Annotated in this window: 40 protein-coding genes; 30 read left to right on the forward strand and 10 right to left on the reverse strand. The window is 33.6% G+C overall.

The features are described from left to right. Positions 1 to 389: 389 nt before the first annotated feature. The 6 genes from CHRY9293_RS13425 to CHRY9293_RS13450 all read left to right on the forward strand — a co-directional run bounded on the left by CHRY9293_RS13425 (position 390) and on the right by CHRY9293_RS13450 (position 6,854). Positions 390 to 2,279, forward strand: a complete 1,890-nt coding sequence (locus tag CHRY9293_RS13425) for a fibrobacter succinogenes major paralogous domain-containing protein (protein WP_162033449.1) — start codon at positions 390 to 392, stop codon at positions 2,277 to 2,279. Between the two features lie 398 nt (positions 2,280 to 2,677). Continuing rightward, on the forward strand, positions 2,678 to 3,811 hold the full coding sequence (locus CHRY9293_RS13430) for a glycosyltransferase (protein WP_162033450.1): 1,134 nt from the start codon (positions 2,678 to 2,680) through the stop codon (positions 3,809 to 3,811). Between the two features lie 51 nt (positions 3,812 to 3,862). Next, a complete protein-coding gene (locus tag CHRY9293_RS13435) occupies positions 3,863 to 4,318 on the forward strand; it encodes a transposase (protein ID WP_162033451.1) in 456 nt (151 codons plus the stop codon). A 99-nt stretch (positions 4,319 to 4,417) separates the two neighbouring features. Beyond that, a complete protein-coding gene (locus tag CHRY9293_RS13440) occupies positions 4,418 to 4,744 on the forward strand; it encodes a helix-turn-helix domain-containing protein (protein ID WP_162033452.1) in 327 nt (108 codons plus the stop codon). A gap of 330 nt (positions 4,745 to 5,074) precedes the next feature. Beyond that, on the forward strand, positions 5,075 to 5,713 hold the full coding sequence (locus CHRY9293_RS13445; RefSeq protein WP_162033453.1) for a response regulator transcription factor: 639 nt from the start codon (positions 5,075 to 5,077) through the stop codon (positions 5,711 to 5,713). Between the two features lie 190 nt (positions 5,714 to 5,903). Then, positions 5,904 to 6,854 carry a glycosyltransferase family 2 protein gene (locus CHRY9293_RS13450; protein WP_162033454.1) on the forward strand — a complete coding sequence of 317 codons (951 nt, stop codon included), beginning with the start codon at positions 5,904 to 5,906 and terminating at the stop codon, positions 6,852 to 6,854. Between the two features lie 193 nt (positions 6,855 to 7,047). On the opposite strand, the gene CHRY9293_RS13455 is transcribed toward CHRY9293_RS13450, so the two are convergent. The 3 genes from CHRY9293_RS13455 to CHRY9293_RS13465 form a co-directional block, all read right to left on the reverse strand. Further along, positions 7,048 to 8,643, reverse strand: coding sequence for a thiol-activated cytolysin family protein (locus tag CHRY9293_RS13455; protein ID WP_162033455.1), 1,596 nt, complete (start codon positions 8,641 to 8,643; stop codon positions 7,048 to 7,050). Between the two features lie 272 nt (positions 8,644 to 8,915). Continuing rightward, positions 8,916 to 9,887, reverse strand: a complete 972-nt coding sequence (locus tag CHRY9293_RS13460; RefSeq protein WP_162033456.1) for a protein-glutamine glutaminase family protein — start codon at positions 9,885 to 9,887, stop codon at positions 8,916 to 8,918. A gap of 1,416 nt (positions 9,888 to 11,303) precedes the next feature. Further along, positions 11,304 to 12,572 carry a phage integrase SAM-like domain-containing protein gene (locus CHRY9293_RS13465; RefSeq protein WP_162033457.1) on the reverse strand — a complete coding sequence of 423 codons (1,269 nt, stop codon included), beginning with the start codon at positions 12,570 to 12,572 and terminating at the stop codon, positions 11,304 to 11,306. A 562-nt stretch (positions 12,573 to 13,134) separates the two neighbouring features. On the opposite strand from CHRY9293_RS13465, the gene CHRY9293_RS13470 reads away from it, so the two are divergent. The 17 genes from CHRY9293_RS13470 (at position 13,135) to CHRY9293_RS13545 (ending at position 33,494) form a co-directional block, all read left to right on the forward strand. Next, positions 13,135 to 13,752 (forward strand): hypothetical protein, encoded by a 618-nt coding sequence (locus tag CHRY9293_RS13470; RefSeq protein WP_162033458.1) that lies wholly within the window; start codon positions 13,135 to 13,137, stop codon positions 13,750 to 13,752. A 31-nt stretch (positions 13,753 to 13,783) separates the two neighbouring features. Beyond that, complete coding sequence (locus CHRY9293_RS13475) at positions 13,784 to 15,724, forward strand: FISUMP domain-containing protein (protein ID WP_162033459.1); 1,941 nt, start codon at positions 13,784 to 13,786, stop codon at positions 15,722 to 15,724. Between the two features lie 177 nt (positions 15,725 to 15,901). Continuing rightward, positions 15,902 to 16,720 carry a T9SS type A sorting domain-containing protein gene (locus CHRY9293_RS13480; RefSeq protein WP_162033460.1) on the forward strand — a complete coding sequence of 273 codons (819 nt, stop codon included), beginning with the start codon at positions 15,902 to 15,904 and terminating at the stop codon, positions 16,718 to 16,720. Between the two features lie 30 nt (positions 16,721 to 16,750). Then, positions 16,751 to 17,536 (forward strand): hypothetical protein, encoded by a 786-nt coding sequence (locus CHRY9293_RS13485; RefSeq protein WP_162033461.1) that lies wholly within the window; start codon positions 16,751 to 16,753, stop codon positions 17,534 to 17,536. Positions 17,537 to 17,654: 118 nt separating this feature from the next. After that, entirely contained in the window at positions 17,655 to 18,095 is a 441-nt protein-coding gene (locus tag CHRY9293_RS13490; protein ID WP_162033462.1) for a transposase, read from the forward strand. A 178-nt stretch (positions 18,096 to 18,273) separates the two neighbouring features. After that, entirely contained in the window at positions 18,274 to 19,068 is a 795-nt protein-coding gene (locus CHRY9293_RS13495) for a hypothetical protein (protein WP_162033463.1), read from the forward strand. 229 nt (positions 19,069 to 19,297) lie between these two features. Beyond that, entirely contained in the window at positions 19,298 to 19,621 is a 324-nt protein-coding gene (locus CHRY9293_RS13500; RefSeq protein WP_162033464.1) for a helix-turn-helix domain-containing protein, read from the forward strand. A 174-nt stretch (positions 19,622 to 19,795) separates the two neighbouring features. Further along, complete coding sequence (locus CHRY9293_RS13505) at positions 19,796 to 20,413, forward strand: hypothetical protein (RefSeq protein WP_162033465.1); 618 nt, start codon at positions 19,796 to 19,798, stop codon at positions 20,411 to 20,413. 31 nt (positions 20,414 to 20,444) lie between these two features. Then, positions 20,445 to 22,106 (forward strand): FISUMP domain-containing protein, encoded by a 1,662-nt coding sequence (locus CHRY9293_RS13510; RefSeq protein WP_162033466.1) that lies wholly within the window; start codon positions 20,445 to 20,447, stop codon positions 22,104 to 22,106. A gap of 244 nt (positions 22,107 to 22,350) precedes the next feature. Further along, on the forward strand, positions 22,351 to 24,246 hold the full coding sequence (locus CHRY9293_RS13515; RefSeq protein ID WP_162033467.1) for an FISUMP domain-containing protein: 1,896 nt from the start codon (positions 22,351 to 22,353) through the stop codon (positions 24,244 to 24,246). 275 nt (positions 24,247 to 24,521) lie between these two features. Continuing rightward, complete coding sequence (locus tag CHRY9293_RS18735) at positions 24,522 to 24,677, forward strand: hypothetical protein (RefSeq protein WP_228455539.1); 156 nt, start codon at positions 24,522 to 24,524, stop codon at positions 24,675 to 24,677. Positions 24,678 to 25,200: 523 nt separating this feature from the next. Then, complete coding sequence (locus CHRY9293_RS13520) at positions 25,201 to 25,839, forward strand: response regulator transcription factor (protein ID WP_162033468.1); 639 nt, start codon at positions 25,201 to 25,203, stop codon at positions 25,837 to 25,839. A gap of 210 nt (positions 25,840 to 26,049) precedes the next feature. Beyond that, the gene (locus tag CHRY9293_RS13525) at positions 26,050 to 26,997 is read left to right on the forward strand and encodes a glycosyltransferase family 2 protein (RefSeq protein WP_162033469.1); all 948 of its coding nucleotides are present in this window, start codon (positions 26,050 to 26,052) and stop codon (positions 26,995 to 26,997) included. 425 nt (positions 26,998 to 27,422) lie between these two features. Then, the gene (locus CHRY9293_RS13530; RefSeq protein ID WP_162033470.1) at positions 27,423 to 30,353 is read left to right on the forward strand and encodes a reprolysin-like metallopeptidase; all 2,931 of its coding nucleotides are present in this window, start codon (positions 27,423 to 27,425) and stop codon (positions 30,351 to 30,353) included. A gap of 296 nt (positions 30,354 to 30,649) precedes the next feature. After that, positions 30,650 to 31,720 carry a helix-turn-helix domain-containing protein gene (locus CHRY9293_RS13535; RefSeq protein WP_162033471.1) on the forward strand — a complete coding sequence of 357 codons (1,071 nt, stop codon included), beginning with the start codon at positions 30,650 to 30,652 and terminating at the stop codon, positions 31,718 to 31,720. Positions 31,721 to 32,615: 895 nt separating this feature from the next. Next, positions 32,616 to 32,924: a hypothetical protein gene (locus CHRY9293_RS13540; RefSeq protein WP_162033472.1), complete on the forward strand. Its 309-nt coding sequence runs from the start codon at positions 32,616 to 32,618 to the stop codon at positions 32,922 to 32,924. A gap of 69 nt (positions 32,925 to 32,993) precedes the next feature. Beyond that, entirely contained in the window at positions 32,994 to 33,494 is a 501-nt protein-coding gene (locus CHRY9293_RS13545) for a CinA family protein (RefSeq protein WP_162033473.1), read from the forward strand. A 2-nt stretch (positions 33,495 to 33,496) separates the two neighbouring features. Here the strand turns inward: CHRY9293_RS13545 and CHRY9293_RS13550 are convergent, their stop codons facing one another. Then, a complete protein-coding gene (locus tag CHRY9293_RS13550; protein ID WP_162033474.1) occupies positions 33,497 to 33,841 on the reverse strand; it encodes a DUF4158 domain-containing protein in 345 nt (114 codons plus the stop codon). 154 nt (positions 33,842 to 33,995) lie between these two features. Here CHRY9293_RS13550 and CHRY9293_RS13555 point away from each other — a divergent pair, with 154 nt between their 5' ends. Continuing rightward, a complete protein-coding gene (locus CHRY9293_RS13555) occupies positions 33,996 to 34,586 on the forward strand; it encodes a recombinase family protein (protein WP_162033475.1) in 591 nt (196 codons plus the stop codon). 249 nt (positions 34,587 to 34,835) lie between these two features. Here CHRY9293_RS13555 and CHRY9293_RS13560 read toward each other — a convergent pair whose 3' ends face one another. Continuing rightward, a complete protein-coding gene (locus tag CHRY9293_RS13560; protein WP_162033476.1) occupies positions 34,836 to 35,369 on the reverse strand; it encodes a YciE/YciF ferroxidase family protein in 534 nt (177 codons plus the stop codon). 210 nt (positions 35,370 to 35,579) lie between these two features. On the opposite strand from CHRY9293_RS13560, the gene CHRY9293_RS13565 reads away from it, so the two are divergent. Further along, complete coding sequence (locus CHRY9293_RS13565) at positions 35,580 to 35,981, forward strand: low affinity iron permease family protein (protein ID WP_162033477.1); 402 nt, start codon at positions 35,580 to 35,582, stop codon at positions 35,979 to 35,981. A 110-nt stretch (positions 35,982 to 36,091) separates the two neighbouring features. Beyond that, the gene (locus tag CHRY9293_RS13570; RefSeq protein WP_162033478.1) at positions 36,092 to 36,748 is read left to right on the forward strand and encodes a DUF6766 family protein; all 657 of its coding nucleotides are present in this window, start codon (positions 36,092 to 36,094) and stop codon (positions 36,746 to 36,748) included. Between the two features lie 242 nt (positions 36,749 to 36,990). Here the strand turns inward: CHRY9293_RS13570 and CHRY9293_RS13575 are convergent, their stop codons facing one another. Then, entirely contained in the window at positions 36,991 to 37,212 is a 222-nt protein-coding gene (locus CHRY9293_RS13575) for a ferritin-like domain-containing protein (protein WP_228455540.1), read from the reverse strand. A 329-nt stretch (positions 37,213 to 37,541) separates the two neighbouring features. On the opposite strand from CHRY9293_RS13575, the gene CHRY9293_RS13580 reads away from it, so the two are divergent. Further along, positions 37,542 to 38,561 carry an IS110 family RNA-guided transposase gene (locus CHRY9293_RS13580; protein WP_228455541.1) on the forward strand — a complete coding sequence of 340 codons (1,020 nt, stop codon included), beginning with the start codon at positions 37,542 to 37,544 and terminating at the stop codon, positions 38,559 to 38,561. A 352-nt stretch (positions 38,562 to 38,913) separates the two neighbouring features. On the opposite strand, the gene CHRY9293_RS13585 is transcribed toward CHRY9293_RS13580, so the two are convergent. Continuing rightward, on the reverse strand, positions 38,914 to 39,822 hold the full coding sequence (locus tag CHRY9293_RS13585; protein ID WP_162033479.1) for a Dabb family protein: 909 nt from the start codon (positions 39,820 to 39,822) through the stop codon (positions 38,914 to 38,916). Between the two features lie 723 nt (positions 39,823 to 40,545). Here CHRY9293_RS13585 and CHRY9293_RS13590 point away from each other — a divergent pair. The 3 genes from CHRY9293_RS13590 to CHRY9293_RS13600 all read left to right on the forward strand — a co-directional run bounded on the left by CHRY9293_RS13590 (position 40,546) and on the right by CHRY9293_RS13600 (position 43,121). Beyond that, a complete protein-coding gene (locus CHRY9293_RS13590) occupies positions 40,546 to 40,857 on the forward strand; it encodes a type II toxin-antitoxin system HigB family toxin (protein WP_162033480.1) in 312 nt (103 codons plus the stop codon). Beyond that, positions 40,841 to 41,197, forward strand: coding sequence for a helix-turn-helix domain-containing protein (locus tag CHRY9293_RS13595; protein WP_162033481.1), 357 nt, complete (start codon positions 40,841 to 40,843; stop codon positions 41,195 to 41,197). The genes CHRY9293_RS13590 and CHRY9293_RS13595 overlap by 17 nt, the downstream gene beginning before the upstream one ends. A gap of 673 nt (positions 41,198 to 41,870) precedes the next feature. Beyond that, the gene (locus tag CHRY9293_RS13600; RefSeq protein ID WP_162033482.1) at positions 41,871 to 43,121 is read left to right on the forward strand and encodes a reverse transcriptase domain-containing protein; all 1,251 of its coding nucleotides are present in this window, start codon (positions 41,871 to 41,873) and stop codon (positions 43,119 to 43,121) included. Between the two features lie 203 nt (positions 43,122 to 43,324). On the opposite strand, the gene CHRY9293_RS13605 is transcribed toward CHRY9293_RS13600, so the two are convergent. The 3 genes from CHRY9293_RS13605 to CHRY9293_RS13615 form a co-directional block, all read right to left on the reverse strand. Then, positions 43,325 to 43,639 (reverse strand): hypothetical protein, encoded by a 315-nt coding sequence (locus tag CHRY9293_RS13605; RefSeq protein WP_122545246.1) that lies wholly within the window; start codon positions 43,637 to 43,639, stop codon positions 43,325 to 43,327. A gap of 266 nt (positions 43,640 to 43,905) precedes the next feature. After that, complete coding sequence (locus CHRY9293_RS13610; protein ID WP_162033483.1) at positions 43,906 to 44,250, reverse strand: hypothetical protein; 345 nt, start codon at positions 44,248 to 44,250, stop codon at positions 43,906 to 43,908. 27 nt (positions 44,251 to 44,277) lie between these two features. Beyond that, positions 44,278 to 45,465 carry an NUMOD4 domain-containing protein gene (locus tag CHRY9293_RS13615; protein WP_162033484.1) on the reverse strand — a complete coding sequence of 396 codons (1,188 nt, stop codon included), beginning with the start codon at positions 45,463 to 45,465 and terminating at the stop codon, positions 44,278 to 44,280. Positions 45,466 to 45,673 lie beyond the last annotated feature (208 nt).

The raw sequence follows: 45,673 nt of genomic DNA on the forward strand, positions 1-45,673 counted from the left end.
AACAATGCATACTATATAAGAATAATAAGAAGTCTAAACTCTTTTAAACAAAGCACTCCTCAATACAAATTAGAATTAAAAAAATATTTAAAAATTATTGATTTGATAATCATTATGTTAAATAGGAGGTCTAATAAGGACTATTCTTACTCTAGAAAATGCAAATATAATTAAGAGATACACTATAGGCTTGGGAGGATGTTTATAGATATAATAAGAGAGAGGGGCTAATAATAGAATAAATAGGGATATGATAATCGGCTTATAAGATCTTTCTCTCACAATCAAGTTTTATAGGAGATAAGTGTCTGTTATTAAATAATGAAATAAAAGAATATTATGGAAATAACTTTATCAAAATAAACACGTGCAATAAATATTTTAAGACAATGAAAAAAACAAATTTATTACCTATGCTGCTCTTTGGAGCACTTGCTTACGGCCAGGTAGGAGTTAATACAGACACTCCTAAAGCTACCCTTGATGTGAAGGCAAAAAATATGGATGGAAGTACGGCGGAAGGGATTTTGGTTCCCCGTCTTACCGGAAACACTCTATTTTCAGCTATTGCTTCGAATACGTATGGAATGGACCAAAATGGAGCTATGGTGTATGTTACAGAAACTCCTGATCCCTCTAATCAGGTTAATCAAACTCTTCATGTAGATGCTGTTGGCTATTATTATTTTAATGCTGATCAAAATGAATGGGTAAAAATGGGTGGTGGAAATAATTTTTATAATGCTGATGGCAGCTTGCAGGGGCCACGCCAGGTTACTATGGATGGTAACAATTTAGGATTTACAGGGGGAAGAATGGGAGTAGGCACTTCTACACCTGATCCTTCTGCGATTCTTGATCTTACCAGCACTACAGATGGATTCTTACCTCCAAGGATGACTAAGGTCCAGATGGATGCTATATTTCATCCCGCTCATGGTCTTGTTATCTATTGTACCGATTGTTTTGGAAACAAGGGATGTATTATGGTGAATGATTCTACCAATCCCTTAGTTCCAGAATGGGGGTCCTTATGTTCTTCTAATACCCCTAATGGAGATGTTTTAGCGCTGGATTGTTCCTCAGCAACTACGTCAGGGACTTTATTTGCAGGCTCTATGGTCAGTGGAGTGAATACCACGATACCTTATTCCGGAGGAAATGGGGGAGCATATAATGCGGGTTCGTTTATTTCTACAGGAGTTACAGGCTTAAGTGCTACTATTGCTGGAGGGAGCTTAAACTCAGGGAATGGAAATCTTATATTTAATATAACCGGTACTCCTTCTGCAGCGGGAACTGCGAATTTTGCTATAACGATAGGAGGGAAATCCTGTACCTTTAGTGTTCCAGTTAATCCTTTTTTAGGAAGTATTACCGCCTTAAATTGTGGTTCTACTTCTTTTATTCCTCCTACAATAACCCAAGGGGAAACTTACAGTGGAACGATGAGTATTCCTTATACTGGCGGAAACGGTGAAGCCTATGGTCAGCAGCAATTTAGTTTTAACGGATTAACCTTTACCTTACCTGCAGGAGCTTTGGTAAATGGTAATGGTAACTTGGTATACACTGTGACAGGAACTGCTACAACTGCTGGAACCATGAGTCTTCCGATCAGTTTTGCAGGACAAAGCTGTAATGTTAGTAAGACAATTTCTCCTTCCGGAAGTGGAGGTTCAACGACAATGTGTATGGGAAATGGCACTAAATTATGGGCCTCTCATAATTTGGGAGCTGATACGAGTTTGGATCCTAATCCTTCGGTGGTTACCCAAGGGCTTCACGGAAATTATTATCAATGGGGAAGAGCTGATGTTGTCGCGGATGCTTATACTCCTGCTGGCAATATCCCAGGTTGGAATACCGTTAATGCTTCTAATGGGGCTTGGAATTCCGGTACTGAGTCTGTTCCTGTAAAGACAGGTATTGATCCATGTCCTTCTGGTTTCCGTGTTCCTACCAGGGCAGAATGGGTAGCCTTAATCAATAATAGCACAAGTAATACGATAGGAACGTTTAGTACTAGCCCTACTAACTTTGGAGCTGCTCGTCAGTTTAACTGTCCTTCTAACGGTAATAAATTGACTCTTCCGGCTTCGGGGACCCGCTTCGACCTTACGGGAGTTTTGAGCTCCCGCGGTTACAGCGGCTTCTATTGGAGCAATACAGAGGATGGCGACAACGCTTATGCCCTTTCCTTCACTAGCGGCGGCGTGGGCCCAGCGAACGGCTACCGCCGTACCCTCGGCGTCTCGGTTCGTTGTATAGCAGAATAATTCATTCTATTGATTGTATTTATTTGACCTATTTCTGCCTCAAAAAAAGGAAATTATACTTACTTCAACCGGCGGCAAGCCGCCGGTTTTATTTCAATAAAACATGACTATAAAAACAATTGTATCACAGGAAATATTTAATGCTCTTAAGTGTTATAAACACGGGATCTTTTGGAGAGGTTATAAGCAGCATTTCTAGCGGATGTGGTCCCTAAAAACGAGGGTGGAGACTTTACATCTTTTAAAAAAATCATCTTTATGCCGTTCTAGTTTACATACCGTTAAATTTTATAGAGTTGTTTACTCTCAGTCTTAAGATTTAGTCTTACTTCTTAGTTAGGTTTATGGATACTATCAATCTATTAATTCTATAAGAAGGGATATAAAGATATATAAGAATGAAAAAGAAGATATTATTTCGTATAGAAAATATGGAAATGGGAGAGACTTCTATAAGGCTTTGGCATCTTATCCATATATTATCTCAACGAGGAAATAAAGTGATCCTCTTAGTTGACATGAGGCAAGGAGAACTCTTAGAATCTCTTCCTAAAGAGGTGAAGATTGTATCTCTAGGGCAGGGAAAGGAGTATCTTAGTGAGTATGCATTTTTACGATATGTAGAGCTTATTGATAGGGCATTTATTCTCATGATGTATCGTTTGTTTCCCATTCTCTTATTTCAAAAAATAGGAGTAGTCCCCGATATTGAGATTTCAATGCAGAGCTCTTTATTGAGAAGGTTACTGAGAAGCCCCTTTACCACCTCCAAAAAAATTCATTGGTTTGATGTTGATTCTTTGCTTTATAAGAAAAGGGGTAGAGAAAAACTTTTATCTAGGTTACATCAGTGTGATATTACGGTCTTTCCTTCTGATGGTATGAAAAATAGCTTTGAAAGGGCTGTAAGGATAGAGGTATACAATAGTACATGTATCAATCCTATTTTAAATCTAGAAGCCATTAAAAAAAAATCACTTGAAGCCGTTGATTTTGAAGATGAAAAATTATGGTTTGATCCTACTTTTCTCTCTATAGGAGAATTGGCTCCCTACAGGGGATATGATCTTCTTTTGGAGACTCATGGGGAATTAATAAAGGAAGGAGTGAATCATCGAATTCTCATTCTGGGAGATGGCCCCCAATATGATTCTTTACAAAGAAGGATCAAGGAATTACAGGTAGAGAATACTTTTTTATTGTTGGGTATAAAAACAAACCCTTATGCGTATATGGCAAAATGCACCTATTATATTGAGCCATGGATGACTTATTTTTCTATTCATTCCCTAGAGGCGATGTATTTAGGAAAAGTAGTGATGAGTCCAGCTTATTTTGAGGGAGAAGATAGGGATTTTTATACGAAATCAGATCTGCTTTCCGGTTTTTCCAAGCGAGGCTTTAAAAAGGGAATAAAAAAGTTTTTGTATGATTCTGATTTTGTGAGCTCTATAGCACTCACTCAAAAAGGTAATAATTTCCATAGGGATAATCAACGTATCGTTGAGCAAATGGAAGAGCTTTTACATTAGATTTTGTGGATATTAAAAATTAAAATAACCTAATGTAACCAGGATAATATAATGATAGATAATAACTTTAATTTCAAAGAAATTCATTGTGGGAGTTTAATTAAGCAAGGAGTACTTGAAAAAAATATTGAATTGGGGAGTATTTGTGCCTTTTTTAAGTGTGAAAAAGAAGAAGTATACAGTATGTACGAGAAAGAGACATTGAATACGGAGATCATTTTACAATGGAGTAAACTTTTAGAATATAACTTTTTCAGGATTTATTCAGAACACCTTATTCTCTATTCTCCTCAGACGAGAGTAAATACAAAAAGCCAGGGAAAGGGAACTGCTAAAAAAAAGAATTGGGCCTATCGTAAGAATATTTACACCAAAGGAATGATTGATTTTATATTAGAAATATTAGATAAAGGGGAAAAAAATAATTTACAGATTACACAAGAGTATGGGATTCCTAAAAGTACCTTGAATAAATGGAGGGATAAATATCCCAATGGAAAGAAATGAACTTTAATTGGAGGACTTCCTCTTTGAATGAAATTATTTTCGTCATAGAGGAAGCTTTTAAGATGTTTCTTACCTAATCCCTTAAAAAAAGATAAAACAATGAAAAAGACATGCGTTAATTACAAACTGCTTTTTTTGGATATTTTAGATAAGAAATATCCTGAAAAAAAGGAGAGTTGTAGAAATATTCTAAAAAAGCAGGAGTTATCCATATTAGATATTATTGATCTTAATAGAATTATTTTTGGATGTATAGATCAGGAAAGATCCCGGTTTGACCAAAATCATCGTTCTTATAATGAATCCAGTGTGTTTCAAATCTTGGACTATCAAAAGAAGCATAAACTCAATAATAGTGAATTGGCACGCCATTTTAAACTTAGCAGACATACCGTAAGAAAATGGAAAAATAGATACCAAATATAAATATCCAAACACGTTTACTATTGAATGGGTCTCAACTTATTTAGAAAAAGAGTGTAGAGAGGTTCTATAATAATTAAGGTTAGGTAATCACTTTATCGATGTGATTATTTATAATAAAAAAGCAAGGGTTGATATTAGAGAAGAGGCCTTAATAAAAATATTTTTCCTCTTAGAGTATTTTTATATCGGAATTATTCTGTAAATCTAATGTATCTCTAATGTTCCTATTAGTTTTGTTTCATCATACATAGGCTTTAATTCCGGGAAAGCGTATTATCCTTTCCCGGTTTTACTGAGAAAATAATTCTACATATTTAATTAAAATTAGCTATGAATACAAGAATTCTTATTGCTGATGCGCAGCATGTGTCTATAGAAGGAATGTCTTTTATTTTAAAAACGATGAATCAAGATATTGTAATAGATAGAGTCTATAATAAGACACAGCTTATGGAAAAGACCATGGAAAAAAAGTATGATTTTCTTATTTTAGATATTGCTCTATTGGGGAATGTTTTTGATTCTACAGTAAAGAATATAAAGGAGATAACCCCCAAGCTTAAAGTAATCATCTTTACTGCCTTTCCAAAAGAAGATATACTTCTTTTGTACCTTTATCAGGGTGTCCAAGGGTTGGTTTACAAATCCTACGATGAGTCGGAACTTCGTACTGCCCTTTATTCTATTTTTAAACATGGATATTACTATCCCCAGGAATTACTTTATAATTTTATTCATACTGGTAAAATTCCATCCTATTCTAGCCGAGGATTAGATATTTTATCTGATAGAGAAAGGGAAGTCTATTTTTATTTAGTCAAGGGAACAGGGTTATTGGAGATTTCCAATGCTCTAGGGCTTCATCAATCCACAGTAAGTATATATAAAAAGAATATTTTCCAAAAGCTAAATTTTAACTCTTTAGTGGACCTTATCAATTACGACAAATATAGGGAAAATCTCTCTTAGTAGGTTAGGATTATAGCCTATAGGAGAGTTAGCTTTTTATTACTCCTCATACTTCTTTTTTTTAACCTCGTGTTTTACATATCTCAACTAAAGTAGAAGGAGTAATAAAAAGCTATTTTACTTTCCAAACTGCATTATAACTAAAACGAGAAACCATTAAATAATTCATAAGTCGTAAACCATTTTAAAAATGAAAGTATCTGTTATTATTCCTGTATATAATGCGGAAAAATATATATCCCGTGCCGTGGAATCTACTTTACAGTGTAATGAAGTATATGAAATTATTTTAATTGAAGATCAATCTCCGGATAATGCCTTAGAGATATGTGAGAGCTTGGCCGGGCAATATGAAAAGGTAAAGCTCTTTCGCCATGGGGATGGAAAAAACCATGGAGCAGGAGAGAGCCGGAATCTGGGAATAGAAAAGGCGACAGGTGATTTTCTGGCTTTTTTGGATGCCGATGATTATTATCTTCCCAATCGTTTTAAAGCTGAGAGGATTCTATTTCAAAACCCTGAAGTAGAGGGGGTGTATGGAGGGTTAGGAGTACACTATTATTCCGATACCGCCAAAGAACAATATTATAAAGTTTTTGGAGATCGTTTAACGACTGTTTACCAAAGACATCCTCCCACATCTGTTTTTCCCGGACAATTAGGAATGAAAGGAAGTTTTGGGTTATTTAGTATTGATACTTTAACACTTCGCCGAGAATCTCTACTCAATAAGATGGATGCTTTTTTTAAGAATTTAAGAATCCATGAAGATTCGGAGTTTTTTTTCCGCCTTTCCTATTATTTGAATCTTTATCCCGGATTTTTGGATTGCCCTGTAGCCATGAGAGGTGTCCATGACCATAATAGAATTACTGAAATAGAGACCAAAAAAATTAAACCCTGTACTACAAAAATTCTTTTATGGAAGGAAATTAGGACATGGTCAGAAGAAGAAGAGGGAATGTCGGAAGATATTAAATTACATATTAAAAGGATGCATCAAAGTTTTGAGATTGCTAATGCTCCCTTATTAAAAAAAAGCATTTTAATTATTAAATATTTAGTATGTGATTATTCTCTCATTCGCAATGGACTCTACAACATTAACTTTAGAAAAATAAGTACACAGAAGTTCCTGTAAAATATTAATTAATCCCACTCAGATTAATTAGTTTAGCAATCTCCCTATATGAGTTATAAGAACGCTAGATTTTTTGATTTGTTTTTATACCTATTGTTGAAGAAAGGCTCAGATTCTAAAAATCCAAGCCTAACTTTTAACTTATACACTTGGTGGAAGAATATCTTTATTTAAAGAATTGTAATAGTATATATTAGTACTGGTTTTGTCTAATTTCTATTATAAGTTCATTTTTTGTAAGATCCTTTTTCCCCACAAGTTGAGCCTTTACACCTCCATTAATACCATCTTTGTCTTCCGCAGATTTTGCAATAGTGGACTGGATATCTTTATAATTATCAAACAGTTTAGTTCGAACCCCATACCCAATCCTCTGACTTCTATACGCTATATACGGATATTTATTATGATAGGTATGATCTTTTTCCTCAAATATAATATCATCAGCAGCATCCCCACCATTAAGGTCCATTTCCTTTATGGGACTTCCTTTATAGGTAAACTGCATTAAATTACTATTGTAAGAAAGTTTAATTAACTCTCCACTGGCCAGATAGTAGGTACTGTGGTTGGGATTATCTTCTGTTCTGAAAATAATGGGAAGGACGGAATAGTCTACATTTTTTAAAACTAATGAATATTCATTATCATTACATTCTTTATATTTAACATCTGTGTCAATGGTATAGGTAATGGATTCGTGTGTTTGGGTATCATTTGCTTTATATTCAATTATGGCCGGCATATTATTTCTTGACACATCCGCTCCTTTTTCTAAAAAAGCGTGAATTTTTTCAGGATCACTAGCTACGTCTATTCCTAGTTTTGCATCTCCTCCAGATTGTTTTATCTTGATATTTGAATTTTTTAATGTGGAGGCATATGCCATTTTTTGTGATGCAGTAATATTTGATAAGGGAGTCTGATATGCAAATTTTAGAGCTTCTTCTACTTTTTTTCCCTCTTCATTTGATTCATAAAGCAAAGTATATACTCTTCCATAGCTTACTGCAGTAATATAGGCGGAATTTTGAATAGTTGAAGCTGAAACATCCTGAGTATACCATCCTTCCTCTCCTTGTAAATTTAAGGGAGACACCTGGGCGGTGAAAAACTCTTGTTTAAGTGTTACCGCATAATAAGTCTTATTAATATCAAAAGAGAGATTAAAAGCTGCTCCTGCTCCAATTCCGGTAGCTCCTGTATACCCTATATCTAGCCCCGCCTCTAAGGATCTCGTACTGGAAACCCTCTGTATTTCTACCGTATAATTAGCAGGAAATGAAGTTCCGGAAGCAAAATAATCTGCCAAAATATCTCCAATGGCTTCTTGAACAGTCGTAGATCTGGGATTATTGACAATTCTATAAGATTTTTGAGTGGTACTAGTGGGTACTAAAAGACCATTTAGTTTTACTTCAATCTTATTTCTCTTTTGTGAGGAAACAATGATGGGTTTTAAATCTCCCTCCATAATACTTTTTTTGTACACAATACTTCCAGGCCAAACCTCATTGGAGGGTTGAAGAGTCGAAAATGACTTAAAGAATTTTTTAAGAGACTCTCTTACTTCCTGGCAGCTATTGCTCCCCCTTTTGCTTCTTCTCCCAAAAGTATTTAAATAAATATTCTCTTTTGGTCCTCTTATCAATTCATTTTTTTCAAATTTAACAATATTGTTATGCTTTTGCCTGGAATTGCTGTTTTTTGTATTTTCTACAATATAATCATCATTGCAGCTGCATAACAAACTAGTAAAAGCTGCTACTAATAAACACTTTAGTTTCATTTAATGGTTTGATTTTTTAATATTTAATTGTATTAGTTTTTTGAATTTTTTTAATTTTTTAAAAATTCTAGAGTATAGACCTTAAGCCCGAATTTAATAGACCTGCATTCTTTAATTATTGCAAAGTTGAGTATAAGGGATATACTGATAAAATTTCATAAATTTATCTTTTCGGTAAAATGCTCGATAAGCTATTTTATATTCAACTGTGCCCTCATGAGTGAGAAATTCTTACTCCTTCGGATAATAGTCCCGAATACAATTTTTGAAACTTAGTCCTTTAGATTATAATACCTGTTTAACGTACTGGTTGTTTTTGTATAGCAGTTATCATATTCGGGACTAAAACTAACACTAGATATTCTGTTTCTAAAATTTAAAAGTTTGTAATTACGACTCTCTGTAGTAAAAGCATTGGATAATTTATAAGGTTTTGAAGTCCCTTTCAACCCCCTATTATCTAAACATTTACCTTCCCATTCTCCTATTGTCATAGGTTTATTTTGAAAAGCAGGATCAATTACGAGTTTCTTTCCATTTCTAAGCTTTACCGCTATAGTTACGTGCCACCCCCAATTAATTACTTTATTTTCTTCGGTTATAGCTCTTAAATTACCAAATAACCAAATTTTTTCACATTTATACCCCTTGTAAATTAGTATCTGCCGCATTCTATGCGCTCTTGCATAACATCCATCAACTCTATATTTAAAGTTGGGGAGCCCTGATGATAATAATTTTTGATTTTGAATAGACCAAAGTGGAATAGAGGGGTAGTTTGTTACAGAAGAAATAGAAAGAGCAGTCACTAGCTGATATAGTACACTTTCATTTTCCACATCTCTAAGATGGCTATATTCCACCTCTCTACAGATGGGTTCAAAGTAACGTTCTGCAGATAGTACTTCCTGTACATTAATAATAGAATTATTATTACTTGTAATCAGGAGCCTTTTTTCTCCTATCGCTTCACTTATTTTTTTTATGTACTCTTCATTTTGTTTATTATCTGGTATTATATAAAGAGAAGTATTAAGATCAAACAGGACATGATAGTTATTTCCTACTTTATTAATACTGATAGGAATCATATTATTCTTTTCTTTATTATGAGTTTCATAGCTTAAGGTCGGCTCTCTCTCCGTGTTGATATTATTCGTTTCATTCATATCCCTATCTTGGTTACAAGATATCAATGTCATCGTTATACCCCATATTAGGGTGGTAAAAAGTGTTTTTTTCATAGGTTGTATTTAAATTATTTACATTATTTTATTTTTTAATTAGACTAAATAAATTCAAAAAATTGAAAACAATTTCCCTCTCCACTATTCATTTTTTATTAATCGAAATATCAGAATTAACAATACTTAAATAACGCCTTTGACAAGGTATTGAAAGATTAGAGGAGATGGGTCTTTTATCTTTAGAAAACTTAATTTATCCTTAAAGTAGCTAGGTTTTGTTGTTTTAAATCAGTTAGGAGTGAGAGTAATTCTTATCTCTTTAATACAAAAAGAAACTAAAGTGAAATTTTTAATAATTTCCGTGGGACTTCTTTGAAAGAAAAAAACCATCTAGCCTTTAATATTATAATTACCAAGTCTATTTAGAACATGTCCTGTTCTCACGGAGTTTTGTATTTCCAAAAGAGTCATCAATATATCTTCAATGTTGATTTTTATAAAAAGGCAATAGATGCTAGATTATTTTCCAAAACCAAAATGAAACGTACGTAGCTCGACTGAACCTCGGGTTTATAACAAATAATTTACTCTCCCTCATTGTAATTTTTTTGCAAAAAAACGACAACTATTTGGACTGTCAAAAATTATCAATCAAAAAATACGAAAAAGTGATGAATGTCATAAAAAATAATAATATCCACTTACAATTCACTTAATAGTGTTAAATTCGCAATAAAATTTACAAAATTATTGTTTTTTCATTTTTTAGTCTTTGTAAAAGGGCTTTATTTCGACCCAACACCCATAATGGAGATTTCAATAATGGGGGATATTTTTATTTACATAAGATAGAGGGGAAGTATAATTTTAATCCATTAAATGATTAATAGGGATCGGCTCATTTCCTAAAATTAATAGGGTAGAGTCCCTTACCAATAAGAAGATAGTCTGATCTCCCATATTGAATAATCAACATCCCTTTTTTTAATAAGGGAGTATGGGTAATGTGGAAATTTGGATACATTCTTTAATAGGCCATTTAATATCTTCCGACATTCCCTCTTCTTCTTCTGGCCCATTTCTTATTTCTTTCCATAAGGAATGCTTTTTTGATAATAGCTTATGAACTTTTTAATGAATTACTATTTCCTCCACACTTTTTGATACACTCCAAAAACTCTGTTTTTGAATATATAGAAGCATTTTTACAACACTCAGAGAAGGCATTTGGCTTTAGGAAATTTAACCATAAAAGAGTGTCAAAATTTAATGTCTAATCAATCTAAACATGTAGCATAAAGAGTATATAAATGTTGTCTCCAAAGTAGTTGCCACTCCATCATTTCATCCTGCTTGTAAGAGGAAATAAAATACCGCACAATATAATATATACCGTGTATTTTTGCTTACAATTATTATTTGTGTTTCAGTAAAATAAAATGTTTCTTCCGTTGAGAAAATGTAATGATTCTCTTAGAATAAATTTAAATTGGAATGTTTATTTCTTATATTTCTTTCTGTATATACTTTATCAAAATAGATACTTAAGCTTAAAATTCTTTCTTTGTCTATAGTATTGATATACCGTAAGAACATTTGTTCGGAACTATGCCCCGTAGCTTGCATTAATAGAGGAGTAGGAATTTTACCATAAAAATTGGATGCAAAACTCCTTCTTCCAATATGGCTTGAAATCACCTTCCACTTCTCAGTGTTTATTTCCCGGCTTCTGTATCCCATACGCTTTCTAACCTTAAGAGGCTCATCGAGGCCAGCCATTCTGGCAATTTCTTTAATAGCATCATTATACTGCTGAATATCCATTACTTTGGGAAAACTATTACCATTTCGTTGGAGGGTATTAACTACCATAGGATGTAAAGGAAGAAGGATTTTTTTCTGTGTTTTTTGTTGGGTAAAGGAGATGCAGGGTTTTCCGCCAATCCTCGTTATTTTCTCTACGTTAAACTTCATAAAATCAGAAAATCGTTGTCCTGTATAGCAACTGATTAATAACCAGTCTCGAGCAGGTTGCAATGCTTCAGGAACCTGGGTGCTTTTAATTTGGATAATTTCTTCTTCTGAAAGAGTGATTACAGTTTTTTGTTGTTTTTCTCTTCTAATTTCCAATTCTCTAACCCGAGTTCTAATTCCTTTTTTTTCCGCAAAATTAAGAATGGTTTTTACAAAGTGAATACTTCTGTAAATCGTATTTTCACTATACTCTTCAGTTTGTCCGAATACAATAAAATCATTGATAAAATCACTATTAATATTCTCCACATTCAGTCTTTCCATAAGAAATCCTTCAAAACGCTTGATTAATCTATAGAATACTAAATAACGCTTGTAAGTAGATTGACATATCATTTCTTTTCTCGACTTGATATAATGCTTCATATAATAAAGCAGAGAGTTTTCATGATAGCTTTGTATCTTTTCAATACATATTTTATGGATTTCTGTAGAAAGTCCTCTTTGAGAAATTGTTTTTCTTTGCTGGAGTCTTTCTTTTATATATTCAGAAACCCTTACTTTAATATGATCGAGTATAGTATTGAGCTTTTTATACTTTTTAAGGTATATATTGACCGGACGCTGTTTGTTTTTATCCCATTGGTGGGGCTCTATCCGCAGAGAGGTTCTAAAAGAAAAAAAGTGGTCTTGTAGAGAAGCATCGGTAATGTTAAGATGAATATTTTTCAGGGTGCCTTTTTGGGGCAAAAAGAACTCAAAAGTCATTGTTGAATTTTTAAACGGATTAATTTTCAACAAATTTAACATAATAAATAGTTCTAACTAGACTACTTATTACAAGGCAAATATAGAATAAAATATTTAATCTGCAAATAATAACCTATTGATTTTTAAAATGCTATCAATAAAAGTAAGGAATGATGGATCGTATTTCTTTTAAATAAAGGAAAATATAAAGTTCTCCTATTTTTAAAAAATAGAAAAAAAAAGTTGATTTTCATTACGATATGCTACAAATTAGTCTAGTTAGGACTACAAGAGTAAATAACAAAAATATATAAATAATGATTAAAAATATACTATTTCTTATAGATGATAATTATAATGAGAACCACATCTTTTTTTAAAAACATCTAATGATAAGTAGGGATTGAATACAAAAACGCTTTGAAGATTCTTTTAACTTCTCGAGCTCTATGAACAATTATATTTTGATATTTTATTATTTCCCAATTAAATATCAGGTAGTAAATAAAGCTTATTATAAGAACAGAAAGCTAAAATTATTTTTCCATTTATTTAACAATTATAAATAACACTTAAAACAATGAAAAAAACATTTATTATTCTTACAACAATTGTAAGTATGTACACCTTTGGTCAAGTGGGGATTAATACCAATACTCCTCAGTCTACCTTGGATATTGTGGGTAATACTTCTTCTGTAACTTCCCCCGCTGGGCTTCTTATTCCCCGTTTTACCGTAGCAGAATTATCTGCTAGAGATAATGCTTATGGAGCTCCTCAAAATGGGGTACTCGTATTTGTTACTTCAGGTACAGGATCGTCAGGCAAAACTTCCGATATTACTGGAGCAGGGTTTTATTATTATGATAATATTTCTTCGAAATGGAAGGGAGTAGAAGGAAATTCGGGATCTTCTTCTTTTAATGTCACTACGGAACAAACTTCAGATTATACCCTATTAGCTACTGATAATTTTGTGAAACTTAAGCCTATAACTGCGGGACATACTTTAACCCTTCCTACTTCAGGAATTCCCGTGGGAAAAACAATTTATGTTTCCAATGTCGGAAGTGAGACAATGGGGCTTGCTCCTATTCCACGCCATCCCTCCTTTAAGTTAGATGCAGGCATCTCTGGGATTTTGGTATATCTAGGAGGAACGGGAAATGGTTCATGGGATTGGGTATCGGGATACTAAAATTTTAAATTAACAACACAATTATACTATAATGAGAAATAAATTTATTCATCTGGAAAAGCTATTTGCTCTATCCTTATTAATGGTAGGTACGTGTTTTTATGCTCAGATAAGAATCGCTAATAGTGCTACTAATCAGGCGGCATTAAGTAGCTCTGCTTTTATTGATGCTTCTTCTAATACTACCTTTAACTTATCTACTAACGTGGGAAAGGGATTATTATATCCTCGTATGGATTTAAGTACCTTTACTGCTTTTTCTGGAGCTCCTATAGGTATTCCTAATTCTTATCCCTATTATTATGATGGATTTATGGTATATAATACCGCAAGTAGTGGGGTAGCCGGTGTGGGTTCTACAGAAGGAACCTTATGTCAGGGGTTTTGGTATTACCAAAATTCCACGACTTCTATTAACGGTGGAACCTGGAGGCCTTTACGCCCTGATATATGTGCCATAGTAAATCCTGTAGTCACCACTCTTAACTGTAGTGGAGCCACCCACTTAGGGACTCTTACCCCAGGAACGGCTGCCTCGGGGGTTAGTACGCAGATTCCATATACCGGAGGAAATGGTTCGAGTTATCCTTCTGGAGCACCCATAGCTTCTACAGGAGTAACGGGTCTTACGGCTACCCTCCAAGCAGGTACACTTGCTAATGGAAATGGGGCTTTAACATATACTATTACCGGCACCCCTTCTGGGGCGGGAACCGCAAGTTTTTCTATATCATTTGGAGGGCATACCTGTAGCTTTGCTAGAGAAGTAAATACTTCATCTAGCCTTACTTTTGATTGTAATAATGCTGTATTTACTCCCAGTACAATCACTGCAGGAACTTCTTATTCCGGAACATTAAAAATTCCTTACACAGGAGGAGATGGAGTTACTTCTTATGATAATTATGAGATACCGGGAAGTACCCATGGTTTAACGATTAAACGTGTTGCCGGTACTCTGGCTTCTGGGAATGGGACTATGGAATATACGGTTACAGGTAACAGTCCTACATCAGGCAATTTATCTATAACCGTGGGATTTTCAGGATTTAATGCTACCTGTACAGTAACTAAAGAAATATTAGTTTCGCCGAATCCTGTTGTTACCAATCTCAATTGTGGTAGTAGTAGCTTTTCTCCAGCCACAATCACTCAGGGAGAAGCTTATACAGGTATTTTAACAATTCCTTATACAGGAGGAAATGGAGCTTCTTATCCCGTAGATGATAAGGCCGTGGATGGGCTAAATTTTCACCGAGCAGCCGGAATCTTATCTAATGGAAGTGGGAATTTAACCTATCTGGTTAGTGGAACTCCTGCTAACTCGGGAGCAATTACTATACCCATTAGTATAGGAAGCACCTCTTGTTCTGTTAATAAAACTGTTGCTTTTGGGAATTCTGTGGTAATGTGCGATGGAAAAAGATGGATGACTCATAATCTAGGAGGTAATACTAATTTAGATCCAGATGTACCTGTTGCTGGAATCCATGGGTCAAAATATCAATGGGGAAGATATACTCCTATTATGGACCAAAATACAGACCAAAACCCGGCTAATTCCTCCGGAGCGATTAGTGGATGGAATACCACTAGTGCCCCTAATGGAGCGTGGGGGGATAGTAAAACATCGAATGATCCATGTCCTTCTGGTTTTAAGGTTCCTACGGCTGGCCAATGGAATGTACTCGGCACTTGTGCTCATCACAGTGTAATGGGAAGTTTTTTTAATAGTCCTAATAATTATGGATCTGCTCTAGTTCTTACTAGTGGAAGTAATAAACTCACCCTTCCTGCTACCGGGTGGCGCATATCAAGTGGAGCATTGAATGACCGTGGAGGAAGTGGACACTATTGGACTTCTACCTTTTTAGCGACAGCCGCCTCGGAATTTGGTTTCTCAGGGGCTACTATAACTTCGAACGCGGGCCTTCCTATTGATGGTATGGCGGTTCGTTGTATAGCAGAATAGCCCACTAGGACACCATCTCTTATAAATAGTAATCCTCCCCCTGCTTAAATATGGGGAGGATATTATGAAAGTCAATTGATTGAATATAGGGAGGTGTGAGTAGAGATATAAAGGGGTAAGAAAACTTTTAATCTCCTCTTATTCCAAGATAAATATAAACTCTAAACACTAGATAAAATGACAAAAAAAATATTCTTTAAACAATTATTTCAAAGTACAAATAAATTGCTTCTTTGCATCATGATAGTCGGGGCAACTTTATTCTCTACGTATAGAGTAAAAGCACAGAGTTGTTCCCCTGTTCAAAATTTATTTTATAACGGAACAACCACCATAAATGGAATACACATAACTCGATCATCTGCAGGAGATGTTACTGATAGTCGGCTGGGCCCTAATAGAGGCGCATGGTCTTTAAAATTCACATTTGATAAGCCGGTGAATAATTTAATATTTATGTTTCCTATTAATCCAGGACTTGATTATTCTATCAACGCTCACTTCAACACCAATGGGGGGCCAGTGGCTATTAGTACCACTTATGATTCGAATAATAATTGGATAGTTAATGGTAATACAGTTACTAACCCTTATAATGTACAAGGGGGTACCGGTTATTTTAAAATTACGAGTCCTAATGATTTTACTACCATCACCATTAATGGTGATGCTTTTCCCTCTAATCCTCTGACCCATTATTCTAGTTTAACATTATGCTCTTCCAGTGAGGTTTTAGCCGTCCATGAGAGGAGTAATGAAATGGACGATAATGCAGTAACGATCTACCCCAATCCGGTAAAAAATATGATAAGTATTTCCTCTAAAGAAAATTTAAAATCCTATAAAATTATAGATGGGTCAGGAAAGCTCGTTTTATCCTCTTCTTTAAAAGGAAATAAACAGGAGGTTAATCTTTCTTCGGTTCAAACCGGAACCTACGTAATTTCAGTAGAAACGGATAAACAAAGGGTAGCGCTAAAGCTAATAAAGGAATAGACTTTATAATAATTCTAAAAACTAATATCTATGAAAAATATGATTTTATTACCCTTGTGTATATTATTAGCCGGAAGGGTATACGGTCAAGTAGGAGTAAATACGCAAAACCCGCAAGGTGTCTTCCATGTTGATGGAGCTAAAGATAATGCTTTGACTGGCACACCCACCGTAGCTCAACAAGCCAATGATGTTATTATAACGTCCTCAGGGTCTATAGGGGTGGGTACTACTTCTCCTTCTACTAAGCTTCATATTAATACAGTATCCAATGAGAAGGCTTTAAGAATAACAGATGGAACTCAGGGAGCCGGAAAAGTCCTTACCTCTGACTCTAATGGAATAGGCTCCTGGCAGGATGCAGGAGTGGCAGGGGGAATTACCACGATAACAGGAGTGACACCTCAGACATTGACTCCCTATGGTACAACTGATGATAAATATATGAACTCTTATATTGATTTACCTACCGGAAAATGGTTTATATTTTTAGGGTATCTTCTTCATGGAGCCACAGGAGCCAACCAAAGATATGCCTCAAGATTTACTTTTTCAAGTTCCTCAAGTTCTATTGAAACAGTGGGATATAATTATATTGGAGGAAACAAATATGTCTTTAACCAAACTTCCAATGGAGGAGCAGGAGCTCATGATTATGGAATGTTTACTTCAGGGATAATAAGAGTAGAAGTGACCTCTACTAGTGCGGTGCGCCTGCATGTATGGGATAATGGTTCCCGAGGTTCGGGCGAAACAACAGGCGTGTCTATTGGACCTAATGGAGAAGACTATCTCTTTGCCATAAAGGCAAATTAACTTTATCCTTGGTTTTTATTAGGGGTGATATCTTTAGAAGAAATAAAGAAATAGATGTTCTCAAATAGCGGATAAAATTCTTTTTGTAGTTAATAAAGACCCATCAATTTTCAAGCGTATGATAAAAAACAGCTTTAATTTTAAAAATTTTCATTTAGGAAGCTTAATCCAACAAAAAGTTCAAGAAAACAATATTGAGCATCCCCGAATCTGCAAATTTTTGAAGTGTACCGAAGATCAGCTCAAGGAGATGTATATATCTGATCATTTGGATACTGATATTCTTCTTCGATGGAGTAAACTACTGGAGTATGATTTTTTCCGTATCTACAGCCAACATTTAATTTTGTATGCTCCTCCAGGAGGGGCAGGCCTTTCTCAAATCAAAAAGCCATCCACCTTACCTGAATTCCGTAAAAATATTTATACGCGTGAAATAATTGATTTTATACTGGAAATGATTGATAAGGGAGAAAAGACTATGCCGGATGTGATGAAAGAATATGGTATTTCTAAAAGTACCCTTCATAGCTGGACTAAAAAATATAAAAGAAAATAAGCAGTAAATCTATCTTTAAATTGAATTAAATCTTAAGGGCAGGTTGGAACTATTTTAAAATCTATTCCTGTTTGTTTCCCGGTTTTCGCTTTGTTTTTAGAACAGAAGGGAAAGAATAAAAATATTTTTGAACACTTTCATTCTAGAATTATTTATTAAAAACATTTAAACTATGATTATGAAAAAAATTATTTTTATAATACTGTTAAGTATTGGAGGATTTATTTTTTCCCAGGTGGGGATCAATAATATCTCTCCTGAATCTACCTTAGATATAGCAGCAAAAAATACTACCGGCTCTGCTAATCAGGTAGAAGGACTTTTGGTTCCCCGTATAGATAGAGAAAGAGCTCAAACTATGAATAATGTACCTATCTCTACCATAATTTATGTCAATAATATAACTACAGGATCGCAGAGTGGAACAGCCCAATATATAGATGATGAGAATTTTTATTATTTCGATGGGATTGCATGGCAGAAATTAGTCACCCCTCCTGCTAGTGAAAAGATCTTTGCTGTTGTGACTAAAAATGCCACCCAAACCATCCCCCACGGATCAAATCATGATATAACATGGCAGACCATCACCGGAACAAATGTCAATTCTGTCAGCCTCTCAGGGGGGAATATTACTTTACCACCTAATAAAGTCTTTTTATTACAAGGATATGTTGCATGGCTTAGTAGTTCTTCTGTATCGAATGGAAAAGCATGGATCAAATACCAATTTGTAAGTACTTCTAACCAACCTATAGGAAGTGTTCATATAGCAGGATTTCAGGAAGCCAGTACAGAAGAAATAAAGGATGGAGGAGTAAATCCTGCCACCGTTATAATTCATACGGGAGCTTCTCCCCTTATCGTTAAACTAGCCACTATGAGTTCCGGAGGCGATGGTTCAGAAAGCTATAATCTCAGTTATGGAACTGGTAACACCGGAACCTGTTATGTTCTTATTCAAGAATTATAAGAGAGTATTGCTTCGTGAGGAGTTGAATAGTACAGAATTATATCCCTTTTCATTCTACTACGGCATTAGATAAAGATAAAAATAGAATATTAATTTATAAACGGAGGGAGGAACCACTTATGATTTAAAATATGAATAGGTGGCCCTGGAGCTAAGTTTTAAGCCTCTATAACTCTTTATTAATTTTTAAAGATAAGATTAAAAGGGTATAAAAAATAAATAATAAGATATGATAAAGATAGTTGATTATAAGCGTATTTTTTTTGATATTCTAGATAAAAAACATCCTGAAAAGAAAGAAATTTGTCAAGAATTATTGTCTAAAAAAAATTTATCCGTGCTGGATATTATCGAACTTAATAAAAAGATATTCGGAGTTCCTGATGCTGATACAGCGGCCTTTAATCAGGGGCATCGTGCCTATACGCGATCCAGTATATTACAAATATTGGATTATCAGAAGAAATATCGTCTTAACAACTCTCAAGTAGCCCGACATTTTAAGACTAGTAGACATACTATAAGGAAATGGAAAAATCGATATCTGATATAATTATCAACCTGCACAGTAATTGAGAAAATAAACTTTAGAGCAAGCATGTACTGCAAAGAATTTCCTCCTTACTAGGGAGGAGAAGAGGATACTCCTTCAATTTTCTTCAGATATTAATAAAGAAGTTTCCTCTTCCATAAATTTTACAATATTATTTTAAATTAAATATACACAATGAAAAAAACATTTATTATTCTTACCACAATTGTAAGTATGTACACCTTGGGTCAAGTGGGGATTAATACCAATACTCCCCAGTCTACCTTGGATATTGTAGGCAATACTACTGTAACTTCCCCCGATGGGCTTCTTATTCCCCGTTTTACGGTAGCAGAATTATCTGCGAGAGACGGAGCTTATGGAGCTGCCCAAAATGGGGTACTGGTATTTGTTACTTCAGGCACAGGATCGTCAGGAAAAACTTCTGATATTATAGGTACGGGAGTTTATTATTATGATAATTCCACCTCGAAATGGAAAGGGGTAGAAGGAAACTCTTCTTCCTCATCTTTTAATGTAACAGCTGACCAAACTTCAGATTATACCGTATTACCAACTGATAATTTTGTAAAACTTAATCTTACAACTCCCGGACATATGTTAACCCTCCCTACTTCAGGAATTCCCGTGGGGAAAATAATTTATGTATCCAATATCGGTAGTGACGGAATAGATTTGTCTCCTCTTCCATTCAATCCCTCCTTTGTTAATATAGGGGCACGCATCTCTGGGATTTTGGTATATCTAGGAGGAACGGGAAATGGTTCATGGGATTGGGTATCAGGATACTAAAATTTTAAATTAACAACACAATTATACTATAATGAGAAATAAATTTATTCATCTGGAAAAGCTGTTTGCTCTATCCTTATTAATGGTAGGCACTTGCTTTTACACTCAGATAAGAATCGCTAATAGTGCTACTAATCAGGCGGCATTAAATAGCTCTGCTTTTATTGATGCTTCTTCTAATACTTCCTTTAACCTATCTACTAACGTGGGAAAGGGATTATTATATCCTCGTATGGATTTAAGTACCTTTACTGCTTTTTCGGGAGCTCCTATAGGTATTCCTAATTCTTATCCCTATTATTATGATGGATTTATGGTATATAATACGGCAAGTAGTGGGGTAGCCGGTGTGGGTTCTACAGAAGGAACCCTGTGTCGAGGATTTTGGTATTATGATAATTCTACCACCTCTATTAACCAGGGAACGTGGAGGCCCTTTCGTCCAGAGATGTGCTCCATAGTAAATCCTATAGTCACCACTCTTAACTGTAGTGGAGCCACCCACCTAGGAACTCTTACCCCCGGCGCAGCTGCCTCGGGGGTTAGTACGCAGATTCCATATACCGGAGGAAATGGTTCGGGTTATCCTTCTGGAACACCCATAGCTTCTACAGGAGTAACGGGTCTTACGGCTACCCTCCAAGCAGGTACACTTGCTAATGGAAATGGAACATTAACATATACTATTACCGGCACCCCTTCTGGGGCGGGAACCGCAAGTTTTTCTATATCATTTGGAGGACATACCTGTAGCTTTACTAGAGAGGTAACTGCTGTAAATCCTATTGTTACCAATCTCAATTGTGGTAGTAGTAGCTTTTCTCCAGTCACAATCACTCAGGGAGAAGTTTATACAGGTACTTTAACAATTCCTTATACAGGAGGAAATGGTGATTCTTACTCTCAAATGTCTTTTACCCAAAACGGATTAACTTTTACTCTTCCTGCAGGAACCCTAGCCACAGGAGCAGATAATCTGGTATATAATATCACCGGCACTCCTATGAGTTCAGGTATGATGAGTATCCCGATCAGTTTTGGTTCTCAATCATGTAGTGTGAGTAAGACAGTATCTCCTTCTGGTAATGGAGGTGGAACCTCGATGTGTATGGGAGACGGAACCAAAGTATGGGCGTCCTATAATTTAGGTGCTGATCCAAGTTTGACAGATCCTAATCCACCGGTTATAACCCAAGAATATCACGGGAATTATTACCAATGGGGACGAGCGGATGTTGTTGCGAATGCTGATACACCTCCTGAAGCGATTGCTGGGTGGAATACAATCGCAGCCTCCAATGGGGCTTGGAATTCAGGGAGTGAGGATATTCCCGTTAAGACAGCAATAGATCCATGTCCTTCTGGGTTTAGAGTTCCTACACAAACAGAATGGGCAGCTTTAGTCAATAATAGCACAAGTAATACGATAGGAACGTTTAATGATAGCCCTACTAACTTTGGTGCGGCTCGCCAATTTACCTGTCCTAGTAATGGTAATAAACTCACTCTTCCCGCTGCGGGATACCGCGGTAATGTAGGGGCTTTGAGCAGCCGTAGTAATTATGGATACTATTGGAGTTCCACTAATGTCCTTTCTGTTGCGTATAACTTACAATTTAGCAATGGTATGGTGAGCGCGATCGATAGGGAAAACCGGATCGATGGCTTCTCGGTTCGTTGTATAGCAGAATAATTCATTCTATTGATTACAATTAGGTGGGATTTATCGTCCTATTTCTGGGTCAAAAAAAAGAAACTAGTATAATTACCTTGTACCGGCGGCTTGCCGCCGGTTTTATTTCAATAAAATTAGACTCAATCGAGTGAAGGTTGATATACCTTAATATATATAAAGATATAAGAGGCTTTCTTTCAAGAGATATTATAAACTTTAAACATATCATAAAAATAATTAATAGTTATAAAAACTAATACCTATGAAAAACACGATTTTATTACCATTGTCAGTGTTAATCTCCTTTGGTGCATATAGCCAAGTGGGGGTCAATACATCTACTCCTAAAGCTACACTGGATGTCAAGGCAAAGAACATAGATGGGAGCAGTTCTGAAGGAATTATTGTCCCCCAACTTACTGGTGACGCTTTGTTTTCTGCTATAGCGGGCAATAAGTACGGGATGGACCAGGATGGGGCCGTTGTGTATGTCACAGAGGCGGCTTCTGCTGATAATCAAACTGGGCAAACCGCTAAAGTAGATGATTATGGGTTCTATTATTTTCATGGACAACATGATGAATGGACAAAATTAGGAAGTGCGGCTACTATTTATAGGACTGATGGGATTCTAACAGGTCCTCGTCATATGAACATGGACGGTAACAATTTAGGATTTACAGGGGGAAGAATGGGAGTAGGCACTTCTACACCTGATCCTTCTGCGATTCTTGATCTTACCAGCACTACGGATGGATTCTTACCTCCAAGGATGACTAAGGTCCAAATGAATGCTATATTTCATCCCGCTCATGGCCTTGTTATCTATTGTACAGATTGTTTTGGAAATAAGGGATGTATTATGGTGAATGATTCTACCAATCCCTTAGTTCCAGAATGGGGATCCTTATGTTCTTCTAACACCCCTAATGGAGATGTTTTAGCGCTGGACTGTTCCTCAGCAACTACGTCAGGGACTTTATTTGCAGGCTCTATGGTCAGTGGAGTCAATACCACGATACCTTATTCCGGAGGAAATGGGGGAGCATATAATGCGGGTTCGTTTATTTCTACAGGAGTTACAGGCTTAAGTGCTACTATTGCTGGAGGGATCTTAAACTCAGGGAATGGAAATCTTATATTTAATATAAGCGGTACTCCTTCTGCAGCCGGAACTGCGAATTTTGCTATAACGATAGGAGGGAAATCCTGTACCTTTAGTGTTCCAGTTAATCCTTTTTTAGGAAGTATTACCGCCTTAAATTGTGGTTCAGCTTCTTTTACTCCTCCTACAATAACCCAAGGGGAAACTTACAGTGGAACGATGAGTATTCCTTATACTGGCGGAAACGGTGAGGCCTATGGTCAGCAGCAATTTAGTTTTAACGGATTAACCTTTACCTTACCTGCGGGAGCTTTGGTAAATGGTAATGGTAACTTGGTATACACTGTAACAGGAACTGCTACAACTGCTGGAACCATGAGTCTTCCGATCAGTTTTGCAGGACAGAGCTGTAATGTTAGTAAGACAATTTCTCCTTCCGGAAGTGGGGGTGGAATCACGATGTGTATGGGCAATAGTACTAAGGTTTGGGCTTCTCATAATTTGGGTGCTGATACGAGTTTGGATCCTAATCCTTCTGTGGTTACTCAAGGGCTTCACGGAAATTATTACCAATGGGGAAGAATTGATTCTGTAGCTGATACTTATACTCCTGCTGGCAATATCTCAGGTTGGAATACCACACCCGCCTCTAATGGCGCTTGGAATTCCGGTACTGAATCTGTTCCTGTAAAGACAGCTATTGACCCATGTCCTTCTGGTTTCCGTGTTCCTACGAGAACAGAATGGACGGCTTTAATCAATAATAGCACAAGTAATACGATAGGAACGTTTAGTACTAGCCCTACTAACTTTGGAGCTGCTCGTCAGTTTAACTGTCCTTCTAACGGTAATAAATTGACTCTTCCGGCTTCGGGGAGCCGCCACGACATTACGGGAGCTTTGGCCAACCGCGGTAACGAAGGCGACTATTGGAGCAGTACAGAGCGCAGCGGAGCTGGCGCTTATCTCCTGGACTTCTTTCCTGGCGTCATTAACCCAGCGGGCAGCGCCACCCGTACCCCCGGCTTCTCGGTTCGCTGTATAGCAGAATAATCATTCTATTGATTGTATTTATTTGACAATTTGGCGGGGTTTATTTTACTATTTCTGCGTCAAAAAAAGGAAATTATATTTCCCTCAACCGGCGGCAAGCCGCCGGTTTTTATATTCAATGTTCCAAACACGGGATCTTTTGGATGGCTTATGAGCAGAGGGCTTATTGGCTCTGGTAATTAAAAAAATATAAACCTTGTTATCAATATACGGGAGGAAATAGATTTGTTTTTAACCAGACTTCCAATGGGAATGCAGGAGCTCATGACTACGGAATGTTTACCTCTGGGATAATAAGAATAGAGGTTACCTCTTCCAGCAGTGTAAGGTTATATGTATGGGATAATGGATCTCGTATTTACGGGGAGGTGACTGGGGTAACAATTGGTTCTAATGGAGAAAACTATCTCTTTGCTATAAAGGCAAACTAATTACTCTTTTTATAGAGGGAAGGATGGAGAAAAACTATATAGGATAGGATAAAGTTAGAACATTTATAATAAATATTAAATAATTGATCAATTTTATAAGAATAAAGTAAATGATAAGAAGAGGGAAAATCTGAATTTTCGTCCCGAAACTAAACAGTATAATAATTAAAGTTATGTAGTTATCTATTTATTAAGGCTATAACTTAAAGTTAGTTTTTGAAAAATACTATATTGAGGAATAGTTCTTCATGAAATTTTTTTTTCATCCTAATGTATTTTTTTATATCCGGGGATTACTCTGTATATTCCCGGGTTTAGCTCTCCGGGAATGAAGAGTCCCTTATTTGGGGAGATTTATAGCGATAAATATTTATAATATAAAGTTATTTTATTAGAAATAAGCTTTTGAATATTCCTATCAGTTTTGTTTCATCATAAGTCGTTTTTAATTCCGGGAAAGGATAATGAAACTTTCCCGGGTTTTAGTGAGAAAATAATTTTACATATTTAATTAAAATTAGCTATGAATACAAGAATTCTTATTGCTGATGCGCAGCATGTGTCTATAGAAGGAATGTCTTTTATTTTAAAAACCATGAATCCAGATATTGTAATAGATAGAGTCTATAATAAGACACAGCTTATGGAAAAGACCATGGAAAAAAAGTATGATTTTCTTATTTTAGATATTGCTCTATTGGGGAATGTTTTTGATTCTACAGTAAAGAATATAAAGGAGATAACCCCCAAGCTTAAAGTAATCATCTTTACAGCCTTTCCAAAAGAAGATATACTTCTTTTGTACCTTTATCAGGGTGTCCAAGGGTTGGTTTACAAATCCTACGATGAGTCGGAACTTCGTACTGCCCTTTATTCTATTTTTAAACATGGATATTACTATCCCCAGGAATTACTTTATAATTTTATTCATACTGGTAAAATTCCATCCTATTCTAGCCGAGGATTAGATATTTTATCTGATAGAGAAAGAGAAGTCTATTTTTATTTAGTTAAGGGAACAGGGTTATTGGAGATTTCCAATGCTCTAGGGCTTCATCAATCCACAGTAAGTATATATAAAAAGAATATTTTCCAAAAGCTAAATTTTAACTCTTTAGTGGACCTTATCAATTACGACAAATATAGGGAAAATCTCTCTTAGTAGGTTAGGATTATAGCCTATAGGAGAGTTAGCTTTTTAATAAAGAAAATAGCTTTTTATTACTCCTCATACTTCTTTTTTTTAACCTCGTGTTTTACATATCTCAACTAAAGTAGGAGGAGTAATAAAAAGCTATTTTACTTTCCAAACTACATTATAACTAAAACGAGGAACCATTAAATAATTCACAAGTCGTAAACCATTTTAAAAATGAAAGTATCTGTTATTATTCCTGTATATAATGCGGAAAAATATATATCCCGTGCCGTGGAATCTACTTTACAGTGTAATGAAGTATATGAAATTATTTTAATTGAAGATCAATCTCCGGATAATGCCTTAGAGATATGTAAGAGCTTGGCCGGGCAATATGAAAAGGTAAAGCTCTTTCGCCATGGGGATGGAAAAAACCATGGAGCAGGAGAGAGCCGAAATCTTGGAATAGAAAAGGCTACAGGTGATTTTCTGGCTTTTTTGGATGCCGATGATTATTATCTTCCCAATCGTTTTAAAGCCGAGAGTATTCTATTTCAAAATCCTGAAGTAGAGGGGGTGTATGGAGGGTTAGGAGTACATTATTATTCCGATACCGCCAAAGAACAATATTATAAAGTTTTTGGAGATCGTTTAACGACTGTTTACCAAAAACATCCTCCCGCATCTGTTTTTCCCGGACAATTGGGAATGAAAGGAAGTTTCGGGTTATTTAGTATTGATACTTTAACACTTCGCCGAGAATCTCTGCTCAATAAGATGGATATTTTTTTTAAGAATTTAAGAATCCATGAAGATTCGGAGTTTTTTTTCCGTCTTTCCTATTATTTGAATCTTTATCCCGGATTTTTGGATTGCCCTGTAGCCATGAGAGGAGTTCATGACCATAATAGAATTACTGAAATAGAGACCAGAAAAATTAAACCCTGTACTACAAAAATTCTTTTATGGAAGGAAATAAGAAACTGGTCAGAAGGAGAAGAGAGAATGCCAGAAGATATTAAAGTGCATATTAGAAGGATGCATCAAAGTTTTGAGATTGCTAATGCTCCCTTATTAAAAAAAGGTATTCTCATCATTAAATATTTAGTATGTGATTATTCTCTCATTCGCAATGGACTCTACAACATTAATTTTAGGAAACTAAGCACACAGATATTTTGATAATGTGATATCAGTTGGAAGAAAGTAGAAAAGGTATCCTTCTATGGTGGCTCAGAAAGGTTAGTAAAAGAATTGGATGGGGAAGAAAAAGTTTTCGGTGACGCCGGGTTACTATCTATTGAAGATAAAAATAGGAAATCAATTGATAACTAGGAACATTACGAAATAAAATTATAAAGTAAAATCAAAATTAACAAATCATGAAAAAAATGCTATTAATCCTCAGTATGGTAACTTCTGTAAGTAGGTGTGCACAGTAAGATGATGTTCCCGCAGACCCGGGAGATCCGGCTCAAACAGGCGTGTATATCCCTGCAGTATTAATAATAGGCGTTGGTTTTTTTGTTACTTATAGGCAAATAAAATCAAAAATATAAAAGAATATAGATATCTAGCTTATTGAAAATAAAAACAAATAAAAAACAATGAAAAGAACTATAACTATTTTAATGTTGAGCTTAATGGGAAATATGATATTTTCTCAATGGAGCCCCGTGATGGATGTGAAAAACTCAATGATTGCTTCTGATCGAAGTAATTACTATCGACTAGATTTTGCTAAAATTAAATTATTACTTAAAGATGCCCAGGAAGCTGGTAGAAATTCCAAGACAACAGAGATTTCATTACCTACGTTGGGAGGTAGAATGGAAAAATTTGCTGTATATAGCTTTCCGGTTTTGGTTAAAGATCTTGCAGATCAATATGAATTAGGATCTTATGTAGGAATTGGTATAGATGATCCCTTGAAATATGTAAGGTTTTCTTTAGCTCCTGATGATTTTCAATCTATGATAATCAAAAACGGGGAAACTGAATATATAAGCTCCCAAGCTAAAAATAAGGATTTATATGTAGTTTATCCCAAATCGAGAAATAATTATGGTTTTGTGTGTAGTACGGAAGAGAATCCTCTATTGGTAAAACAAATACAGGAGCTCCAAAAGAAAGGTCAATCGCTGGCAAAGCAACCTTTGGATTTTACTAAAAGCTCGGACAAAAAATTTCGTACTTACAGGCTTGCTATATCCGTTAATGGTGAATATAGTCAATATTTTGGAGGAACCGTTTCGGCAGCACTTACTGCTATTAATGCGACAATGACTAGGGTAAACGGAATACTGGAAAAGGATTTGGCGATTCATTTAACTGTGCAAAACTTCCCCCAGTTAATTTATACCGACCCTTCTACCGACCCTTATTCTACCCATGCGCCTGAAGTTTGGAATTCGGAGGTACAAAATGTATTAAATATGGAAATAGGAAATTCCGCATATGACATTGGTCACTTTTTTGCAGGAGGAGGCAGCTATCCAGGTAATGCAGGTGGTATAGGGACTGTATGTCTGGATCCATCTACTATGAATTTTAGTGCAAAGGGGGCGGCGTTTACCGCATCAGATGGGCCTACAGGTGAATATTTTGACTTACTAGTTGCACATGAATTCGGACATCAGTTAGGAGCTTATCATACATTTTCTTATATAAATTCAGAGAATCCAATTGAGCCCGGGTCTGGTTCCACTATTATGAGTTATGCTGGAGCAGCATATTCGGATGATGTTCAGCCAGGCCCAGATCCCTATTTTCACACTTCAAATATTAAGGGAGTCCATACTATTTTAATGAATAAAACATGCGGTACAGAAACACCGATAATGAATAATCCTCCTGTCATATTTCCCTTAATTACCTCTAATATTCCTAAAAAGACCCCTTTCGTATTAGATGCGTTAATAACGGACCCAGAAAATGATCCTATGACTTATACGTGGGAACAGGTTGATATTGCAGAATTTATTACAGTTAATAAGGATAATTTGGGTAATACACTTACTGGTCCTATGTTCAGGTCGATAATGCCCGGAGCTTCTTCCAAAAGATATTTTCCTAAATTATCGTCAGTGCTGGATGGAGTTTTGGATAATACCAATAATGGATGGGAGTCTGTTTCCAAAATAGCAAGAACAACAAAGTTCGCAGTTACAGTAAGAGATAATAATCCAGATCCTTCTCAGCAACAAACCCAGTATATGGAACAAACAATTATTGTCGGAGATGATGGACCTTTTAAAATTAATACTTCACAAGTTTTCAATAATATGTCTTCAACAGTGGAATGGGATATTGCGAATACCAATATACCACCCTACAATGTTTCTGATGTCAAGATAGATTATACTATGGATAATGGTTTCACTTGGACTATCCTTTCTAATTCTACTCCTAATGATGGATCAGAAAATTTTATATTTCCAGCTTCTTTAAACAATAACCAGTATGTTAAGCTTAGAATCTCAGCTATCAACAATGTTTTTTATGCTATAAAAAAAGTAATAGTAACGAACGGTATTTGTGAAAATACTACCCCACAGAATATAAAGATAAATGATATAAGTTTTTATTCTGCAATAATAAGCTGGGATCCCATAGGAAGTGTTACTTATCAGGTAAGATATAAGAAGTCTACAGATACTTCATGGCTACAGACTATTCCAACAACAAATACGAGTCTTATTTTAAATGATTTAGAAAAAGGAATTCAATATGATATTCAGATTGCAGCAGTGTGTTCAGGAATAACAGGCAATTTTTCTACTACTACTAACTTTACTACATCCACATATTGTACATCATCTTCCACGAGTACACCTAATGATTATATAGCAAATGTTACTTTGAGTAATATTAATAATTCTTCTGGAGTAAGTGTATATACAGATTATACAAACAGTTCTCCATTACAGATTAATTTAATAAAAGGCTCTAGTAATATATTATCTGTGGCTAAGGGTTGGCTGAATACTGCTGCGCGTCCTGATGCTATAACGGTTTGGATAGATTTTGACAATAATGGAGAATTCCTTAATTCTCCCGATGAGATGATTATGATAGTAGGTGATCAGACTACCCAAAATCCAGTAATGGGAAGTTTTACAGTGCCTGATAATGCCATACTTAATGAGAAGTTGAGAATGAGAGTTAAATTATCTTATTTTCCTCCCACTAATATTCCCTTGGAACAATTTGTACTCTCTGCTTGTGGTTTTTTTGATGTGGGAGAGGTGGAAGATTACACTGTAGTTATTACAGATATCCCATTAACGACTCATGATATTAATTCTAAAAAAGAAGAAATTCAATTATACCCTAATCCAGCATCTGATACGTTGTATGTTACGAATTTATTGAGTAAAGTAATTTATAAAATTTATAATACTGCAGGTCAATTGATAGATCGGGGGAATATTATTAATGGACAGATTGATATTTCTGAAATAATGAAGGGGGAATATATTATTTCTCTTGAAGATAAAGGAAAAAATCTTTTCAAGTCTAAGTTTATTAAAAGGTAATCTATTTATAGTATTATGAATTTTATTTAACCTGAATCCAGGTTAAGCAATGTTAAAAATAGCTGACCGTCATTTACTTTTTTTAAGGGGAGTGACGGTTTTTTGGAAAGAAGCAGTATGCAGGAGCGTATCAAAAAGTATGGGGCAATTTCTCAACAGTCTTGAATATTAAAATATCGATACTTTCTAAAAGTTGGATCTTAAAGGAATAAATGGGTGTATTTTTGATGATAGCTTGGGAAGGTTTTATAATGTATTAAATTAACGAACAACAGGTTAATATTAAATAAAATATAATGAAAGTTTTTAAACACCTTAAATTTATAAATATTATCCCCCCAATAAACAGATTTTATCTATTTTTTTTACTTTGCTTATCCTATAGTCAATATATAGATAAATGTAATACTATCTACATTAAAACATTATTAGAAACTTCCCAAAAAGACCTTAATAAAGCTTTAGAAAAAATAAATTCATTATTTATAATAGCTAACCTCTCCCTGCTAAAACCAAAAAGCTTAATGCGGGAGATCACACTTTATTTATGGAATGAAAGAAAATATGTGCACATCGCCACAGGATTCAGGAATGATACCTTATATATTTCTTTAAAAAACAAAAGGTATAAGAGATGTGAAAAATATTTAGTCCTTGTAAAAAATATTAATGAATGGGGTAGAATTAAAGAGAAATATAGAGATGTTAGATATAGTCGAGTAGATATATTAAAAAAAATTGTAAATGTCTCATACGCAGGTATGCATAATAAAAATATTTCTTTACAAAAAAAAAGTGAAATTTTAGAAAGAAAAAGCAGAATATACATTATGGTCCTTGCCCTATTTATTATGCTAATAGGAATATTATTTTTTTTACGATACTTAAATAATCATAAAAAAAGGGGGACTCATTTAAAAAAAACATTAGATCTATATTCGTCCCGAGAAACCTATTCAAGTATATTGGAAAAGAAAGAAACAAGTAAATTAAAAAAAAGTGAATTAAAAATATCATCCGTAATAGAACAAAAAATTTTAACAAAATTGAAGGAATTTGAAGAATCAGATCTCTTTATAAATAATAATATGTCTCGTGCTTACTTAGCTACATTTTGTGAAATAAATGATAAATATTTATCCTATGTTATAAATAAGCATAAGAATAAGGGTATAAATAGCTATATTAATGAGTTGCGTATAAATTATATTATTAGAAAATTACGAAATGTTAGAGAGTATAAGAAATATAAAATTGCTATATTGGCCAAAGAGTCAGGGTTTTCGTCACCAAATAAATTTTCTCTCATTTTTAAAAAACATATAGGCATGACTCCTTCACAATTTATAAAAGAATTAGATAAATAAAATCTGCTCCCCCAAGCATGCTTATAAGAACGTCATAACTGACTCTCCTTGATTTAGCCATTGGGCTTTGGGAAGAAAGGCAGTAAGAAGAAAAAGTCCCATAGGTAAAATCTTTACAATTAAGGAAATGCTTTACACTTTCTTAGCCATAAAAAACACTCAAAACCACCCAATGAATCTGTTCTATTTTTGATTTCATCCTTAACAGACTTAAACAAATCGCAAGAATTTATACAACTCGATGGAAGATAGAAACCTGTTTCTACAAATGAAAACAAAAGGATTTAACATTGAAGATATAGTAGTATGGAAAAGTATACTAAAACCATTTAAATTATTAATATTAAGTAATTTAAAATCAACTTGTCGATACCTCCAATCCTTAAGTACTATATTTTCCGTTTCGCCCGCTAACCTCTCTTTATGGTATTTTGCTTTATCTTTTTATATAAATTAATTATTATGATTAAAAAACATCCTTTGGAATGAATCTTGCATTAAATAATTCTCAATATAGGGATAGGGTAAGCTCTCAAAAAGCCTCTCCCAACAGACCTAGGAACATCAAAAAGAGATTTTACACCCATGAATAAAACAGTACGAATCACACGTATAGGTAAAAGCTTTTCATGGAAGAGTAAAATATAATCTAGCTAAAATTCCAAAGCATTATGTTGTAAGTATAAATCGAAACTCTAATTCCAAGATGTGATAAATAATAATATGCTTCTAGTCAATAGTGTTTTGAGGTAGAACTAATAATTCATAATTCATATGTGATTACCTCTTTATAAGCCCGTAAAGAGGTAATTTTTTCTAACCTTATAAATTATAAAGTCACCGAAGATAGAGCTATAACCTAGGAGGTCGCACAAAAAGTTAAATGATAGTGAATATGAAAGATCAGAGAATATTTAAGTGGTTGAAAGCAGGCGGTTTTCTCAGAATTATAAATAAGGGGAAGTGGATTGAAAGAGGATCGGTAATACACGCAAAGGAAATAGAACAAAATATTTATCTACTTTTTGTTGAGATAAAGAAGTCAACACCCAACGATATCCAGGCATTTATTGTTGAATTTGAAAGCTTAGATAGTATAGGTAAATATAAACCTCTGCAGATCATGTTCTATATGTCTATTAAGAATACACAAGATCTGCTATATTTTGAAAAATATTTAAAGATACCTGCGGATCAATGCTAAACGTTAGTTATAAATGTAAGGGGCCGTGGAGCCATTAAAATAATTTTAAACTATTCAAAATATAATGCTATGAAATTTGAAGAAAATCTTTTAGACTATATAAGTCAGTCCCTGATGAAGACAGGTGAAACTATTTCAATTGTAGAAAGTGCTACTTCTGGATGTTTACAACTTGCTTTTTCGCAAATGCCCAATGCCTCTCTATTTTACAAGGGGGGTATGACAGCATATACTTTATCTGAAAAAGTACGATTACTAAATATAGATAGAACGGAAGCAGAAGAGTGCGATTGTGTATCAGCAAATATTGCAGAAATGATGGCCATAAATGTTGCCCAACTTTTTAGATCTGATTGGTCAATTGCAGCTACGGGATATTGTACTCCAATAAGAAATTCAGGATATAAAATTTTTGTTTATTTTTCCTTTGCCTACAGAGGAGAAATTGTTTTTACAAAAAAATTAGAATTGCATCCAAAAACTCAGGCTTTAGATGCTCAACTATATTATACAGAATTTATTCTGGGATGTTTTAAAAGTCAATTGAATCGTGCATTAATTTTAAAATAAATCTAACAACATACCAGTAATCGCAGTATGCTTATATGGTCTCTCCTTGTTTGTTCTCTTTTTCCATAGTTTCCCCCTTCTAAAACATTTATTCCAAGTTGACTGCCCATAAACTGTAAGATTTTTTGATCAGGATATAAGTCAGGAGCTAAAACAATTCCCGGATGTCTCATATAACTAAGATTAATTACAAATCTCAACTTGTTGGTGTTTGTTCTACAATGATTTTTTATTATTGAAAAATCATTTTCCGATAAAGAATAGTTGATGATTAATTCTTCGTCAGTTTCTGGAATTTTAATTAACTCTTTTATCTCCAAGTCTGATAACATTTGTTTTCTAGGCATGAAAATATTTTTTCTTTAGTAAAATAAAACGTCCGTTTACTTGTACTTTTTTGTGTTTTCTGAAAATTACATTTTAAAATAAAAATAAGTAAAAAAAACTAGTATAATAAATTGAGTATATTTATTTAATTTTTTAACGGAATTATCTATACTTATGAAAATTGGATATATCAGAATATCAACCCAGGACCAAAATTATAATCTACAGCAAGACGCTTTAAATAAATTAGGATGTGAAATGATTTTTAAGGAAACAGTTTCTGGAGCTAAAAAGGAAAGACCACAACTCAAAAAATTATTAGAGCAAATTCGTAAGGGTGATGTTGTAGTTGTTTATAAATTAGACAGACTTGGAAGATCTTTAAAACACCTGTTAGAAATTGTGGAAATATTAAATTCTAAAAATGTAGCTCTACAAAGTCTACATGACAATATAGATACTACGACTCCGCAAGGCAGGTTATTTTTCAATATTTCAGCGTCCTTTGCAGAATTTGAAAAGGATCTAATCCGAGAAAGAACAAAAGCAGGCTTGGAAGCTGCAAGGGAAAGAGGTAAGAAAGGAGGTCGCAGGAAAGGATTAAGTAAGGAAGCTGAGCAAAAAGCTATTCTTGCTGAAAATTATTACAATGAAGGTTTAAAAAGTGTCAACGAAATTGCTGCCGACCTGAAGATTTCAAAAATGACATTGTATAAATATTTAAGAGAAAGAAATGTGGAAATTAAGGCATACAAGAAAAAATAATTTATTTTATCTATGAAATAGCAATTAATAATAGATTTAAAGATTAACGTGCTATATTTTCCGTTTCGTCGACTGATTCCTAATAGAATAATTATCCATCTACAAAGAAAGTGGGCTTACTTAACATAATGCCAGCTATACACCCTCTATTATTACTTAATAGATAAGCAATAATATAAATGCGTGTTGAATAACTTCTATTCAACACGCATTTCCTCTAAATTGGCTTAGAGTTTTTTTGTTCAAAAATTAATTTGTTGCTTTACTGTTCAGGGTAGTTTCTGCTAATTTTGTTAGGGTTCCATCGCATTTTTTTTCCTCATCAAGAGTGGCTAATAAATTTTTAAGGCATACTTCTTCTTTCAAAACTTTAGCATATGCCGCAAGAGTCCCATAAGTGGAAATTTCGTAATGTTCCACTTTTTGAGCAGCAGATATTATACCTACATCTCTTATTGCTCCCGGTTCCGTCCCTTCCATAATACTTTTTCCTTCATCTAATAACCCTTGCATTGCATCACATTTCTTAGCCTGGGCTTTTTTACCCAATGAATTAAAACATTCTTCTAATCTTTCTACATGCATTTGAGTTTCCGTGATATGTTTTTCAATAGCTGTTTTTAACTTTTCATCCGTTGCATTTTTTTGCATGCTAGGTAGTGCTTTTACAAGGGCTTTTTCAGCCCAGTAAATGTCTTTTAAAGAATCTTCAAACAAGTCTTTTAAATCCTTTGCTGCACTTTTCTTTGCAGGTGCTTTTTTTAATGTGGTTTTAGCTTCCATAATATTGTAATTTGGTGATTAGTATAAGAGTTTTATAGTATCAACAATTATAATACCGTTATTTCTAAACATATTATAAATTTCAGTAATATCACTGTGTAAGATGTTATTAATTAGAATTTAGAATACTTTAATAATTCCCTATAACTAGATTTATATTATTTCCTGCATGGTCTTTGTTGGTATAAGTCTAAATTTAAATACCTTTTTATGAAAAAGAACTTATTTGATAGATTTTCAGATTGGGCAGTATGTTTTACAGGAAGTGCAGGAGCTTTTATAGGAGCAAGCGTGCTGGTAATTATTTGGGCAGCAACAGGACCGATATTTAATTTTTCTGAAACCTGGCAAATGGTTATCAATACCGGGACCACTATCGTTACTTTTCTTATGGTTTTTTTAATACAGAAAGCTCAAAATAAAGATTCAAAAGCAATTCAGATAAAGCTTAATGAGCTTGTTGCTGCCCACGGAAATGCCAGTAACCGTATCGTTGATATTGAAGATTTAACGGAGGATGAATTAGATCAACTCCATAAGTTTTATGAGAAATTAGGGAAACTGCCAAAAAAAGAAGCGGGACCTGTGCAAAGCAAATCCCTAGATAATTGATGTAACTCCGGATGATAAATTTAAGGGAGAAATTACTGTAACAAGGAGGACGGAATCTCTGTCTCTATTATACCATCACTATATTAAAGTATTAAAAGTTAAAAAATATCATGACTAAGAATACCTTTTTATTCAGAAATAGCCTTAGTATTGTATTACTTACCCTAATGTTTATATGTCTTATTGGACAGTTTTTCACGGGCTGGAAAACTGAAAATAACCAACTTAAGCAAAAGGGGCAGCCCCTACTAAATTCCTGGGAATATATCCAAAGTGGTCATTTTATTCAAGCTACCTTTGAGAATTGGGAAAGTGAGTTTTTACAGATGATGCTTTATATTTTGCTGACAATATTTCTACGCCAAAAAGGGTCCAGCGAATCCAAGCCACTAGAAGGGGAGGAAGAAGTGGATAAAGAGCCCACGCCTCATTCCAAAGCTCCATGGCCAGTCAAAAAGGGAGGATTATGGGTGAAAATTTATAAACATTCATTATCCATAGCTTTCGGTATTTTATTCTTATCTTGTTTCGTACTCCATTTTTATGGGAGTCTCAAAGATTTTAATACAGAACAGATTTCCCAAAATTTATCTCCTGCTTCTGCGGAGCAATACATTACTAACTCTCGCTTTTGGTTTGAATCGTTTCAAAACTGGCAGAGCGAATTCCTAGCTGTGGCTTCTATTGTGATATTGTCCATTTGGTTGCGTGAAAAAGGGTCTCCAGAATCAAAACCAGTTGATATGCCTCATTATGAAAACCCCTGATATTCCCTTATATAGGTTTCAAATATTATCAATCGCAGCCGAGGAAAAGCGGGACAAAGGATGAAATCTTTTATAATTAGTATTTTGATAGTTATTATGAGGTGTCATTCAATCTTTATGATAGAAGTTTTCTCTATTTTAATGTTCTATTATTCTTGACTTTTCCTTCCAACAAGAATAATTTTTGTATATTTATATCATCATATAGTGATATACTTAGCATTCATATTGTCTTATTCCCCTTACAGGGTAATTTTATTTAAAATTTTCGCATCTGAATTAAATGGTATAAGTTTTCTTATACCATTTTCTTTCCTGTTTATCAATATTTTAATGATACATCTACGAAGAAACTTGCTCAACTTAACATACAATACAGTATAACCTGTGTTATGGATTCGAGTTTCCGTGATATGTTTTTCAATAGCTGTTTTTAACTTTTCATCCGTTGCAGTTTTCTGCATGCTAGGTAGTGCTTTACAAGAGTTTTTTAAGCCCAATAAATGTCTTTTAGGAGCTCCTATGTTTGCAAAAGTTTCAGTAGAAGTAAATAAATTTGTAAACAAAAGCAAAAGGAATGAGAGAACATTGAGCAGAAAATAATCTTAAAGATATATTCTCACATAGAAATATCCTCATTCCTTTACTTCTTTTAGAGTTTGAACAGAATGTAAAGAGTTTTTCACCAAACATCTTGAATAACAGTAGGAGTTAAAACGAAGGAAGATTAGCTTTTAAAAAAGTAAGATCATGAAAGTATTAAAACAGGTTTTAGGCATAGACGTAGCTAAAGATGATAGTGGTAAGTTTAGGAAAATTGCTGGAAGATTTGAGTACTGAAATTAGAGAATATCAAATTTTCAGTAATAATGAAAAAGGGTTTGAACAACTTCTGCAATGGGTTTATGATAAAAAATCTGAGCAAACGAATGTTGTTTTTGTGATGGAATCTACAGGAGTTTATCACGAAAGATTTGCTTATTTTCTTCATAGCAAAGAAGAAAAAGTAGTAATTGTTTTAGCTAATAAGATCAGTAATTTTATGCGGACTTTAGAGATAAAAACCGTTACGGATAAAACATGTTCTATTGCCATTACCCAGTTTGGATTGGGTAGAAAACTTAAGGAATGGCAACCTTCCAATATCGTTTACAAAGAGCTTCAGCAGTTAAGTCGCGAGAAAAACCAGGTGATCAGCGAGCGGGTGGTTTGTATGAACCAACTTCATGCAGAGAAAATACAGGCCCTTCCGAATTTGAAGACCATAAAACGGCTTGATGAAAGAATTTTACTTCTGCAAAATCAGGAGAGAGAAATTAACGCTGATATGCTGGAAAAGGTAGAAGAAAGTAAAGAAGCCAGTGAAGGTGTAGATCTGATGAGTAGCATTCCGGGAATAGGAAAAGCTACTGCTATAGCAGTTTTAGCAGAAACCAATGGTTTTGAATTAATCAGAAATAAAAAACAATTAACCAGCTATGCAGGATTGGATATTCGTGAGAAACAGTCCGGAACTTCGATAAAAGGAAAGGCAAGAATTAGTAAAAAAGGAAATAAAAATCTAAGGAAATCATTACATTTCCCCTCTATTACGGCTACAAGAGTCAGCAATCAATACCAAGAATTATTTCATAGAATTGTAAGTAAAACAGGAATTAAAATGAAAGGATTAGTAGCTGTACAAAGAAAAATTTTAGAATTAATGTATACTTTATTCAAGAATAAAACTCCTTATCAGGCAAACTATCAACAAAATAGGGTAGCAAATCAAAAAGATTCCTACCCTATGCTAGCTGATTCTGGATCGCTTTAATTTGACAAAATTATAAAATTTTATTTGGTTTTTAACACAGAATCTATGTGGTCACTGAGCCAACTTGATATACCAATAACAGTAAACCTATTTTCTTCAATTTTAAATATTTACTAAAACTTTTCTTTGCACAAACAACAGAAATTGAAACGGATTATATACTACATTAATGATAATACTATTGATTGGGTGTTTTTTAATAGATAATTAACATTATTCACCTTTACAATGTCTTATTCACTGTATACGATAAAAAAGAAGGCGTAGCAAAAATAGCTACGCCTTACTTAAGATAATAATCTTACCAGACTTTACTCATGTGTTCTTTTTATTATCCTAAGATTATCAATTTTTATTGTTTTTTTACTTCATAATCATACACTAACACTCCTTTAGTAGGTTGTGGATCAATATCTATAAATGAACCTACAAAATTCTTAAAGGCATCGTGCAATGGATCAAATGTTCCAGGATCATTCAAGAAAGGTTTCCCTACATAGTAATCACGATCTGCCTTAGATGTAAAGCTTGCTCTGAAAGCTATATCATATCCTCTCGCGACACCTTCTTTACTATTTTGATAACCAAACTCAATAAAAGGAATATAGGTTTTTCCATCTTTCTTACCATTCTTCAAATCCAAAAATCTGTTTACAACTTCTTGTTTTTGAGCTTCAGAAATTCCTGGTTTGAATTTAAATAATACCCAGTGATCTAATCTGTATCCTGTTTCTGGTACACTTCCTGTACCTCCTTCGTTGCTCTTATAGTCAAAAACCAGAACACCTCCAGTAGCAGGATCATCTACATCAAGAAATGGACCTACAAAGTTTTTAAAATCGTCATGCATTGGGTCAAAAGCTGCTGGAGTTGGTTGTCCATCAATTTTACCTACATAATAATCACGATCTTCCAAAGAATTGAAAGTCACTCTAAATCCTACATCATAGTTTCCTTTTACATCTTCCATGCTATTTTGAAAACCATATTCAACTTTTAAATAAGTTTTACCATCCTTCAAAGAATTACGAAGGGCCATGAATCTATTAACAACTTCTTGTCTTTGTTGTTCCGTTACAGTCGGCTTAAATTTAAATAATACTAAATGCTCTATTCTCTCAGTTTTCATACTCTGAGGAACTTGCATATCATCATTATTATTGTTGCAAGAGATCGTAGACATTAATCCAATAAATATTAATCCAATCATAAACGATTTGATTATATTTTTTGTTGTGTTTTTTAAATTATTTTTTTTCATACATTTTGATTTTCAATCAGTTGTAAAAGTAGACCTCTTACGTTTAGTGGAGAACCAAAAATGAATCAATGGGAAGTTTTAACTGCTGAATGGTAGATATTTAAAGCCCATCAGGAAAATATAATCTATACAAAAAAATGAAAATGTAAGAGGTATAGAAGGCATTTTTTTTAATGGTTACAACTATCTGTAAACGAAATACAATACTGACGATTAGACATAAAAAATTTTAATAATTAAGTATTTACTCTTCGACTACTTATTGGCAGAGACTATACAATATTAATTTTAGAAAAAAGGACCAATTTTTTTGGAAATAAAAAGTATGATAGTAACTATGGGAGAATAATAAAGAGACTATTAATTATTTTATAAAATGGAGTAAGAAAGGGCGATAACTTGCATTATGTTAAGCTATTCATGGGGGAAAATTTGTCTATTTTAATTACCTAGAATTATATCCCCTTAATCTAAGGAAGTATTTATTTTTCACATCTTCCACAATAATTAACAAATGTCTGCCCCACATCTACAGAAGAAAACCCCCAGGGCGAATAAGAAGGGTTACTTTTATTAAATAATCTTATGTTAAACCTTCTTAGCTACTAAACAATAATAGAAGGCATAACTTGCATCCTGCTCTGTGGAAGAAAATAACAGCAGTAATAGAAAAAATTTGATAGTATTTATTACCAAAATGGTAACAATTTTGTATATTTGTATATGAGAATCATAGCCATTAAGACTTTAAAGAATTATATAGAAGATTTTCCCAAGGCAGAACAGCCTCTTTTAGCATGGCATGATGAATGTTTGAATGCTGAATGGAATAATCCTAATGAATTAAAAGCACAGTATAGAAGTGCTTCTATACTTAGCGATAAAAGAGTGATATTTAATATCCACGGTAATACTTATCGTTTGATTGTAGATATTGAGTACAGACTGAAAATTGTTTTTGTTATTTGGTTTGGGACTCATAAGGAATATGATAAAATTAACGCTGAAAAAATTGAATATGTTAAAGCCAATTAAAACTGATGAACAGTATGAAGGATATCTTGAAAGAATTTATGGATTAATGCAAAAAAATCTTAAAACAGATTCTAAAGAATCTGATGAATTAGAAATTCTTTCAATTCTAGTAAAAACTTACGAACAAGAGTATTATCCAGTTGAAAAGCCTAACCCAATAGAAGCAATTCGCTTTAGGCTAGACCAAATGGGAGTAGGTGAAGTATATTTAGGTAAAATTATAGGCGGATCTCGAAAATCAGAAATATTAGCAGGTAAAAGAAAGTTAAATCTATCTCAAATCAGAAAAATCAGTAATGAACTTCATATTTCTGCTGACGTTTTAGTACAAGAGTATTAGAATGAAAATATAATTTGTAATTTTATGAATATATCTCAATATATTATATTTGAGAATTAATTATAATTAAAAATGGGACCTAAGGAGGCAGAAGGTTAGAATACTACGTTTAGCAGAAATATACCACTAAGACATATGTTAGTTGGGTAGCGTAATACCGTTTTCAATATCTTTCGCAAGAATTATAAAGAAAATGCCTATCAACAGCGTAATAACTATTGTAACCAGGAATTTGTTATTCCTTTGTGAGGATTTGTTTAGCATTGTGTTTAGACCTTTAGTCACCAAGATAGCAATTTCTATACCTGAAAAGAGTAGCGTCGCAATAGTCATTTTTGATAAAAGCTTCGTATAAGCCTGTACATTCTAAACCTGCTACTATTAATCTGCCTCCCCTATTTAAATATGGAAACAGAAAATTGGTTTAAACTTAAAAAATATCCACATATTGGATATCCTATTACTAAACTTGATTATAATTAGGTTAAAGAGTATATTTCTAATCCTCGAAAGATACAAACTCATAGTTTTCTTCCTTATATTCATAAATGTATAAAACAAAGAAAATTTAGAGCAGACCCTGCAAGGACAGATAAAACTCCAACAAAAAAAACGATTTAGGAAGAAGGGCGGAAAGGAGAGACATATCCATTTTGCCTCACATCTTGATTCATTGATTTTTTCATATTATAATCTTTTAAGTACTGCATATGAAGAATTCATAAAGCAAAAAAATTTTAATGATTCTGTTGTAGCCTATAGAAAAATTCCTATTTATCCAGGTTCACAAAATAATAAATGTAATATTGAGTTTGCCAAATCAACATTTGATTTTATCAAAAATAATTCACATAAAAATCTATCTGTTATTGTCGCTGATGTAACAGAATTTTTTAATAATCTTAATCATAAAATTCTAAAAAAGCAGTGGAAACAAATATTACAAAATGATTGTAACAATCTACCTGCAGATCATTATAATGTTTTTAAAGCGCTAACAAATATAAAATACATTGAAAGTAAGCAACTTCACAAATCATATGGAAAAACAATGATTGTTGAAAGAAGCATTCCAAACAATGCAAAGAAAAAAGTATATAAGCGAAAGTATATTGATAAATCTTCCTACTTCAAAGAAAAAAATGCAGTAGCCTTTTGCTCAAAAAAAGAATTTATTCAAAATAATTTAAGTTTGATTATTTCGAAAAAAAACCATTGTGGAATTCCACAAGGTAGTCCTATAAGTGCAACGTTAGCAAATATTTATATGATAAATTTTGACCAAGAAATTTTTTCTAAAGTTAAATCTATAAATGGATATTATCAAAGATACAGCGATGACTTAATTATAGTATGTGAACAAAAGGATGAAGATGATATTATAAAATTTATAAGAAAGAATATTAAAAACCCCGACATTGCTGATTTAGAAATTCATCCCGACAAAACGAAGGTGTATAGGTTTGAAATAGTGAATAAAAAGTTTTGTGGATTTCTTATTGATGAAGTAACAAAAGTTCCTAATTACAATAGAACTCTTGAATATTTAGGATTTACTTTTGATGGGAATCGAGTATTGATTAAAAATGCTGGATTCTCCAAATACTATCGTAGTATGATAAAATCATTCAAAAAATCTTCATCATTAGCAAAGAACAGTAAAAATCCAGATAAAAGAATTTTTAAATCAAAGCTCTATAAAAAATTTACATACATAGGTTCAAAAAGAAAATTAATTTATCAACCCTCGAAAGAGGATTGTTATAAGTATATAAAAACAAAAAGATACGATTGGGGAAACTATTTGAGTTATGTCAAAAAAGCAGATAAAGTAATGTATGATTTAAATAATGGAAATTATATTCAAAAGCAGACCAAGAAAATGTGGGGGAATTTTCATAAGTTAATGGAAATATATAAGTAGGGAGAGACAGTGAATAATGAAATTCTTTAATACCGTTACATACATAGAATCATTATTTGAATTTTATATCCTCTATACTTTATTATAATAAGTTTCAATAAGAGGTATTTACATAAACTACTAAATAAGACGGAATATGAAACTAACTTGAGCATAAAAAATTAAATGAAAAATTAGTTTTATAAAACGAACGTTTTGTGAAATTACACCTCATTAGAAATATATTCTTGATTAATAATGACCTTGTATTTTCTATTTTTCACAAAAGTGATCCCTTCAATATATAACTCACATGAAGATTCAGGATTTAAAATATCATTTTTATTTTGATAAAATTCATTTTTAATTTTATAAGATAAGAAGAATGTACTTTTGGAAACTATACTGAGATTACTAATTTTAACAGGAACAATTGATTTATTATTAACTTCTACCACTATTGTAGTGAGCATAGAATATTGATTGGTTGCTTTATTCAATTTAAAATTGTGCTGTGGTGAAATGTAGATATCAAGCATATATAAATATATAAAAATTCTTAATAAAAACTTATTCTAAGAAGCGTTCTAATGGTACAAATCGCTAATATACTATGAGTAAGAGATAATTAATTCAGAATCTAAATTAAAGGACCTAAGAGAATAGTTCTATACATTTGCAAAAGTTGGCCATTTTAGAATCTCCTATGTTTGCAAAAGTTTCAGTAGAAGTAAATAAATTTGTAAACAAAAGCAAAAGGAATGAGAGAACATTGAGCAGAAAATAATCTATGTGGTCACTGGGCCTAATTAAATTTTTTTTGCCTTTGAATGGTAAGCTCCTCTTCTTTAGATTCTAGAATAAGATTCAAAACTAATTTAACAATTTTAATTTTTTTTTCTGGAATATAAAGTATATTTATCACTGGCTTAAAGCCATTATTCGGAGCCTTTGTCAAATCAAGAATGAACTCTATATGGCAGCCTCGTAGTATTCTGTTATATTTTAATACTTTCTTTTGAATTGATGATGTAAAAGCTTGTAACATATTATTATTAATATTATCCGCTAAATTTTGCCATTCAGGATTCTCATACTTTTTAGAGTTCGGATCATAAATTTTGTAAGTAATTTTCGTACTATACTTCATAAACTATTAGAATATTTAAGAGTCAGCTCATTTGAGCTCTTTATTTGTTAGGCAACCATGTTTTTTTTCCCTCAGTACATAATTAGCTGGATGCAGGGAAAGTTTTGAAATATCAATATCCCATAGAGGATCACTGTCATTGACTACCATCAAATTTCTGTCGGACAAATCAAATTTTTCTACAAAACAATAATAAAGATATTTGTTCAGCCTTATTTGCCTTCGAGAGCCTTTATGATTTAAATTAGTATATAGATAGTAGTTCGTATCAGAATGGGTGGCTAGAAAAAGAGAAATGATACGCTCTTTACAAAAAGTTTTGTTTTTATTCTCAGTCCAGGTATTTAACCGCTTTATCCTTCCTTTATTAGAAATCACAAAATACCCTTTAAGATTAGGAATCGATTCCCATATCTCACCGGGAAGATCTTTTAGCGATAGATTCATGCAGGCAGGAGGATTGTTTTGATCAATGATTGGTTTCCCTAGCTTTTTCCAAAGACTCGTATTAAATATTTTTTCTGATTTATTCTTTTTCTCTGGTATAAAATCTTCTTCAGTTGGTATATAATCTTTTGTAAACCATCGGAATGTTCCGGCGGTAATTCTTTTTTTGTTGACAACAGCTAATATATGAATATGGTGGGTTTTTAAAGTTTTGCTTGCAGAATAAATATTTTCAAAACTAGCAACAAAATCGCCATTAACGTTATATTGATGAACTGCCTGCTTATAATTTCCTTTTTTTCCTCTACCCTTATTCAGTACATTATTACGAAGCTCAATGGTGGTTACTTTTTCAAGATTGCTGAAATGTACATTAAACCGATTTTCATCTTTAAAGGAGATACGAAATGAAAGGTCATCTACATCAAATTTTTCAACAAAATGATAATAAACCAAACGAGCAGTTGATTTCCCATATACTTTACCCTCAATAGAGAGATTACATCTTACATTATAAAAGTGAGCCTTTAGATGCTTGTTAAAATATCTAAAAACTTGTGGTTTCATAATTTTAGCTAATATCTTTTGCTCTCCTCCATTAGGTAAAGGAACCAGACGTTCCCGACTTTTTACCCGACCATAACTCGAAATTGCATAGTTATCAAAACCTTCAATCAGCTTCCACTGCTCATCAGGAAGATCTTTTAATGAAAGATTAGAAAGGACAGTATTGATATATTCATCATCTAACTCCGTGGGTAGCTTCATACATATATTGTATTGGGAAATAATCTACAAAGTTATAAAACTTAGAAAAATAATTTTCCTCTACTAGTTAACAATTATGATAAAAGAATCCGTCTCACAACAAAAATTGAGGCGGTTTTTTTTGCTATAAAGTTTTTTAATGTCTCAGAAAAAATGAAAATTACTCTCTTTAAGCAACTTTCTTTCTTAAATTGTGTGCTAAAGCGTG

This window comes from Chryseobacterium potabilaquae, from assembly GCF_902728265.1.
Classification (GTDB): domain Bacteria; phylum Bacteroidota; class Bacteroidia; order Flavobacteriales; family Weeksellaceae; genus Chryseobacterium; species Chryseobacterium potabilaquae.

Excerpts from the sequence above, each read along its gene's own strand:
- CHRY9293_RS13425 (WP_162033449.1), top strand. The coding sequence starts at position 390 with ATGAAAAAAACAAATTTATTACCTATGCTGCTCTTTGGAGCACTTGCT.
- CHRY9293_RS13430 (WP_162033450.1), top strand. The coding sequence starts at position 2,678 with ATGAAAAAGAAGATATTATTTCGTATAGAAAATATGGAAATGGGAGAG.
- CHRY9293_RS13435 (WP_162033451.1), top strand. The coding sequence starts at position 3,863 with ATGATAGATAATAACTTTAATTTCAAAGAAATTCATTGTGGGAGTTTA.
- CHRY9293_RS13440 (WP_162033452.1), top strand. The coding sequence starts at position 4,418 with ATGAAAAAGACATGCGTTAATTACAAACTGCTTTTTTTGGATATTTTA.
- CHRY9293_RS13445 (WP_162033453.1), top strand. The coding sequence starts at position 5,075 with ATGAATACAAGAATTCTTATTGCTGATGCGCAGCATGTGTCTATAGAA.
- CHRY9293_RS13450 (WP_162033454.1), top strand. The coding sequence starts at position 5,904 with ATGAAAGTATCTGTTATTATTCCTGTATATAATGCGGAAAAATATATA.
- CHRY9293_RS13455 (WP_162033455.1), bottom strand. The coding sequence starts at position 8,643 with ATGAAACTAAAGTGTTTATTAGTAGCAGCTTTTACTAGTTTGTTATGC.
- CHRY9293_RS13460 (WP_162033456.1), bottom strand. The coding sequence starts at position 9,887 with ATGAAAAAAACACTTTTTACCACCCTAATATGGGGTATAACGATGACA.
- CHRY9293_RS13465 (WP_162033457.1), bottom strand. The coding sequence starts at position 12,572 with ATGACTTTTGAGTTCTTTTTGCCCCAAAAAGGCACCCTGAAAAATATT.
- CHRY9293_RS13470 (WP_162033458.1), top strand. The coding sequence starts at position 13,135 with ATGAAAAAAACATTTATTATTCTTACAACAATTGTAAGTATGTACACC.
- CHRY9293_RS13475 (WP_162033459.1), top strand. The coding sequence starts at position 13,784 with ATGAGAAATAAATTTATTCATCTGGAAAAGCTATTTGCTCTATCCTTA.
- CHRY9293_RS13480 (WP_162033460.1), top strand. The coding sequence starts at position 15,902 with ATGACAAAAAAAATATTCTTTAAACAATTATTTCAAAGTACAAATAAA.
- CHRY9293_RS13485 (WP_162033461.1), top strand. The coding sequence starts at position 16,751 with ATGAAAAATATGATTTTATTACCCTTGTGTATATTATTAGCCGGAAGG.
- CHRY9293_RS13490 (WP_162033462.1), top strand. The coding sequence starts at position 17,655 with ATGATAAAAAACAGCTTTAATTTTAAAAATTTTCATTTAGGAAGCTTA.
- CHRY9293_RS13495 (WP_162033463.1), top strand. The coding sequence starts at position 18,274 with ATGAAAAAAATTATTTTTATAATACTGTTAAGTATTGGAGGATTTATT.
- CHRY9293_RS13500 (WP_162033464.1), top strand. The coding sequence starts at position 19,298 with ATGATAAAGATAGTTGATTATAAGCGTATTTTTTTTGATATTCTAGAT.
- CHRY9293_RS13505 (WP_162033465.1), top strand. The coding sequence starts at position 19,796 with ATGAAAAAAACATTTATTATTCTTACCACAATTGTAAGTATGTACACC.
- CHRY9293_RS13510 (WP_162033466.1), top strand. The coding sequence starts at position 20,445 with ATGAGAAATAAATTTATTCATCTGGAAAAGCTGTTTGCTCTATCCTTA.
- CHRY9293_RS13515 (WP_162033467.1), top strand. The coding sequence starts at position 22,351 with ATGAAAAACACGATTTTATTACCATTGTCAGTGTTAATCTCCTTTGGT.
- CHRY9293_RS18735 (WP_228455539.1), top strand. The coding sequence starts at position 24,522 with ATGTTTACCTCTGGGATAATAAGAATAGAGGTTACCTCTTCCAGCAGT.
- CHRY9293_RS13520 (WP_162033468.1), top strand. The coding sequence starts at position 25,201 with ATGAATACAAGAATTCTTATTGCTGATGCGCAGCATGTGTCTATAGAA.
- CHRY9293_RS13525 (WP_162033469.1), top strand. The coding sequence starts at position 26,050 with ATGAAAGTATCTGTTATTATTCCTGTATATAATGCGGAAAAATATATA.
- CHRY9293_RS13530 (WP_162033470.1), top strand. The coding sequence starts at position 27,423 with ATGAAAAGAACTATAACTATTTTAATGTTGAGCTTAATGGGAAATATG.
- CHRY9293_RS13535 (WP_162033471.1), top strand. The coding sequence starts at position 30,650 with ATGAAAGTTTTTAAACACCTTAAATTTATAAATATTATCCCCCCAATA.
- CHRY9293_RS13540 (WP_162033472.1), top strand. The coding sequence starts at position 32,616 with ATGAAAGATCAGAGAATATTTAAGTGGTTGAAAGCAGGCGGTTTTCTC.
- CHRY9293_RS13545 (WP_162033473.1), top strand. The coding sequence starts at position 32,994 with ATGAAATTTGAAGAAAATCTTTTAGACTATATAAGTCAGTCCCTGATG.
- CHRY9293_RS13550 (WP_162033474.1), bottom strand. The coding sequence starts at position 33,841 with ATGCCTAGAAAACAAATGTTATCAGACTTGGAGATAAAAGAGTTAATT.
- CHRY9293_RS13555 (WP_162033475.1), top strand. The coding sequence starts at position 33,996 with ATGAAAATTGGATATATCAGAATATCAACCCAGGACCAAAATTATAAT.
- CHRY9293_RS13560 (WP_162033476.1), bottom strand. The coding sequence starts at position 35,369 with ATGGAAGCTAAAACCACATTAAAAAAAGCACCTGCAAAGAAAAGTGCA.
- CHRY9293_RS13565 (WP_162033477.1), top strand. The coding sequence starts at position 35,580 with ATGAAAAAGAACTTATTTGATAGATTTTCAGATTGGGCAGTATGTTTT.
- CHRY9293_RS13570 (WP_162033478.1), top strand. The coding sequence starts at position 36,092 with ATGACTAAGAATACCTTTTTATTCAGAAATAGCCTTAGTATTGTATTA.
- CHRY9293_RS13575 (WP_228455540.1), bottom strand. The coding sequence starts at position 37,212 with ATGCAGAAAACTGCAACGGATGAAAAGTTAAAAACAGCTATTGAAAAA.
- CHRY9293_RS13580 (WP_228455541.1), top strand. The coding sequence starts at position 37,542 with ATGATAGTGGTAAGTTTAGGAAAATTGCTGGAAGATTTGAGTACTGAA.
- CHRY9293_RS13585 (WP_162033479.1), bottom strand. The coding sequence starts at position 39,822 with ATGAAAAAAAATAATTTAAAAAACACAACAAAAAATATAATCAAATCG.
- CHRY9293_RS13590 (WP_162033480.1), top strand. The coding sequence starts at position 40,546 with ATGAGAATCATAGCCATTAAGACTTTAAAGAATTATATAGAAGATTTT.
- CHRY9293_RS13595 (WP_162033481.1), top strand. The coding sequence starts at position 40,841 with ATGTTAAAGCCAATTAAAACTGATGAACAGTATGAAGGATATCTTGAA.
- CHRY9293_RS13605 (WP_122545246.1), bottom strand. The coding sequence starts at position 43,639 with ATGCTTGATATCTACATTTCACCACAGCACAATTTTAAATTGAATAAA.
- CHRY9293_RS13610 (WP_162033483.1), bottom strand. The coding sequence starts at position 44,250 with ATGAAGTATAGTACGAAAATTACTTACAAAATTTATGATCCGAACTCT.
- CHRY9293_RS13615 (WP_162033484.1), bottom strand. The coding sequence starts at position 45,465 with ATGAAGCTACCCACGGAGTTAGATGATGAATATATCAATACTGTCCTT.